The sequence below is a fragment of the Aeromonas sp. s1(2024) genome (assembly GCF_040908005.1).
Taxonomy (GTDB): domain Bacteria; phylum Pseudomonadota; class Gammaproteobacteria; order Enterobacterales; family Aeromonadaceae; genus Aeromonas; species Aeromonas caviae.
In genome coordinates, this window is the sequence record NZ_JBFOCW010000070.1 from 56,369 (window position 1) to 110,560 (window position 54,192).

The following is a 54,192-nucleotide window of genomic DNA, read 5'->3' on the forward strand; positions in this document are numbered from 1 at the left end:
AGAGCTGGGACGGGTGACGCGGCTCGGGACCCGCCTCGGGGAAGATGATGGCCCAGGGGACATCGGTGACCCGCCCCCACAACTCGCCGTTCATGAAGTTGCCGATGCGGCCAACACCGAGGCCGAACGGAATCAGCGGCGCCACGAAATCCGCCACGGTGAAGAAGTGGCGCTGGGTTTTGTGGGCAAACCAGATCATGGCGGTGATCACCCCGATGAGGCCGCCGTGGAACGACATGCCACCGGTCCATATCTTGAACAGATAGGTCGGGTCGGCGAGGAAGAGATCGAAGTTGTAGAACAGCACGTAACCGATGCGCCCGCCCAGGATCACCCCGAGGAAGCCATAAAACAGCAGGTCGGATACCTCGTTGCGGGTCCAGCCGCTATTGGGTGCATCGGCACGGCGACCAGCCAGCCACATGGCGAAGGCAAAACCGAACAGGTACATGAGACCATACCAGCGTACCGATAATGGTCCCAAACTGAATGCTACGGGATCAATCTGCGAGAAAACCCAATATCCGTCGTGCTGCATAGGCGGCCCCAATCATAAGAAAAGCCGCATTCTCCGATCATTCTTACGCAGTAACAAGGTGGAATATCAATCGGGCAACCTGACCTTGTGCCCAGCCCGCAGCAATCCGCCCAGACCGTGTTCTTCCAGATAGCGGGCAAACAGGCCGCGCAGCACGTGAGGATTGTCATGCTTGAGACCATCCGCCATCAGCGCCTTCAACTCACCAAGGTCGGATTGCCGCAGCACGTATTTGATACGGGAGATGTTGTGGGTATTCATGCTGAAACGGCGATAGCCCATGGCCAGCAGCAGTAGCACACCGACCGGATCGCCAGCCAGCTCGCCACAAACAGAGACCGGCTTGTGATAGCGCCGGGAGGCATCGACCAGCAGTTGCAAAGCGCGGATCACAGCGGGATGGAAGGCATCGTAGATGCTGGCGACACGGGCATTGTTGCGATCCACCGCCAGCAGGTATTGGGTCAGGTCGTTGCTGCCCACCGACCAGAAGTCGATGAGCGGCGCCATCTCCGGCAGGATGTACAGCGCGGAGGGGACTTCGATCATCACCCCGAGACTGGGGTAGCGGATCACCGCATCGCGGCTGGCCGCTTCTTCCGACACCTCGCGCCACGCCTGATCCAGCAGACGACGGGAGGCCTTGATTTCACTGACGCTGCTGATCATCGGCAGCATGATCGCCAGATTGTCCAGCCCTTCGCTGGCCCGCAACATGGCCTTGAGCTGAACCAGGAAGAGCTCGGGGTGATCCAGGGTGAGCCGGATCCCCCGCCAACCAAGGAAGGGATTTTCCTCCACGATGGGGAAATAGGGCAGTTGCTTGTCCCCCCCCACGTCCAGAGTCCGCATGCAAACCGGGCGATCCCGATAGGTTTCCAGGATCCCGCGATAGCGGGCAGTCTGCTCCCACTCCGAAGGGAAGCTGTCCTGCAGCATGAAGGGGATCTCGGTGCGATAGAGCCCGACCCCGTCCGCCAGATGATTGAGGGAGATCTCGGTATCCGCACTCAGCCCTGCGTTGAGCAGCAGAGAGACCTTGGTGCCGTCGGCAGTCTCGGAGGGCTGGTTGTCGACGCTGCGTACCAGGGTGTCGAGTGCCCGCTCCTCGCTCAGCAGTTGCCGGTACTCGGTCAGGATCACCTGATTGGGCTCGATGAAGAGATCGCCGCTGTAGCCATCGACCACCAGCATGCGACCGCCGATGTCGCCGAGCGGCAGATCCACCCCCATGATGGCCGCCACCCCCATGGCGCGAGCCAGAATGGCGGCGTGGGAGTTGGTGCCCCCCTTGAGCGACACCACCCCGGTCAGAAACTCGCGGGGGACTTCGGCCAGGATGGTGGCAGTCACCTCATCGGCGACCAGCACCACGGGTTCGCCGATGGTGAGCTGCTCGGGTTCGTCCTGCACCAGCCGGCTGATGAGCCGCTGGGCGATGTCTTTCACATCGGTGGAGCGCTCCCGCAGATAGGGATCTTTCATCCCCTTGAACTGCTCTATCAGCCGATCGCTGATGAGTTTGACCGCCGAGATCGCCGTCCAGTGTTCCTTGCTGACCTTGTTGCGGATGGGCTTGATGTAGCCGGGATCGTTCAACAGGTGCAGATAGATGTCGAAGATGGCGACCGAGTCCTGGCTGTAGCTCTCGCGAAAACGCAGTGCCAGGCTCTCCAGATCGTGGCGCACTTCCTCCACCGCCAGCTCGAGACGGGCAAGCTGCTTGGCATGATCCTCGTCCTTGCGCGGCGTGATGGTATTGAGCGCCTTGCGCGGACGCCACACCCAGGCCTTGGCCATGGCGATGCCACTCGCCCCGGCAATACCGCGCAGCGGCTTGCTCCAGTCGGTCTTCTGCAGCCACCCCTTGGCCTGGGCCTGGGCGATGCGGGCAGCCAGCTGAGCCGCCAGGGTGACCATGAAGGACTCCTCCCCCTCATCGAAGAGGCGGCTCTCCTTCTGCTGCACAACCAGAATGCCCACCACCTGGCGCTGATGCATGATGGGAGCGCCGAGGAAGGAGCGAAACGCCTCTTCGGCCACATCGGGCAGGAATTTGAAACTGGGGTGGGAGGGGGCATCGGCCAGGTTGATCAGCTCTTCGCGTTGACCCACCAGGCCGACGATACCCTGCTCGAACGGCAGGGTGGCCTTGCCCACCGCCGACTCGGCCAGACCATCGGTCGCAGCCAGCCGGTAGCGGCGCATTTCAGGTTCGGAGACGTAAACGGAACAGCAGTCCACCGACATGGCCAGCCGGGTCTGGCTGACCAATGCCTGCAAGGCCAGCTCGAGGGTATTGGCTTCGGCCATGCTTTCGACGATGCGTCTGAGTTCCGTTAACAACTAATCTGTGCTCCTTAGCGGGCGCGATTACGCCGCCCATCCTTCTTGTTGACCTGCACTGCCGGCACCGGCATCGCCAGCGGGGCAAACTCCTTCATCACCCGGCGATAGACTTCCCGCTTGAAGGAAACCACCTGACGCACCGGGTACCAGAAGCTGACCCAACGCCAGTCATCAAACTCCGGATGACCATGACAACCGAACTGGATCCTGGACTCCCTGCCCGGATCCAGCTGCAGCAGGAACCATTTTTGTTTTTGGCCAATACAGACCGGTGAACTGTCCCAACGAACGAGACGTTTTGGCAAGCGATACTTCAACCAGTTGCGACTGGTCGCCATGATGGTCACATCCTCGGGCTTGAGGCCTATCTCCTCATACAGCTCACGATACATGGCCTGCTCTGGCGTCTCACCGTCATCAACTCCTCCCTGCGGAAACTGCCAGGAGTGCTGCCCATAACGCTTGGCCCACAATACTTGTCCGTCACGGTTACAGATCACGATTCCGACATTGGGACGAAACCCGTCGCCATCTATCACGTGATCACCTTATAAAGGCTGAATCTATAAGGGGATTGTTCCACATTCACCTCGTGGCAGCAAACAAGGACTGCAATCCCCCATTCATGAATAACTTTCGATTTCAAGCAAACTTATAAACAAATTAAAGGATCAGAACCCGCAAGTTGCCCACCCAGACTGTGCATAAGCCTGTGAGCAAGCGGGTATATACAGTAGTTTTATTTATCTGCTCCAAACTGCCCCACAGCATACATGATGCAATATAAAACAAAATATGTATTTAAATACATGGTGTTAAACAAAGAATGCTGGATCAAGATCCATGTCTTTTACCGCCGGCGATCCGGGATCCGGATTGTGAACAAGTTCGACTGTTCAAAGATCCACCACGGTTATTTTATCCACAGGAGTGGCACACTATCTGCCCCGATATCGCCGCAAAAATCGGTGCCGTTTCACATTTTTTTGTAACAACAGGGTGACTATTCCTACTTTTAAGCAGTTATCCAAGATTTCTGTGGATAACTGTGTGAAACAGCGCGAACAAACCCTTGGACAACTATTTCAAGGCAGGATCCAGTGCGACGCCCATCGATAAATTGGAGACAAATCCCTTTAAAATCATTACGATAAACACTTACACACAAAACTGCCCCCCCTGTGCATACCCCTGCCAGGATCGGTTATAAAAACAGCGATCCTCAGGGAGGATCAGAGTTGCTAGAATAATCCTTCTTTGCAGGAGTCACTCATGCCCGCCAACCCCCGCTCCGAACAGGAACTGCTGGCCCGCGCCTACGCCATGGCCGGCTTCACCCTGGCCCAGCTGGCCGCCACGGCCGACATCGCCGTGCCGGCGGATCTGCGTCGGGACAAGGGCTGGGTCGGTCAGCTGATCGAGTGGCAGCTGGGAGCTAGCGCCGGCAGCAAGCCGGAGCAGGATTTCCCGGATCTCGGCATCGAACTCAAGACGATCCCCATCGATCCTCAGGGCAAGCCGCTGGAAACCACCTTCGTCTGCGTGGCACCGCTGATCGGTGTCAGCGGCCAGCGCTGGGAGGAGTCCAACGTGCGCAACAAGCTCTCCCGCGTGCTCTGGATCCCGGTGGAGGGCAGCCGAGAGATCCCCATCGGCGAGCGCCGGATCGGCATGCCGCTGCTGTGGAGTCCGAATGAAGAGGAGGAGATGCTGCTGCGCCAGGACTGGGAAGAGCTGATGGACATGATAGTGCTGGGAGAGGTGGAGCAGATCAGCGCCCGTCATGGCCAGGTGCTGCAACTGCGTCCCAAGGCGGCCAACAACAAGGCGCTGACCCGGGCCATCGGCCGCAATGGCCAGCCCATCATGACGCTGCCACGGGGCTTCTATCTCAAGATCAACTTTACCCACGGCCTGCTGCAGCGCCACTTTGCCCTCCCCCTTTGATCCTGTTTATCAACATCCTTGTCATAAAGTGATATAAAAATAGACAGCCGCTATTTTTCGCAATCAGGACAAGGAGGCGTCATGCCGATCAACAAGCAATTTCTCAAGTCCCGCCCCGAGGTCAAGGTGACCTTTGCCGTGGAAAGGGAGGCCGCGGGAGAGGCCGAGCAGGTCTTGCTGCTGGGTGAATTCAGCCAGTGGCAGCCCATTGAACTGAAGAGGATGAAAAACGGGGAGTTCAAGGCGACACTCAACCTGCCGACCGATGGCCCCAGCCATTTCGAGTATTGCTATCAGCTAGTGCAACCCGATGGTGAAACCCTTTATGACAACGACTGGGAGGCTGACGACTACGTGCCTGGCCCCTTCGGGCGTGACAACTCTGTGGTGCGGGTCAGCCAGCCCAGTTGAGCCAATACCCCGCACACGGATACAAAAAAGGCTCGCCATTGGCGAGCCTTTTCACTACCTGTCGAGCTTTTCGCCGACATACCGACACCAATTCGAATCGAATTAGTTGAGCTTCTCTTTGATACGAGCAGCTTTGCCGGACAGGTTGCGCAGGTAGTACAGTTTGGCGCGGCGAACATCACCACGACGCTTCAGTTCTACACTGTGGATCAGCGGAGAGTGAGTCTGGAATACACGCTCAACACCTTCGCCGTTGGAGATCTTGCGAACGGTGAAAGCAGAGTGCAGACCGCGGTTACGCTTGGCAATCACGATGCCTTCGAAAGCCTGCAGACGCTCTTTACCACCTTCTTTAACACGAACTTGAACACGTACGGTGTCGCCCTGGGCAAAAGCCGGGATGTCGGTACGCAGTTGCTCTTGTTCAAGCTGCTGAATAATCTTGCTCATTGTCTTTCCTTACCTAGGATAAACTGAAAACTCTACTTAACGCTGTCACGCACTTCGCGGACATACTCGGCAAGAAGTGATTCTTGCTCGTCAGTCAGAGCTAGGTTGTTAATAAGTTCCGGCCTTCTCTGCCAGGTTCGTCCGAGCGATTGCTTGAGTCGCCAGCGCCGAATCACTTCGTGATTGCCGCTTGTCAGCGCCTCGGGCACCGTCAGCCCATCCAACACCTCCGGCCGAGTATAGTGGGGATGATCCAGCAGCCCATCCGTGAAGGAGTCCTGCTCGGCACTGGCCTGATCACCCAAGACCCCCGGGACCAGACGCGAAACCGCATCGATCAGGGTCATGGCAGGCAACTCGCCACCACTTAACACGTAATCTCCGATAGACCACTCTTCGTCGACTTCGGTTTGTATCACGCGTTCATCGATACCTTCGTATCGACCGGCAACCAGAATCAGTTTCTGATTCGTCGCCAACTCGGTCACGCCCGCTTGAGTCAGCTTGCGCCCCTGAGGAGAGAGATAGATGACTTTCGCCCCGTCTCCCGCCGCTTGCTTGGCTGCATGAATGGCATCACGCAACGGCTGAACCATCATCAACATGCCGGGCCCACCACCATAAGGACGATCATCGACCGTACGGTGTTTGTCGTGGGTGAAGTCCCGAGGGTTCCAGCACTCAATCTGCAGCAGGCCACTCTTGACGGCCCGACCCGTTACCCCGTGCTCGGTAATGGCTCGGAACATTTCCGGGAAGAGGCTAATCACCCCAATCCACATAAGAAACCTCCGGCACCCGTATCAGCGCGGGAAACTAGAAACCAGGATCCCAATCAACTTCGATTGTTCGAGCAGTCAGATCAATATTCTTGATCACCTGCTCTTCCAGGAACGGTATCAACCGCTCCTTTGCACCAAAGGCATCTTTTACATTGGCCTCAACCACCAACACATCGTTGGAGCCGGTTTCCATCAATTCGGTCACCTTGCCCAGGTCGTATCCCTTGGTGGTCACTACGGTGCAACCAATGAGGTCACGCCAGTAGAACTCCCCTTCGGGCAACGCAGGCAACAGATCAGCGGGGACGCCAATCTCGACGTTGGTCAATGCCAGGGCATCCTCACGCACATCGATACCATCGAGTTTGCAGATCAGACCCTTGTTGTGACGCTTCCAGGATGACACCCGGATTTCACGCCACGCCCCGTTCTGATTGATCAGCCAGGGGTTGTAATCGAAAATCGCTTCGGCAACATCGGTGAAGGAGTTCACTTTAAGCCAGCCCTTGATCCCGTAAACGGTCCCCAGGGTGCCCAGAACTACAGGTTTTTCCACCTTAACTCCCTACCGTTTGGCTGATTAAGCAGCTTTGGCAGCGTCTTTGATCAGCTTGGCAACGCGGTCAGAAACAGCGGCACCAGTAGCAACCCAATGCTCGATACGAGCCAGGTCCAGGTTCAGCTTTTCAGCGTTACCAGCAGCAACCGGGTTGAAGAAACCGACGCGCTCGATGAAACGACCGTCACGGGCGTTACGGCTGTCAGCAACTACTACCTGGTAGAACGGACGCTTTTTCGCGCCACCACGTTGTAAACGAATGGTTACCATATCGTCCTCATAAACATCTAATGAACAAGGCCTGCAAATACGCAGACCCTAGCTTAAAATAAGCCGCGTAATTCTACTTGGATTCGTAATAATTGCAACCAAGCCAGCTATTTTTTGCGCAGGGATTGGCATGAAAAAGGCTCACCAGGGTGAGCCTTTCTGCCTGACCAGCAGGAAAATCAGAACGGACCGCGACCGCCACCACCGAATCCGGGGGGCAGCATGTTCTTCATCTGGCCCATCATCTTGCGCATGCCGCCCTTGCCGGACATCTTCTTCATCATGCGCTGCATCTCGGTGAACTGCTTGAGGAGCTTGTTCACATCCTGGACCTGCATGCCGGAACCCGCAGCGATGCGGCGCTTGCGGGAGCCCTTGATGAGATCGGGATGGGCACGCTCTTTCGGCGTCATGGAGCTGATGATGGCCTCCATCCGCACGGTGAGCTTGTCATCCATCTGATCCTTGATGTTGTCCGGCAGGCCGGACATGCCGGGCAGCTTGTCGAGCATCCCCATCATGCCACCCATGTTGCGCATCTGGGCCAGCTGCTCACGGAAGTCTTCCAGATCGAAGCCCTTGCCGCTCTTGACCTTGCTGGCCAGCTTGGCCGCCTTCTCTTTATCGACGTTGCGCTCCACCTCTTCGATGAGAGAGAGCACATCCCCCATACCGAGGATGCGGGAGGCCAGACGATCCGGGTGGAACGGCTCCAGCGCGTCGGTCTTCTCGCCCATACCGATGAACTTGACCGGTTTGCCGGTGATGTGACGCACCGACAGTGCGGCACCACCGCGGGCATCACCGTCTGCCTTGGTAAGGATCACACCAGTGAGCGGCAGCGCCTCGTTGAAGGCCTTGGCGGTATTGGCGGCATCCTGGCCTGTCATGGCATCCACCACGAACAGGGTTTCGACCGGCTTGATGGTGGCGTGCAGATCCTGGATCTCCGCCATCATTTCGCCATCGACGTGCAGACGACCGGCAGTATCGACGATCACCACGTCATAGAACTTCTTGCGCGCCTGATCGATGGCGGCAGTGGCAATGGCGATCGGTTTCTGGCTGGCATCACTCGGGAAGAAGTCGACACCGATGTCGCCCGCAAGGGTCTCAAGCTGCTTGATCGCCGCCGGACGGTAGACGTCCGCACTGACCACCAGCACCTTTTTCTTGCTGCGCTCCTTGAGCAGTTTGGCCAGTTTGCCGACCGTAGTGGTCTTACCGGCCCCCTGAAGACCTGCCATCAGGATGATGGCCGGCGGCTGGGCAGCCAGGTTGAGCTGTTCGTTGGCCTCCCCCATCACGGTGACCAGTTCGCCATGGACGATCTTGATGAAGGCCTGGCCCGGGCTCAGGGATTTGGCCACTTCCTGGCCCACGGCACGTTCCTTAACGCGCGCCACGAAATCGCGCACCACCGGCAGGGCGACGTCCGCCTCGAGCAACGCCATGCGGACTTCGCGCAGGGTATCCTTGATGTTCTCTTCGGTCAGGCGGCCGCGGCCGCTGACATTGCGCAGGGTGCGCGAGAGTCGTTCAGTCAAATTCTCAAACATGACGCTTTCCGGTTCTTGGCGTGACACTGGGGGCATTATACCCCGGTCAGCACTCTAGGGACGATTACTCGCCGCTTGCCGCGGCGGCCTGCCATCGAACGGGCAGGTCAACAAATGGAGGGCAGTATACCCCAGTCAACGCCGGAGGACGATTATTCGCCGCACGGTGACCATCAACGCCTACTTATATGTGGGCAGTTAGCCTCTGGCACAACTGGCGAGCATATCTTGTGCAAGGTATACTGCCCCTCTTATCCATAAAGCTTGTTTGACAACGACCTGGTTATGATCGTGATCTCTGTTCTGGCCCTGGCGTTTTACCTGCTGGCCATCATCGCCTCACTGCACCTGCTGCTCAGCGCCAAGCCCGTCGGGCAAGTATCGCTGTTCGCCTGTGTCGGCCTGGCCCTGACCGCCCATGGCATGGCGGTGGGCAGCGAAGTGCTGGCCACCCATTCCGGCCAGAATCTCAGCATGTTGAACGTGGCGTCCCTGGTCAGCCTTATCATCAGTTGCTTCATGACCTGCGTCACCCGACGCTTCAACGGCTGGATCCTGCTGCCCGTCGTCTACAGTTTTTCAGCCCTGCTGCTGGCAGCCAGCGCGCTCATTCCCGGGCGCTACATCACCCATCTGGAAGCGCACCCCCAGTTACTGCTGCACATAGGCCTCGCGCTGATGGCCTATTCGGTACTGATGATCGCCTGCTTGTTTGCCCTCCAGCTTGCCTGCCTGGACAGGCAACTGAAATCCAGAAAGATCAGCCACCTGCCAGCCATGCCACCCCTGATGACGGTGGAGAAGCGTCTGTTTCAGCTCATTTCCGCAGGTCTGCTGCTGCTGACTCTCTCCATCGCATCCGGCCTGTTCTTCCTAGAAGACATGTTTGCCCAGGGCAAGTCCCACAAGGCCATCCTCTCTATCCTGGCCTGGTGCGTCTACGCTCTGCTGCTCTGGGGTCACCATACCCGTGGCTGGCGCGGCCGCAAGGTCATCATGCTGAGCCTCATCGGCAGCTTCATCCTGACACTGGCCTATTTTGGCAGCCGTTTCGTCAAGGAAGTGCTGCTTAGCTGACACACGAACATTCCCCAACCATCCTTACAGGAGCCCTTCTTGGACAGTATCTCAACGAGTACATTGCTGATTGTTCTCGTTATCTTGATCCTTTTGTCAGCCTTCTTCTCCAGTTCCGAAACAGGTCTGATGTCGCTCAACCGCTACAAGCTGCGGCATCTGGCCCAGACCAAGCACAAGGCTGCCCGCCGGGTCGAGAAGCTGCTGGCCAGGCCGGACCGCCTGCTTGGCCTCATTCTCATCGGCAACAATCTGGTCAACATCCTGGCCTCCGCCATCGCGACCATCGTCTGCATCCGGCTGTTCGGGGATCTCGGCGTCGCCATTGCCACCTTCGGGCTGACCCTGGTGGTGCTGGTATTCGGGGAAGTCACCCCCAAGACACTGGCGGCCATGTTCCCCGAGCGGATAGCCTACCCTGCCTCTTGGATCCTCAAGGGGCTGATGGTGCCGTTCGCCCCCCTTGTCTGGCTCATCAACAGCATCACGAACCTGCTGCTGAAACTCTTGCGTCTCGAGCACAACAAGGATGATTCCCTCAATTCCGAAGAGCTGCGCACCATCGTCAACGAGGCGGGCAATCTCATTCCCAAGCACCACCAGGAGATGCTGATAAGCATCCTGGATCTCGACAAGATGACGGTGGAGAACATCATGGTCCCGCGCAGCGAGATCTCCGCCATCGACATCAATGACGACTGGAAGATCATACTGCGCCAGCTGGCCCACTGCGCCCACACCAAGATCCTGCTCTATCGCGACAACATCGATGACGTCGTCGGCTTCCTGCACTCACGGGATGCCCTGAGACTGGTCGCCCGGGATCAGTTCAGCAAGTCCAGCCTGCTGCGGGAAGTCGACCCCATCTATTTCATCCCCCAGGGGACCCCCCTCAACGTGCAGTTGGCCAAGTTCCAGCGCAACAAGGAGCGAATTGGCCTTATCGTCGACGAATATGGCGATATTCAGGGGCTGATCACCCTGGACGACATCCTGGAAGAGATTGTCGGTGACTTCACCACCTCCATGACACCGACCCCGAGTGACGAGATCCATCCCCAGCCGGACGGCTCCTTCCTGGTCGAAGGCTCCGCCAGCATCCGCGAGCTGAACAAGGAGATGGACTGGCACCTGCCCATGGACGGCCCACGGACCCTCAATGGCGCAATCCTGGAGTACCTTGAGGAGATCCCCCAACCCAACATCAGTGTCAGGCTGGCGGGCTACCCTATCGAGATTCTCGAAGTGGAGAACAACATGGTGAAGATGGCGAGGATCATGCCGCACCTGTACCGGGACGATTCAGGGTACGAGGATTGAAAAAAGGCTGCCAATGGCAGCCTTTTTGTTTCACTCGCTCTCGTCATCCGGCTCCAGCACCAGAGTGGGGATGAGCTCACCGAACACCTGCTGCAACTCGTCACGGTTTGCCAGCAAATCCTGCAGCGTATAACCATCCATCACCGCGAGGAAGGCGTTCATCGCCTCCTTCAAGGCACTCTTGAGCAGACAGACGGAGACGATATGGCAGACCGGGGAGCTGCAGTCGATCCCGTCCAGATTGCCTTCCAACGCCCGGATCACTTGCCCGATATTGATCTCGTCGGGGGAGCGCGCCATGCGGATGCCACCATTCTTGCCGCGTTGTGACTGCAGATAGCCCAGTTTTACCAACTGGTTCACCACCTTCACCATGTGGTTGCGGGATACGTCGTACAAGGCGGATACCTTGGCCACGCTCGACAGTTCCCCCTCCGGCAGGGTGGCCAGATAGAGCAGGGCTCTCAATCCAAAATCGGTATAGCTCGTTAGTCTCATAGTGCCTGTAGCGCCTAGCGCGAAGAATTGATGATTGATCCAGATCAATTAAACATTTAGGATGCAACTTAATAAATGACATTCCAGATGTTCAATTAGAAAGGACCTCCTATGTTAGACCAAGCCACCATCGCCGTCATCAAGAGCACCATTCCTTTGCTCGAATCGGCGGGCCCTGACCTCACACGGCACTTTTATCAGCGCATGTTCAGCCACAATCCCGAGTTGAAGGATGTCTTCAACCTGGCTCACCAGCGTAGCGGGGGGCAACCCTTGGCACTGTTCAGTGCGGTGGCGGCCTATGCCAGGAACATCGACAATCTGGGGGCCCTGGCCGGAGCCGTTGAACGCATCGCCCACAAACACACGGGTTTCCTGATCCAGCCGGAACAATATCACATTGTGGGTAGTCATCTCTTGGCCACGCTCAAAGAAATGGGTGGCAACGCTGTCACGGAGGAGGTCCTTACCGCCTGGGGCAAGGCGTACGGTGTGCTGGCCGACATCTTTATCGGCCGGGAGAGCGAGCTCTATCGGGAGAAGGCAAGCCAGGACGGTGGTTGGCAGGGAACCCGCTCTTTCATCATCAAGGAGAAGCGTCAGGAGAGTGAACTCATCACCTCTTTCGTCCTGGCCCCCCTCGATGGCAACCCCGTGTTGCGTTTCAAACCGGGGCAATATCTCAGTATCAAGCTGGTTCATCCCGCCCTCGAGCATCAGGAGATCCGCCAGTATTCCCTCTCGGACGCCCCCAATGGCCGCGACTACCGCATCAGCGTCAAGCGAGAACCCAGGGGTCAGGCCTCCAACCTGTTGCATGATCATCTTCACATCGGTGACACGCTCGACATCATGCCGCCGGCCGGCGACTTTTTCCTGCAAGAGGAGACAGACACGCCTGTGGTGCTGATCTCCGCCGGGGTCGGCCTCACCCCCATGCTGAGCATGCTCAACCACTTGCTGGCCGATGGCCCGGATATGGATATTCGCTGGCTTCACGCCTGCGAACATGGCGCCCACCACGCGTTCAGGGACGAGATCCGGGCAAAGAGCAGGCAACACGGGAAACTGGAGAGCCGGATCTGGTATCGGGAGCCGGGGGAGCAGGATGTCAAAGGAGAGGATTACGACTTCAGTGGCACTCTGGCACTGGAGCAGGTCACCGACCTCATTCCGGCCGACGCCCACTACTATTTCTGCGGCCCTGTCCCGTTCATGAAGGCAGTCAAAGCTCAGCTGGAGAATGTGGGCGTGCCTGCCGAGCGGATGCACTACGAGGTCTTCGGCCCCCATCAGGGCCTCTGATCCCTCCCCTGACCGGGAAAATGCACAAGGCCCACAAGCACAGCTTCGTGGGCCTTGTAATATCAAAGCGGGCTACCAGCACTCAGTGCATCGCCTTGGCACGGGCGATGGCATTGGCGGGCATCCGGTTGCCGAGCCGGCTGAGCAGGCTCGCCGCCTTCTGGTGCATGGCCTTGTCGCCGATGACGGCGCCGTGCAGCCAGTGATACGCCTCCTCGTAATCCAGGGGACTCCCCATGCCCTGCAGCAACATCTCCACCCACTCCATCTGTGCCCGCAAGAAGCCGAGGCTCGCGGCTTCCCGCATCAGGGTCTCGGCCCGCACCAGATCTTTCTGGACCAGGATCCCCTTCCAGTAATAGCGGCCAAGCTGTTCCAGCGCCGGTGCCAGCCCCTGGTTGGCGGCCTCCCACATGTACTGCACCCCGATCTGGGCGTCCGGCTTGGTGCAAACTCCCCAGGCCAGCATGTCCCCCCAGAGGAACTGATAGGCAGGGATCTTCATCACCGAGGCCCGCGCCTCGATATCCTGGGTGAGCTGGCACCTGTCCTGTTTCACCCGGGCCAGATGGCGCCCCTGCTCTATCCAGTTGAGCAGTTCGTCCTGGCGATAGAGCGGCACGGCCTGCAACTCTCCCGCAGCAGCGGATGCCTGCGTCGTCGCCCTGGGCAGCGGCGCCGGGGCCGGGGCAGATGCCACGGGGGCGGCAGCGGCCGGCACCGCGGTTGACGGCATGGGAGCTGTGGCCACACTGGCCGAGGACTCCGCAACCGGTGCTGGGACCGGGGCGGTCGATGGCAAGGCCGCCGAGGGCGTCGGTGCTGTGGCCGGACTGGCCGAGGGCTCCGCAACCGGTGTTGGGACCGGGGCGGTCGATGGCAAGGCCGCCGAGGGCGTCGGGACGGGAGCGGCCGTGACCGCCGTCGACTGGGGTTGCGCAGCGGCCGAGGTGGGCTCCGCACCCTGCAAAGGGAAGCTGCACACACCGATAATGGCGATGAGGGTTCTTGGTTTTATCATAGGGATCTCCTGCTGCCTTCTGTTATCGGCAGCCAGAGCCATCTCCTTAGCCCGCTACACCCAACCCCGAAAATGACAAAGGGGAGCCTGGGCTCCCCTTGCGGTCGACGTAGCAACTTACTTGACGAAGTCGACGCCCAGCTGGATGTCGGCCTTCAGGGTGGCCAGCATGCTGTCCATCGCTTCCTGCTCGAAGGCGCTCAGCTTGCCGTAGTCCAGCACGGTTTCGACACCGTTCTTGCCGAGCAGCACCGGCTGCGCGAAGAAGGTGGCGTGCTCTCCGTTGCCTTCCACATAGGCACACTCGATGACGTTGGCTTCCCCTTGCAGACCCTTGATGAGCGACAGACCGAAACGGCAGGCTGCCTGACCCATGGAGAGAGTGGCGGAACCGCCACCGGCCTTGGCTTCCACCACTTCGGTACCGGCATTCTGGATGCGCTTGGTCATGGCAGCCACTTCCTCAGCGGTGAAGCTGGCGCCTTCAACCTGGGAGAGCAGCGGCAGAATGGTCACGCCACTGTGACCGCCGATGACGTTGACGCGCACCTTGTCAACGTTCAGGCCCTTGGCTTCGGCCACGAAGGTCTCGCCACGGATCACATCCAGGGTGGTCACGCCGAACAGGCGACGCTTGTCATAGACACCGGCTTTCTTCAGCACTTCGGCGGCGATGGCGACCGTGGTGTTGACCGGGTTGGTGATGATGCCGATCAGTGCTTTCGGGCAGGAAGCGGCACACTTTTCCACCAGGTTCTTGACGATACCGGCGTTGATGTTGAACAGGTCGGAACGGTCCATGCCGGGCTTGCGCGCCACGCCGGCAGAGATCAGCACGACATCGGCGCCGACCAGAGCCGGGCTCGGATCTTCACCGCAGAAACCTTTTACTTTCACGTCAGTCGGGATGTGGCTCAGGTCCGCCGCCACGCCCGGAGTGACCGGGGCAATGTCATACAGGCTCAGTTCGGAACCGGCAGGCAGGCGGTTTTTCAACAGCAGAGCGAGGGCTTGGCCGATGCCACCGGCGGCACCCAGAACGGCAACTTTCATGATCAACTCCATGTCTAAGCGTAGGTTTAAGGTTGTTTCTAGTTGGGTTAACGCTGATTCTTATTGTGCGCCTCACCTTAAAGGATCCCCTCCTAAAAAACAATCTGATAACAGTTGTAATCACGGGTTCTGTGAGCCAGGGAACAAGCGGCGATGAAAGCGGAGAGGAATATGCGATAAATGGGAGGAAAGACACAGATTTCCTGTGCTCCCCTCACCATTAAGAGGTAAATGTGACTGCTTCAGGACTGGAAAGCCAGTGCTCGACGCTCACACCAGCGGAAACCAATTGTTAACAATCCATTCATGGTCAGATAGAGCGCTCCGGCCACAGTGAACACCGCCAGAGTGTCATAGGTCTGGGCATTGAGACGCTGGGCCAGCCCCATGATGTCCATGATGGTGATGGTACTGGCGAGCGAACTCCCCTTGAGCACCAGGATCACCTCGTTGGAATAGGCGGGGACCAGCCGACGGGCGGCATGGCGGGTCTTCATCCACAGGGTCTGTCCGGCCGAGAAGCCGAGCGCACGGCAGGCCTCCACCTCACCGGCGGGGATGGCGTCGAGCGCCCCCTTGAACAACCGGGTGGAGTAGGCTGCGGTATTGAAACCGAGCGCCAGCACGGCGCAGAACCAGGGTTGCTTGAGCAGCGGCCAGAGCGGCCCCGCCTTGAGCCATTCAAACTGGCCAGGCCCGTAGTAAATGAGAAAGATCTGGATGAGCAGCGGCGTACCGGTAAAGACCAGTACCCAGAGCTGCACCAGCTGGGTCGCCACCGGAATGCGACGCTCCAGCACCCAGGTCATGCCGGCCGCCATCAGCACGCCCAGCAACAAGCTGAACGCGGTGAGCTGCAGGGTGATCGCCAGCCCTCCCAGCAGGGTCATCAGGTAATCCTGCATGGTCAGCCTCCGTAACGGCGGGTATAGCGGGACGCCTGCTTCAAGCCGAATTCACTCACCAGACTGATGGCCAGATAGATGAGGGCGGCAGCGGCGTACCAGGTGAAGGGTTGATAGGTGCTGGCCGAAGCCATCTGTGCCTGACGCATCATCTCGTTCACCCCGATGAGAGAGACCAGGGCGGTGTCTTTCAACAGCACCAGCCACTGGTTGCCGAGCCCGGGCAGGGCGTGACGCCAGGCCTGGGGCAGCACGATGCGAAAGAAGGTGTGCCCCTTGCCCAGGCCGAGCGCCTGCGCCGCCAGCCGCTGCCCAGGGGGCACCGCATTGAGGGCGGCACGCAGGGTCTGGGTGGCGTAGCTCGCAAACAGCAGGGAGAGCGCCAGCACACCGCAGGCGAACGGGCTGAACTCCACATACTCCCCGGTGATGAGGAACAGCACCTGGGTCGAGCCGAAGTAGATGAAGAGCACCACCAGCAACTCGGGCAGACCACGGATCAAGGTGGTCAGGGTGGCCACGGGCCACACCAACGCACGCTGCTTGCTCAACTCAGCCGCACTGAATGCCAGTGCCAGCACCATGCCACCGACCAGGGATGCCAGGGCCAGCCCGAGGGTCATCCAGGCTGCATCCAACAACAGGCTCAACATGGCTTACTGCGCGAAGTACTTGTCATAGATCTTCTGATAGGTGCCGTTGGCCTTGATCTCGGCCAGCCCCTTGTTCAGCTGGGTCAGCAGCTCCTGGTTGCCCTTGGCCACCGCGATGCCAAAACCGGTACCGAAGTACTTGGCGTCGGTCACCGGGGTACCGACCACGGCGTATTCCTTGTGCTGCTTGAGCCAGTCCGCGGCCACCGCCGTATCGGCAAACACGCCGTCAGTGCGGCCATTCATCATGTCGAGGAAGGCGCTCTGGTAGCTGGCGTAGGGCACGGTCAGCAGACCCTTGCTCACCCAGTTGTCCACCAGATAGGACTGGTGAGAGGTGCCGTTCTGCACGCCGACTGTCTTGTCCACCAGATCGTCCGGCCCCTTGAAGGTCTCTTTCTTGGCGACGAACACCGCGGAGTTCTCGTAATAGATATCGGAGAAGTCGACCTGGGCAGCCCGCTCCGGGGTCACGTCCATGGCGGCGATGACGGCATCATAGCGACGGAACTTGAGGCTGGGGATCAGGCTGTCGAAGGCCTGGTTGTGGAAGCTGCACTCCAGCTTGGCCTGCTCGCAGACAGCGCGGGCCAGATCGATGTCAAACCCCTGGAACTCGTTCTTGTCATCCAGGTATTCGAACGGCGCATAGGTTGCCTCGGTGGCGAACTTGATCTCTTTGGCCAGCACAGAAGTGCTCAGCAGACCCATGGCGGCGATCAGCAACAGACTCTTTTTCATGACAGCTTCCTTATCGACTCAATATCAATGCATCAAGAATTCGGCAAACCGGCTGGTTTGCGGGGACTGGAAGATGGCGGCGGTGCCAGATTCGATGATCCGCCCCTTCTCCAGATAGATCACCTGACTGGCCACCTTGCGGGCGAACTCCACCTCGTGGGTCACCACTACCTGGGTGATGCCGGTCTGGCTCAGGGTGCGGATGATCTCCGCCACCTCTTTGGTAATTTCGGGATCCAGGGCAGCCGTCGGTTCGTCAAACAGCAGCACCTGGGGATCCATCATCAGGGTCCGGGCAATGGCGACCCGCTGCTGCTGGCCACCGGAAAGCCGTGCGGGCCAGGCGTCCCGTTTGTCGGCCAGTTGCAGCTGGGCCAGCAGATAGGCCCCTTTCTCGATGGCCGCCTCGCGGCTCATGCCGAGCACCTTGACGGGCGCTTCAATCAGATTCTCCATCACGGTGAGGTGCGGCCACAGATTGTACTGCTGGAACACCATGCCCACCTTGCGGCGCAGCGCCTGTGCCTGACGGTTGAATTCGGCAGTAGAGAGGCTGGACGGGAAAGAAAATTCACTGTCTGCGATGCGCAACACACCGGCATCCGGCGTGTCCAGCAAGTTCATCATGCGCAGCAGAGAGCTCTTGCCTGCCCCGCTCGGGCCCAGCAATACCAAGGTCTCGCCGGGAGCAGTCCGAAAGCTCACCTGCTGCAGTACCGGCACCTTGTGCCAGGATTTTTCGATGCCGATTAATTCGATACCCATACAGCCCAATTGAATAAGTTTTCAAAATTTCGTCCTGATTCTAGCGTCAGCATAAGTTGATGCAAGCTATATTTGAATCAATATGCAGAACAAGCGCCGCTTCCTTGCCAAAACAGGCATATGAATGCAAAATAGCAGCGCTGTTCGTATCTGCCGCCTGAGCGTGACAGGCGGTCACTCCCCTCATTCGTGAGTCCAAGATGAAACATAACGACAAGCAAGAAAAACTGGCCAAGGCCTTTAAAGCCTTGCTGAAAGAGGAGCGTTTCGGCTCCCAGGCAGAGATAGTGACTGCCCTGCAAGAGATGGGCTTCGAGAACATCAACCAGTCCAAGGTCTCGCGCATGCTGAGCCGCTTCGGCGCCGTTCGCACCCGCAATGCCAAGATGGAGATGGTCTACTGTCTGCCGGTGGAACTGGGCGTGCCCACCACCTCCAGCCCCCTCAAGAACCTGGTGCTGGATGTCGACCACAACGGCGCTCTGGTGGTGATCCACACCAGCCCCGGCGCAGCCCAGCTGATCGCCCGCCTGCTTGACTCCCTCGGCAAGGCCGAAGGGATCCTCGGCACCATCGCCGGTGATGACACCATCTTCATCACCCCGACCAGCGATACCGACATCGAGGAGCTCTACCTCTCCGCCCTCGAGCTGTTCGAGCAGACGCCCTGATCCGGTCGCCTTGGGCGATCCGCACAAAAATCCCGGCCTTGGCCGGGATTTTTTGTTTTGAGCGGTCGGTAGGCCGGGCTTATTTGCCCTCGGCCACCAGAAAATCGACGGAAGGGGCGAAGAAGGCCGCGCCGGTCACCGCCCGGGTGAAGCGCAGCAGGTGATCGAAGTGGCTCCCCTCCCCCTTGTACATACTGGCCAGCATGGCGTTGAAGTGCAGCGGCGTGCGGCAGCAGGAGATGAAGTAGAGCCCCTGCTCGCTCATGGTGCCCCAGGGCATGCTCTGGCGCAGGATCTCCATGGACTCCCCCTTCGGGGTCTTGAGGTTGACCCGCTTGATGTGGGAAGTGAGCGGCTTGTCGGCGGACTCGTATTCGATGTTGTCGACCTTGGTGCGACCTATGATGTCTTCCTGCTCCTTCAGGGCCAGCTTCTCCCAGTCGCTCATGGCGTGGACCCAGCGCTGCACGTGGATATAGGAGCCACCGGCGAACTCGCCGCCGTCCAGCAACGCCACCTCGGCGCGGTGCTCATCCTGCGGGTTCTCGGTGCCGTCGACGAAACCGGTCAGATCCCGGCAATCCTGGTTGCGAAAACCACGGACTTCCTCGGCCAATTCAACAAGCCCGGCCAGCAGGGCCATGACGCGATGACCGGCATGATGCAGCACGTCCACCCGATCAGCACGCAATTGTACGAAGAGATCGAACGGGGTATTGGGGGCCTCCTGACCGTTGGCGGATTGCGCCATGAAACCGCGGAACTGGGGCGGCCGGGCGACAGGATAGAGATCATCCCAGGCGTCGGCCCCGACGGCGACCAGACCGCTGAAGGCCGCATCGGGGAAGTCGGCGCTCACCGCCTCCCAGAGTGCTGGCAGGCTGGCCAGGCGGGAGGTCAGGGCAGCGGCGTCACCGGTGCGATTGAACATCAGATAGAGGGCGTGCAGATTCGGCTCTGCGCAGATCCCGGCTTGGGCTTTCATGTCTCTCTCCAAGTGCGTTGGCTATGGGCGTGGCGCGATTATAAACCAGCGCGCTTCCAGTTCATTGATTTCACGACAATACCACGCACTCAGGGCAAGGGGTCAAACAACACCAGGGCATGAGGCGCCACGGTCACCCGCGCGCGCTCCCCTTCCAGAGGCTCACCGATGCTGGCTTCCAGTTGCTGGCCGCCACACTCCACCAGTACCCGGCAGTGATGGCCCAGGAACTGTTGCTCACGCACCCGGAGCTCACCGTCATCCGCCGCCGTCAGCGCCAGTTGCTGGGGTCTGAGCATGAGCTGCAACCGCGCCCCCACCGCGCGGCCATGGGGCTCCTGACCGCAGATGGTTCCAAGGAGGGTCTGCACGCAGTGACTGTCCACCACCTCTGCCGCCAGATAATTGACCCCGCCGAGAAACTCCGCCACGAAGCGGTTCCCGGGGCGGCGATAGAGCTGCTCCGGCTCCCCCACCTGCTCGATGCGACCGGCGCGAAACAAAGCCAGCCGGTCGGCGAAGGCGAAGGCCTCTTCCTTGCTGTGGCTGACGAAGATGGCACCAATGCCCTGCTGTTTGAGCAGGGCGCGGATCTCGAGGATCAGTTTCATCCGCACCTGGGTGTCGATGTTGGAGAAGGGCTCGTCCAGCAGCATCAGGCGCGGCTTGCACACCAGGGCGCGGGCGATGGCCACCCGCTGCTGCTGGCCGCCGGAGAGCTGGTGGGGATAGCGCTCCCCCAACCCCTGCAGGTTGACCAGCGCCAGCGCCTCTTCCACCTGCTGCTGGCGGCTGCCGCGATCTTGCCCGGTCAGGCCGAAGCCGACGTTCTCGGCCACCGTCAGGTGAGGAAAGAGAGCGTAATCCTGGAAGATCATGCCGATATGGCGGGCCTCCGGCGGCACACTCACGCCGGGGGCATCGAGCAGGGTCTCTCCCAGCCGGATCTCCCCCTGGGCCAGGGGCAGCAGACCGGCCACCGCCTTGAGCAGCGTGGTCTTGCCACAGCCGCTGGCCCCCAGCAGACAGACTATCTCGTTGTCGGCCACCTGCAGGGAGAGCTGCTCCAGCACGGGGCGGCCATTGTAGTGACAGCTGACCTTCTCGATATTCAGGCAGGACAAGGTTCTTTTCCTCTCGCGTAGTGATGCCGGACGGGGCCGCTCAATGGCCTGGACCATCCAGGGTACGGTTGATCCACAGCAGGGGAACCAGCCCCACCAGCACGATGACGATGGCACCGAGCGCCCCCCGCTCCAGCATCTCGTCCGAGACGAACTGATAGACGTGGGTCGCCAGGGTTTCGAAGTTGAACGGCCGCAGCAGCAGGGCGGCGGGCAGCTCCTTCATGGATTCGATGAACACCAGCATGGCGCCGGCAAAGAGGCCGCGCCGTACCAGCGGCAGGTGAATGCGACGCAGCATGCCGCCCGCCCCCTGCCCCAGAGAGCGGGCCGCCATGTCGAGGCTGGGGGAGATCTTGCTCATGCTGCTCTCCACCGACCCGATGGCGATGGCCACGAAGCGCACCAGATAGCCGAACACGATGGCGGCGAGGGTGCCGGTCAGGAGCAGACCGGGGCCCGGCATCCCGAGCCACTCGGCCAGATCGTTGATGCCAAAATCAAGGGCCGTGAGCGGCACCAGCACGCCGATGGCCAGCACGGTCCCCGGCATGGCATAGCCCATGGCGGCGAGGCGAAGGGGCAGCAGGCTGCGAGTCCCCCCATCGAGGCGACGGAAGAAGCCGAGCAGCAGGGCAATGGCCATGGCCAGCAGGGCGGTCAGGGCCGAGATGGCAAGGCTGTTGCCCGCAAAGCGCACGAATTCGGGCGTCCACGACAGCGCGAAGTAACGCACCCCGTAATCGAACAGGATGACGAACGGCAGGGCGAACCCCGCCAGCACCAGGCCCCAGCACCAGAGCCCGGCCAGCACGCCCCTCAGGCCCCCGAGGGGGTAACGCAGGGGCTGCTCGAAGCCCATGGACTTCTGGAACACCTGCTGGCGCTGGCGGGAGCGGCGCTCCAGCGCGATGAGCAGCACCACCGCCAGCAGCATCAGACAGGAGAGCTTGGCGGCGGTCGCCAGGCTGCCGTAGCCGAGCCAGGTGTCGTAGATGGCGGTGGTCAGGGTGTTGATGGCAAAGAAGTGGACGGTGGCAAAGTCCGCCAGAGTTTCCATCGCGACCAGAGATGCCCCCACCATGATGGCCGGGCGGGCCAGGGGGAGGCTCAGGCGGCGAAAGCTCTGCCAGGGGGTGCAGCCGAGCAGACGGCTGGAGTGAATGAGGCTGACCGACTGCTCCAGGAAGGAGGCCCGTGCCAGCAGATAGACATAGGGGAAAAGCACCAGCGCCAGCACCCAGGCGGCGCCCCCGAGGGAGCGAATGGCCGGGAACCAGTAGTCGGCCGGTCCCTGCCAGCCAAACAGGGCACGCAGCCCCGCCTGCAGCGGGCCCGAGTAGTCGAGCAGGTCGGTATAGACGTAGGCCACGATATAGGAGGGCATCGCCATGGGCAGCATCAGCGCCCATTGCAGGGCGCGGCGCCCCGGCACCTCGCACATGGCCACCAGCCAGGCGGTGGGCACTCCGAACAGCAGGCTGAGGCAGACCACCCCCAGCACCAGACCGGACGTGTTTCGCAGATAGTCGGGCAGTACGGTATCGGCGAGGTGGGCAAACAGTTCCCCATCAGCCGAGAAGGCGGAGAAGACCAGGGCGAGTACCGGCAAACCCAGCAGCAGGGCGGTGGCCCAGCTGCCGGCAATCCATCCAAAATGTTTCATGAGTCCACAGAAGTTGATGGGGCCGTTGGCCCCATCTGATTACAAGTCGAATTTCACTTCATCCAGCAGTTGCAAGGCGTCCTTGCGGTGCTTGGCATAATCGCTGACCGGCATGGGGTCAGACTTGAACGTGCCCCAGGACTTGACCATGGCAGAAGGCTCGACCCCCGCCTTGACCGGGTACTCGGCATTCACATCAGCATACATGTGCTGGGCGGTATCCCCGGAGAGGAACTCCATCAGCTTCTGTGCTGCGTCCTTGTTCTTGGCATACTTGGTCATGGCCACGCCGCTCACGTTGACGTGGGCACCGCGATCACCCTGGTTCGGGAAGTTGATTTCCACCGCGTCGGCCCAGGACTTCTGCGCCGGGTCCTTCAACATGGCACCCAGGTAGTAGCTGTTGCCTAGGGAGACATCACAGATGCCGTCCTTGATCGCCTTGACCTGATCACGGTCGTTGCCCTGGGGCTTGCGCGCCAGGTTGGCCTTGACCCCTTCCAGCCAGGTCTTGGTATCCGCCATGCCGTGATGGGCAATCATGGACGAAACCAGCGCCACATTGTACTCGTGCTTGCCACTACGGGTACAAATTTTTCCTTTGAATTCAGGCTTGACCAGATCTTCGTAGCGGATGGTGTCGAGCTTGCCAAGACGCTCCTTGCTGGAGTAGATGGCACGCACCCGGGTGGTCAGGGCGAACCAGCGGTTGTCCGGATCGCGATAGATGGAGGGGATGTTCTCCTGCAGCGTCTTGCTGTCCACCGGCTGCACCAAGTCCTTGTCCACCAGCTCGGTCAGACGGCTGATGTCCACGGTCAGCATCAGATCTGCCGGAGAGAGCTTGCCTTCCCGTTCCAGACGCTCGTTCAGCCCCTCTTTGGCAAACACCACATTGACCTTGATCCCGGTCTCCTTCTCGAACTGCTGGATGATGGGCTTGATCAGCTCATCCTGACGGTTCGAATAGACGTTTACCTCCTGGGCGGCGAACGCCGACTGGGCGACAAGCGTGGAGAAAGCCAGTGCCAACATCTTCATTTTCATCATCCGTTCCTTGTCTGCGTAAAGAGTGATAACCATTTTCGTTTGCATTCTGCATGAATCGGGAGGAGAGGATCAAGGCGGTTTGCTGGGTTGGAACGATCTATTTAATCAGCGGCCAAACAAAAAGACCGGATGGAATCCCATCCGGTCTTTCGACGACCACCCATTCACACTGTCGGCAGAACCTGCCCGGACCTTTGCCCGACCCGGCCGGGCAAAGGGGCGTACTCAGAGCGCCTCGTCGTCGCTCTCACCAGTACGAATACGCACCGCTTGCAGCAGGTCATAGACGAAAATCTTGCCGTCACCGATCTTGCCGGTATAGGCCGCCTTGCAGATGGCCTCGATCACCCCTTCGACGTTCTCGTCTGCGGTAGCGATCTCCAGCTTCACCTTCGGCAGAAAGTCGACCTGGTACTCGGCCCCCCGGTATAATTCGGTGTGCCCCTTCTGGCGACCAAAACCCTTCACTTCGGAGACGGTCAGGCCTTCCACCCCCAGGTTGGCGATGGCCTCGCGCACGTCGTCCAACTTGAAAGGTTTGATAATCGCAGTAATCAGCTTCATCTGGTTGCTCCCAATCCATGGTATGTCACGAATGGGTCATCAATTCTTGTGCCAAGTATTTTTATCGTTTATTTTCATATAGATAGATATGACACTCTGAGCCAGAAAGGCTCAGGATCACCAAGGAAGCGCATCTCGCCCCATAATGAGGCACCAAGCTGCACCAGACTCCCTTGATGCACCAAATGAGAGCATCACCCCATGTTAGTCATCTCCAACAGCGTGATCATCCCCTGGCATGAACTGCAATTCCAGACCATGCGGGCCCAGGGCAATGGCGGCCAGCACGTCAACAAGACCGACTCCGCCGTCTGGCTGCGCTTCGATTATCGCGACTCCCCCAGCCTGCCGCCGCTCTACAAGGAGGGACTGGAGCGGCTCAGCGACAGCCGGGTTCACGACGGCTTCATCCAGATCAGGGTCGAGACCCATCGCAGCCAGGACATGAATCGCAAGGAGGCCATGAGCCGCCTGACCGAGCTGCTGAAAAAAGCCGCCTGGCGCCCCAAGGCCCGCCACGCCACCAAGCCGACCCGCAGCTCCCAACGCAAGCGGGTCGATGCCAAGAAACGCAAGGGAGAGATCAAATCCACCCGCGGCAAGCCCGTGCTGGAGTGACCTGCCACAAGCCCGAGGACAAGAGAATGCAGTACAGCTTTTGTGAATGTGCCAAGGGGCCCCTGCTCATCGCCATCGATGGGGCCGGGCTGCGCCACGTGGAATTCATGCAAGGGGAGCGCCCCGTCCTGCCGCAAGCGGAGTGGCAGCGGGATGATGCCGCCCTGGCCCCCTTTGTCGAGCAGTTTGCCGCCTACTTTGCCGGCCGCCTGCGGCGCTTCGATCTCCCCCTGGCCGCCACGGGCACACCATTCCAGCAGGCCGTGTGGCAGGCGTTGTGCGACATTCCCTACGGCGAGACCGTCAGCTACCTCCAGATTGCAGAGGCCATCGGCAACCCCAGGGCCGTGCGGGCGGTGGGCGCCGCCAACGGCCGCAACCCCCTCAGCATCATAGTACCCTGCCACAGGGTCATAGGGCGCAGCGGTGAACTGACCGGCTACGGGGGAGGTATCCCCATCAAGCGCTGGTTGCTGGCACTGGAGCAGGAGACCGCAGACCACTTCGCGCTGACCCCATGAAGGGGCGCGCCTCCTGTCAAATGCGGGTTGCGGGTGCAGGCACCACAGACCACAGGCCACTCGCGCGGATCCTCTGACGAGCGGCATCTCCATCACATGCGAGTTGCTGGTCCCAACAGCAGACCGCGTCGCACTGCTCATGACGGACAGCATCCCCATCACATGCTGGTTGCTTGCCATCTTGCAGCATGGTTGCGTGATGCGTTGAGCCGGAACCGGGATAATCTGCCACCGGATCCGCCCCATGGCAGGAGCGCGCCCACCGCCCCGATTCATCTTTCCTTTGAGCAGCACAACAAAATAAATCACTGATTATTTATTTTATTTCAGCATCAAACATTTAAAAATCACATTACCGCAGCATTTTGAAAATGAACACAGTATGAAGAATCGCCTCAGAAGCGCTTCAGAGAGCATCAGGCATCATGGCTTCACACTTGGATGGGACGGCTCATCCCTCATTCAGGTGGCACCCATGTGACGCTTCCAATCTGTCTTTTCCCCGCGCCTCCCCAGAGGCGCTTTTTTTGCCTGCAAGCGGGTGCAAAAAAGCCCGCCGAAGCGGGCAATGACCGGAAGGTGCTGACTTCCAGGGTCTATCAGAGGGCGAGGAACAAGCCTGCCAGGGAGGCGCTCATCAGGTTTGCCAGCACCCCCGCCAGGATGGCGCGCATGCCGTAGCGGGCGATGAAGGACTTGCGCTCCGGCACCATGGCCCCCAGGCCGCCGATGAGGATCGCCATGGAAGAGATGTTGGCGAAACCACACAGGGCGAAGGTGACGATGGCCTTGCTCGACTCGTTCAAGGTCTGATCCTGCACCAGGGCGATGAAGGCGACGAACTCGTTGATGACGATCTTGGTGCCGATAAGCGCCCCAGCCGCCTGGGCCTGATCCCAGGGGACGCCGATGAGCCAGGAGACGGGGGCAAACAGCCAGCCCAGGATGATCTGGAAGCTCAGCTCCAGCCCCACCAGGTCGCCGGCCCAGCCCAGCAGGCCGTTGAGCAGGGCGATCACGCCGACGAAGGCCAGCAGGGTCGCCCCCACGGCGACGGCGATGTTGAGACCCGCCATGGCGCCATCGGCGGCCGCTTCAATGACGTTGGTGGCGCGGGGGATCTCCACGTCTTCGTGGTGATCTTCCTCTTGCGCGGCGGGCGGCACCAGGATCTTGGCCATGGCAAGCCCGGCAGGGGCGGACATGAAGGCCGCCGCAATCAGGTATTTCAGCTCGACCCCGATGCTGGCGTAGCCCACCAGGGTGCCGCCAGCTACCGAGGCCAGCCCGCAGCTCATCACCGCAAAGAACTGGGAATCGGACATCCTGGAGAGATAGGGTTTGACCACCAGCGGCGCTTCCACCATGCCGACAAAGATGTTGGCGGTGGCAGAGAGGCTCTCGGCGCGGCCGGTGCCCAGCAATTTCTGCAGGCCGCCGCCGAGCAGGGCGATCACTTTGGGCATCAGGCCGATGTGATAGAGGATGGCGATCAGCGCGGAGAAGAAGATGATCACCGGCAGCACGTTGAAGGCGAAGATGAAGCCCAGCTTGAACTTGGCCAGATCCCCGAACAGGAAGGCAATCCCCTCCTGGCCGTAGCCGATGACGCTGCTGACGCTCTCGCTGACACCGTTCAAGACCTGCTGACCGGCGGGCAGCCAGAGCACCAGGGCGGCGAAGAGCACTTGCAGGCAGAGAGCAAAGCCCACTGTTCGCAACGGGATACGACGACGATTATCAGAGCAGAGTGCGGCCAGGGCCAGGATGCTCAGGATACCAAGCAGGGCAATCATGGGGATTCCATCCAGTGAGGCTGAAGATGGGCGCGGATTCTGCTCCCCTCCCCTCACCGCCGCAACCCCGCCGGGTTACAACCCTGTTAGCAAAAACGTTTGCACGATATCGGTTGCGCCAACTGACTGATTTGACACAACTTTGAAACCGCACTCACGCCAGTGTTCTTGTATGGAAACGATTATTCCTCGGTGCCGGACAATTTCCCCCCGAGCCAGGGTGCGAGTCGCTGCGCCCAGTAGGGCCCGGGTCCGAAGCTCTCCTTGAGGAAGTCGATGAAGAGGCGGATCTTGGGATCCAGATGCTCTCGCCTGGCATAGACGGCGTGCACCGCCATCTTCTGGTTCGGTTGCCACTGGGGCAGCAGAGGGATGAGCTGACCAGATTGCAGCTCCTTGTCCAGCAGGTAGTTGGCCACATAGGCGATGCCGAGCCCGGCCAGGGCGGCGTCCCGCACCGCTTCCGCCAGATCCACCCGATAGTTGCCCGCCACCTGCACCGTCTGGCGCTCCTTGCCCTGGCGAAATGACCACTCGTGGTAGCGCCGCTCCCGGCTCTGGTAGGTGATGCAATTGTGATGGGCCAGATCCCTGGGGTGCAGTGGCGTGCCGTGACTCAGCAGATAATCCGGCGAGGCCACCAGCACGAAGCCGATGTCTGCCAGTCGCAGCCCGACAAGAGACTCGGGTTTGTCCTCGTAGGTGGTGATCCAGAGATCCAGCCCCTCATCCACCAGATTGGTGCGGTGATCGAACAGGGACACCTCCAGCTCCAGATCCGGATAACGTGCCTGAAACGCCTTGAGGCGCGGGATCACGTGCAACCGCCCGAAGGATTGACCAACCCCCAGATGGAGCACACCGCTCACCTTGCCACGGCGCTCCGCCACCATGGACTCCGCCTCCAGTGCCACCGCCACCAGAGCGCGGCAGTGGCGGGCATACTCCTGACCCAGTTCGGTGAGCCCGAAACGGCGGGTAGTGCGCTGTACCAGCTGGGCGCCGAGCGCGGTTTCCAGCAGGGCGAGCTGCTTGCTGATGTGGGATTTGGAGACCCCGAGGCGGCGCGCAGCCGCCGAGATGCCCTGTTCACGAACCAGGGCATCGAAGATCACCATTTGGGGAAGACGTTGCAGCACGGTGTCACCGGAGTGGATGGCGGGGCCGCATTATTCCAGAGCGGCCCGCCATGGGGTAGGGTCAGTGCCCCAGGGCATCGATGATCTGCTGTTTGAGAGGATCATCCGACGGATTCTGGTTGGCGCCATAGCTCGCAATCAGCTTGCCGTCCCGCCCGACCAGGTACTTGTGGAAGTTCCAGTTGGGCGCATCACCGTCGGCAGCCGCGGCCAGCCCCTTGAACAGCGGCACTGCATCCGAACCCCGCACCGCCACCCGGTTGAACATGGGGAAGGTCACCCCGTAGTCCCGGCGGCACACCTCGGCGGTCTTGTTCTCGTTGCCCGCCTCCTGCCAGAAATCGTTGGAGGGGAAGCCCAACACCATCAGTCCTTTCTCCTTGTAGCCCTGATAGAGGGCTTCCAGATCCCGGAACTGACCGCTGTAACCGCAGTAGGAGGCGGTGTTGACCACCAGCACCACCTTGCCCTCGGTCAACTGGCAGAGGTTGTGGCGCTGGGTGCTGTTGAGCTCCCGCATCTCCACGTTGAAGTAATCGGGGCAGGCGGCAGAGACCGCGCCCGAGCCGAGCATCAGCAGCAGGGTGAACCATTTCATCGACGTGACTCCCATTGTTTTGTCCATCATACGCAAGACCCCGGAATCTGGTTCAGGGATCAGTGCAGGGGGATCCCGGTCAGCCAGCCGTGTCCCCAGAAGATAAGCAGAGCCGTGAGGGCCAGCCCCGCCCCCAGACTGATCCCCGTCCCCTGCCAGGTGGCGGCGGCACGGGGGTGACGACCCCACTCCCGCATCGAAATCCAGACGATGCTGATGAGTGCCCAGAGACCGAGCCCGCCAAACAGCACCAGAGAACGCGCCTCGCTGTTTACCGCCAGATGGGCCCCCGACCAGAGCAGCACCCCGAGCAGCTGGGGATGCACCAGCCAACGGCGGAAATGGTTGGCCCCCTGCCCCGCGCACAGCAGGACAAGGGCGATCGGCATGACCCCCATCACCAGGGTGGGCCCCCAGACAGGCAGAAAATAGAGGGGCATGGGGCTGGCACTGCGCCAGCCTGCGAGGATGCAGCCGATGGCGACGAACACCAGCAGCGAGAAGAGCCCCTTGTAGCGGTTCTCCCCCAGTCGATCCCGCAGACGGGCGCGGTGCTGTGCCGCGAAACAGGGGTAGAGATGGATCAGGGTGAACAACACCACCCCCAGGGTCAGCAGGATCATGGCTCGCTCCTCGCATATTGCCCCCCGGAATGGGAAGCCCTCCCTCAGGCGGGCCTTGTTTCTCGTGGCTCCCTCACTGTCGGGAGATCACTATGCCGCAAAGCCCCTTGTCAGAATACAAAAACCATATGAAAGACAGCAGGATAATAAAAAAAGCCGACCCAAGGATCGGCAAGTGCGTCAGAGGTGCCACGCCGGGCCGCTCACTCTGCTGCACGGGGCAGGGTCAGGCCGATGCACCGCATCGGCCAGGAGAGAGGGTCATTTGCGCAGCAGGTAGAGAGCCGCCACGTTGCGAGCCGTGAGCTGCAGGTTGGTGGTGGCGGTGGCCAGCGCCTCCGGCAGGGACATGGCCCGATTGACCACGGCGAACACCGCATCCAGCCCGTGCTCGTGCACCACGCCGCAGTCATCGGTGAGGCATCCGGCGATGCCGATCACCGGCTTGCCGAACTGCTTGGCACAGCGAGCCACCCCGATGGGCGTCTTGCCGTGGATGGTCTGGCTGTCGATGCGGCCCTCGCCGGTGATGACCAGATCCGCATCGGCCACCGCCTCGGCCAGGTTCAGCGCCTCGATGACGATCCGGATGCCGGGTTTGAGCTCGGCGCCGAGCAGCCCCACCAGGGCTGCCCCCATGCCGCCTGCGGCCCCCGTTCCCGGGATCTCCTTCACCTGCTTGCCAAGCGCCTGCTCGATGCAGTCCGCGTAACGGGCCAGATTGGCATCCAGCTCGGCCACCATCTCGGGAGTTGCCCCCTTCTGCGGACCGAACACGGCGGACGCCCCTTTCGGGCCGCACAGCGGATTGTCCACGTCGCAGGCCACCTCGATGGTGAGTCCGGTCAGACGGGGATCCAGCCCGCTCAGGTCGATGGTGGCCAGCTCGGCCAGACCGGCACCGCCCGGCGCGATGGGGGTACCATCTGCTTTCAGGAGCTTGCCGCCGAGTGCCTGGATCATGCCGGCACCGCCGTCATTGGTGGCGCTGCCGCCGATGCCGAGGATGAGGTGGTTCACCCCCATCTCCAGCGCGGCCAGGATCAGCTCCCCGGTGCCGACACTGGAGGTGAGCCGCGGATTGCGCAGCTCGGGCGCCACCAGATGGAGGCCGGAGGCCGCCGCCATCTCGATGACGGCGCGCTTGCCATCCCCCAGCAGGCCCACGAAGCCCTGCACCCTGTTGCCGAGGGGGGCGGTCACCTCGACCGGCAGGATGCGACCACCGGTGGCATCCACCAGAGACTGCACCGTCCCCTCGCCGCCATCGGCCATGGGCAGCTTGACGTAGGTGGCATCCGGCAGCACCTGCTTGAAACCGGCCTCGATGGCATCGGCCACCGCCATGGCGCTCAGGCTCTCCTTGAATGAATCGGGGGCGATCACAATTTTCATATCAGTTCCTTAGGCGAGGCCAAACACGCCAAACATCAGGGTGGAGACAACGGCGATGGTCAGACCGACCGCGGTTTCGTAGGGGATGAGCTTGAGTCGCTCGCCGACGCCCATGTGGACGCTGCCGCCGGTGGCATGGAAGAAGGAGCCGTGGGGCATGTGGTCAAACACGGTGGCGCCGGCGTGGATCATGGCGGCCCCTGCCAGGCTGCTGATCCCCAGTTCAATCAGAGTGGCGCTGAACACGTTGGAGGCCACCACGGTCCCGGCCGTGGTCGAGGCGGTCGCCAGCGACATCAGGGCTCCGGAGATGGGGGCCAGCAGATAGGAGGGCAGACCGGAGGCGGTCAGGCCGCTGATGAGCACATCTTTCAGGCCGGAGTTGGCGATGATGCCCGCCAGGGTACCCGTCCCCAGCAGCATGATGGCCACCGGCGCCATGCGGGCCAGGCCCGAGACGGCAAACTGGTTCACCTTGGTGAACTTGCCCATCATCAGGGCACCGACCAGGCCGCCGAGAGGCAGCGCAATGAGCGGGTCCACCACGATGCCGGCGATGGGACGCAGGGCCAGCAGCAGGATGGCGACCAGGGGCGCACTGATGGCGGCGGCAAAGCCGGGCAACTTGGCACCGTCAAAGCTCACCACCTCGTCGGCGGCCACCTTGCTGCCCCGGTTGTTGAGGCGCTTGGCGAGCCAGTAGGCCATCACCAGACCGAACAGGCCGGGAATGATGCCCGCCGCCATCACCGAGGTGAGAGGCAGGTGGAAGGCATCGGCTGCCGCGATGGCGTTGGGGTTGGGAGACATGACGTTGCCCGCCTTGCCACCGCCTATCATCGCCAGCAGGATGGCCGCCTTGGAGAGATCGGCACGGCGGGCGATGGCCAGCGCAATGGGGGCGACCGTGATGACGGCCACGTCCACGAAGACGCCGACCGCGGTCAGGATCAGGGTGGCCAGCGCCAGGGCCAGCAGGGCGCGGGTTTCGCCGAGTTTCTTGACGATGGTCTCGGCGATGGTGGTGGCGGCGCCCGATTCGATGAGCACCCCGGCCAGCACACCCGCCGCCAGGATCCGCATCACCGCCGTGGTGATCCCCTGGGCGCCGCCGATCATCAGGGCGACGGTCTGGGTCAGGTCGGCGCCACCGATCAGGCCACCGGCCAGGGCACCGACAATCATGCCGTAAGCGGGCGGCACCTTCTTCAGGATGAGGAAGATGGCGATGGAAAGCGCGGCGAGCGCGCCGAGCGCGGAGACTGGGATCATGACGGGCACCTTGTTGTTGTAATGAGTGGCGCCATTATGGGGATCCCCGCCTGGAATGCTTTGGCCATAAAACCAAAAAAAGCATTTACCGGCCTTGTATTTTTGTTGGAAAAGACAAATCAGCTATCGAGACTGAGCCCGAGATAGAGCAGAAATTTGTCATCTAACTTGTTGAAATTCAAGCCGGTTATCTGCTCTATCCGGGTCAGTCGATAACGCAGGGTGTTGGGGTGAATGAACAGGGCTTCGGCACAGGGATGCAGATCACAATCCTGCAAGAAATATTGGCGCAGCGTCTTTTGCAGCGTTCCCTTTGTGTCCTCCTGCGCCAGCTTTTGCAGCGGAGCCCGTAGCTGATCCGCCTGCCAGGAGTCCGCCAGGGTGCCGAGCAGCACTGAGAGCCGGTAATCCTCGAAGAAATAGACCTGCTTGCGGGGCGACTGGCGCATGCCACGGCGCAAGGTGTCTCGCGCCGTCTGGTAGGAGAGCGCCAGCCCAGGGATGCCGGCGAAGTAATCACCCACCCCGATGCGAACCTTGAAATGGGGAATACGGGAGAGCAGCAGCCGGATCCGGCTGCGCTCCTGCGCCGACTGCCAGACGCCGTCGCTGAGCTGGGCGGGTTTGAGCACCACTATCTCGTCCAGGCCGTTGATGGCCACCAAGTTGTCCCGCTCCGGGTTTTCCAGCAGGTGAACCAGCTCCCTCACCTGGGCGGGCTCGGCCTCCTCCAGCGCCAGCACGGCCACCACCCGGGGCTGGGCGAGATCCAGCTCGAGGAAGCGGGCCACCTGTTGCAGTTGATCGGCCCGCCCTTCGCCGCGAATGAGCTGCAACACCAGCTCCTCCTTGTGGCGCTTGTCCCACTGCAACTGCTCGGTGAGTGCCGCCTGTTCCAGGATGAGCTCGGCGGTCATGCGCACCAGCTCGGCGTAAGCACGCACGATGTCCGGATCCCCAGAGATGCCGATGACGCCGAGCAGCTCCCCCTGATAGGCGATGGGCAGGTTGATGCCAGGCCTCACCCCCTTGAGCTCCCGGGCGGTGGCCTCGCTTATCTCTACCACCCGGTTCTCGGTCAGGGCCAGCACGGCCCCCTCGTGGCGCTGGTGCAGCCGCTCCGGATTGCCGGACGCAATGATGAGTCCCCGCTCATCCATGACATTGACCGAGAACGAGAGGATCTTCATCGCCCGGCTGACTATCTGATGCGCGAGCGCGTCGTTGAGCTGCATTGCCTCTCCATACCATTTGTTGACAGGGTCCCCGGCGTGCGCCATCACCGGGATCACCCGTTAAAGATCCCACATCATCAAGACAAGCGCGGGGGGGATCGCTAGAATAGGCCACTTTACGCTATCAGTGCCCCACCATGGATCAAGGATCCGGCATCATGCCGCTTTGCGCCGTGGTGGTTTCACCCTCCGATATGGACTCCGCTATGGATTATGAATTTCGCCGCGACCCGTTCGGTGGCTATCGCGCCCGGTTCTCCATGGGCCATGAAGCCATCGGCCAGTGGTTGATCGACGAGGTGGGCAAGGACGAGGAGAAGCTCGACGAGCTGTTCGCCATCATCGACCAGCTCTCCAGCCGGGCCCGCACCGAATACCGGCTGCTGGGGGGCGACTACTCCCTGCTGCTGACCCACGAGGAAGCCGAGGTGAAGGCCAATGTCCTCAATATCGAGCAGGACGAGGATCTCGACGATCTCGCCTACTACGATGATGAACAGCTGGCCATGTGCGGGCTGGAAGATTTTGCCCAGGTACTCGGCTCCTGGCGCGCCTTTATCCGCAACGAGGATATGGGCTGATTACCCCCATTCGGGCGAGCATGCCCCTTGCAACCCAACAGGATTGACTATGTCCATTTACGATTTTGATGACGAACTGCCGGAAGACGAGCTGGATCAACCGAAGAAACCCGCCCAGCCCAAGAAGAAGGGCAAGCAGGTGCTGAACACCCAGGTCAACCTGAGCCCGCGCGATGCCAGCCGCCTGAACGGCATGCACGTCGAGGCCATCACCACTCTGGATGACGTCAGTCTGCCGAAGAACGTCATCTTCAAGGCCGGTCTCATCGCCCTGGGCGAGCTGGAAGCCAGCAAACGCGCCGACATCATCGCCCGGGTCATCGCCGAGTCCGGTCGCTGATACGGGAAGGCCATCGCCTCTCTCGGTGACATCTTGCCGCCGCCCAAGCCGGAGCCCAGCTCCGGCTTTTCATTGCGCGTCTTCTGCCGGCCAGTCCCTTTTCCTTGAACCAGACCATGGGGATCGTTAAGGTGCGCCCTTCATTCATACAAGGAGACTCGATGTTACCACTCCCCGATATCCTCATCTGGCTCGTCCTGGGGCTCGCCGTACTCTGCTGCCTCGCCCGCCGGACCAGGCCCGGCATGCTCCTGCTGGGACTAGCCCTGCTCACCGCCCTCTGGCTTGAGCGACTCGCGCCCCTCGCCGCTCTTGTCAGCCTCGCCGGTCTGCTGCTGGCCTGGCGTACCCCCACCCTGCCCCCACCCTGGCGTGGCGTCGCACTGACGCTGATCCTGCTGTGGTCCCTCGCCCTGACGCTGCATCTGGTGCCCGGCTTTGACAATCTCAGGGTGCTCGACAAGGTACAGGCGGGCCCGGCCAGCGTGCCCTTCACCCTTTACCTCAATCTGGACAAGCCGCTCATTTTCTTCGCCCTGCTGCTGGCCATCCCCGGCCTGCTCGGCCCGGGTGGAACGATGCGCTGGCGGCCGCTGGCCCTGCTCATCCTGCCGCTCGCGGCCCTGCTCATCACCGCCTGGCAACTGGGCGCCCTCAAACCCGAAGCGGGACTGCCCCACTGGTGGTGGCTGTTCGCGTTCAACAACCTGCTGTTCACCTGTGTGGCGGAAGAAGCGCTGTTCCGGGGATGCATCCAGCAAGGGGTGGCAAGCCGAAGCACGCCCTGGGCAGGTCTCCTGGTCGCCAGCCTGCTGTTCGGCGCAGCCCATCTTGCAGGTGGCCCGTTGCTGGTGTTGTTCGCCGCGCTGGCGGGGGCCTGCTATGGCCTGGCGTTCCAGCTGAGCGGGAGCCTCAGTGTCGCCATCCTGCTCCACTTCCTGTTCAACTTCGCCCACCTGGCCCTGTTTACCTATCCCCTGGCCAGCCACTGACGTCGAGTACCGGTTCACCGGGCAAAAAAATGCCCCGCCCCCGTGGGGGCAGGGCATCTGCATTCACCCTACAATCTAGTCGACGTAGAAGGTCTGCTGGAAGGTCAGCGTCTGCTGCTGCCCCTCCCCCATGATCTTCAGGGTGAACTGGTAGGTGTCCTCATTGCGATAGGGCAGCACTGCCAGGTAATAGATGGCATTCCCCTCTTTCACCTCCTGAAAATTCAGGGGGCGAAGTGTGCCGGTCAGATTGCGGGCTTCGCCGCTGATCCCCACCGCCTGTGCCACCCCCTGCTTGTTCTGCACCGCGATATTGACGATGCCGTTATAGCGGCTGCGCTCCAGGCCATAGGTCCTGGCTACCTCGGGGGTGAGGAAGCTGGAGTTGAACGCGCTGTAGTGCACTTTCCAGGGGCCCAGCTCCTGCATCTGCTCAGCCCGCAGCGGCAGCGTCATCAGGAGTGCCAGCAGGCAACTCATCCAGGCTGTTTTCATGATGTCATCCCTCTCGTATCAACCCTGATTATCGAGCAGAGCGGCAATCTCGGCGGGGATCTGCTTTGGCGCGTCGATGGCGACCGTCTTGTGCCGACCCAGCTCCCCCCGCAGGATGCGAACCTGCCCCTTGGCCACCTTGCACTGCTTGGCCAGGTACTTGATCAGGTGACTGTTGGCCTGACCATCCACCGGCGGTGCCGTGATGGCCACTTTTAACTCGTCACCGTGCAATCCGATGATCTGATCCCGGCTCGCCTTGGGCTGGATCATCAGATGCAACACCAGCTCGTCCCCTTCCAGCAGGACGGCGGGCATCAGATCATCCACCACAACTGGCCGAACAGATCCCCCATCAGGTAGTTGATGGCCTGCAGCGCGATGAAAGCGACCAGCACGGAGAGATCCAGCCCGCCCAGTGCAGGCAGGATGCGACGAATGGGGGCCAGGAAGGGTTCAGTGAGCTGGTGCATCACGTATTCAATGGGGTTGCGACCCTGGCTGACCCAGCTCAGGATGGCGCGGATCAGCAGGATCCAGAAGATCATGGAACCCGCTTTCTTCAGCACGGTGAGCGTCGCAAACAGACAGAGAGTGAGCCAGTCCGCCTGCAGCACATTCATGCTCTTGAGCAGGACCAATTTGCCAAAGGCGATCAGCAGCGCCAGCAGCACAGAGGCCATGTCCAGCCCGCCAAAACCCGGGATGACGCGGCGCAGGGGCACCACTAGCGGGTTGGTCAGCTTGACCACCATCTGGCTCATGGGGTTGTAGAAGTCGGCCCGCGCCCACTGCAGCCAGACCCGCAGCAGCACCACCATAAGGTAGAGATCAAAGACAGTGTTAATCAAAAAGTAAGCCGTGTTCATCCGGGCTCCTTGCTAAAAGGGATTCAGAAAAGGGTTTCCATTTCGCCGGCCCGGGTAACGGCCGCCTGCATGGCTCTTGCGGTCAGCGGCATCAGCCCCTGCTCCTGGAATGTCTTGACGGCCTCGGCCGTGGTCCCGCCCTTGCTGGTCACCTGCTCGCGCAGGGTCTGCAGCGACAGCTCGGGATTCTGCTCCACCATGGCGGCCGCTCCCAGGGCGGTTTGCTGCACCAGCAGGCGGGCCTGCTCCGGCGTAAAGCCCATGGCCTCGGCCTCCTCGGCAATCGCCTGCATGAACAGGAAGAAGTAGGCCGGGGCACTGCCCGCCGCCGCAATGACGCCGTTGATGCCGGCCTCCTCATCCACCCAGAGGGTCTTGCCCACGGATTGCATCATCTGTTCGGCCACCGCCCGATCGGCCTGCCCGATGGCGGGCGGTGCATAGAGCCCGGTCATCCCCAGCCCCAGCAAGGAGGGGGTGTTGGGCATGGTGCGAATGATGCGATCGTGACCACCCGCCATCTCCTGCAAGCGCGCGACGCGAATGCCGGCAGCGATGGAGATGAGCAACTTGCCATCCAGCGAGCCAAGCTCGGCCACCAGCGCCGTCAGCATGCCCGCCATCAGCTGGGGCTTGACCGCCAGCACGATCACCTCGGCCTCCCGGGCCGCCTCGGCGTTGTCCTGGGTGATACGGATGCCGAACTGGCTGGCCAGTTCGTCCAGCTTGGGGCGGCTGGGATTGGCGGCGATGATACGCTCTGCCGGGTAGCCCGCCTGGATGAGGCCGGCAATGATACTGCGGCTCATGTTGCCTGCCCCGATGAAGGCGAGGGTTCTCTGCTGCATCAAACACTCCTGTTACTGACATCGCAGCGGATGCCGACCCAGCCTGTGCGGGCTGACAGCATCACACGCGCCTGTTTACCTGAACAAAGCACGACCGGGGTGTTTCTCGCCCCGGCTCTTGCTCATGAATAGTCGCGGGCCCCGAAGATGGCGGTCCCGACCCGCACCATGGTGCTGCCATGGGCAATGGCCGGCTCGAGATCCTCGGTCATCCCCATCGAAAGGGTGTCGACGCTCGGGTATTGTTGCGCAAGCTCGGTGAACAGAGCCTGCATGCGCGCCATCTGGGCCGCCAGCACCCCCTCGTCGCGGGTATGCTCGGGGATGGCCATCAGGCCGCGCAACCGCAGCCGCTCGCTTTGGGCCACCAGGGAGGCCAGGCGGAAAATCTCTTGCTCCGACGTACCGGATTTGCTGCTCTCTCCGCTAATATTGATTTGCAGACAGATATTTAGCGGCGCGAGCCCACCCGGTCTCTGATTGTTGAGGCGTTCGATGAGCTTGTCGCGATCGACACTTTGAACCCAGTCGAACCGCTCCGCCACCAGCTTGGACTTGTTCGATTGCAGCGGACCGATAAAGTGCCACTCTATGTCTGTACAGGCGTTCTGCTCGCGCAAGGCATCAATCTTGAGCGCGGCCTCCTGGGCGTAGGATTCGCCAAAGCGCCGCTGACCGGCGGCATAGGCAGCCTGAATGTCCCCCAGCGGCTTGGTTTTGCTGACAGCAAGCAACTGGATGTGATCTGGGCTGCGGCCAACACGCCGGGCAGCCTCTACAATACGTTCCTTTACCTGAAGCAGGTGCTGGGCAATCTGGCTCATATTTCGTTCGTAATCTTGTGATGGGAGAATAACAAATCTATGGATATCACAGAGTTATTGGCATTCAGTGTAAAGCATAAGGCCTCGGATCTACACCTCTCGGCCGGGGTCCCCCCGATGATCAGGGTTGATGGGGAGGTTCGCAAGATCAATTTGCCCGCCCTGGATCACCGGGAAGTCCATGCTCTCATTTACGACATCATGAATGACCACCAGCGCAAGGAGCTGGAGGAGAACTTCGAGGTGGACTTCTCCTTCGAAGTACCCGGCATGGCACGCTTTCGGGTCAACGCCTTCCAGCAGGCGCGCGGCTCGGGCGCCGTGTTTCGTACCATCCCGAGCACCGTTCTGACCCTGGACGATCTGGGGGCGCCGGAGATATTTCGCAAGATAGCGGAGTACCCTCGCGGCCTGGTGCTGGTGACTGGGCCCACCGGCTCGGGCAAATCCACCACCCTGGCCGCCATGGTCGATTACATCAATGACAACTTCCACCACCACATCCTCACCATCGAGGATCCCATCGAATTCGTGCACGAGAACAAGCGCTGCCTGGTGAACCAGCGGGAAGTACACCGCGACACCAAGAGCTTCAGCAACGCCCTGCGCTCGGCCCTGCGGGAAGACCCGGATATCATCCTGGTAGGTGAAATGCGGGACCTCGAAACCATCCGCCTCGCCATGACCGCCGCCGAAACCGGTCACCTGGTGTTTGGCACCCTGCACACCTCCTCGGCTGCCAAGACCATCGACCGTATCATCGACGTCTTCCCCGGCTCGGAGAAGGACATGGTGCGATCCATGCTCTCCGAATCCCTGCGGGCGGTCATCTCCCAGACCCTGCTCAAGCGTATCGGTGGCGGCCGTGTGGCGGCCCACGAGATCATGCTGGGGATCCCGGCGGTGCGAAACCTCATCCGGGAAGACAAGGTGGCCCAGCTCTATTCCGTCATCCAGACCGGGATGACCCACGGCATGCAGACCATGGACCAGAGCCTCAAGCAGCTGGTCAACCGGGGGGTCGTCGCCTCCCTCGATGCCAAGGCCAAGGCGGTCGATCCCAATACCATTTAAGCTCGCACACCCAAGGAGTCGCCATGAACATGGATGTTCTGCTCGCCGCACTGGTTGAACAAAAGGGCTCGGATCTCTTCATCACGGTCGATGCCCCCCCGACCCTCAAGGTCAACGGGCGTCTGGTGTCGCTCGGGCCGGCTCCCCTCGACAAGACGACGGCGCTGGCGTTGATCAGGGAGAGCCTGGACGAGACCCACTTCGAGCGCTTCCTGCACACCCGCGAGGCCAACTACGCCATCCAGCGGGGCTCGCTGGGGCGCTTTCGGGTCAGCGCCTTCTGGCAACAGGATATGCCGGGCATGGTGCTGCGCCGCATCGAGACCCGCATCCCCACCTTTGACGAGCTGGTGCTGCCTCCCATCCTGCAGGAGGTCGCCATGGCCAAACGCGGGCTGGTGCTCTTCGTCGGCGCCACTGGCGCCGGCAAGTCCACCACCCAGGCGGCCATGATCGGCTTTCGCAACCAGCACGGTGACGGCCACATCCTGACGGTGGAGGATCCGGTGGAGTTCGTCCATCAGCACGATCGCTGTCTGGTGACCCAGCGGGAGGTGGGGATCGACACCGCATCCTTCGATGTCGCCCTCAAAAACTCCCTGCGCCAGGCCCCGGATGTCATCCTCATCGGTGAAATCCGCTCCCAGGAGACCATGGAATTCGCCATCCAGTTCGCCGAGACGGGGCACCTCTGCCTCGCCACCTTGCACGCCAACAATGCCAACCAGGCGCTGGATCGCATCCTGCATCTGGTCCCCCAGGAGAAGCACCGCCAGTTCCTGTTCGATCTCTCCTTCAACCTGCGCGCCATCGTCGCCCAGCAGCTGCTCCCCTCCGCTCACGGGCAGCGCCGGGTCGCCGCCTTCGAGATCCTGCTCAACACCCCGCTCGTCACCGACATCATCCGCAAGGGAGAGATGCACAGACTCAAGGAGGTGATGACCAAATCCGGCGAGCTCGGCATGCAGACCTTCGATCAGGCGCTGTTCGGCCTGTTCTGCGCCGGCCAAATTGGCTACAGTGAGGCCCTTGCCCATGCCGACTCCGCCAACGACCTGCGACTGCTCATCAAGCTGTCGGGTCGCGAGCAGCTGGGCGCAGGCACTCTCGACAACGTGACCCTGGATGAATGAGGGGTGTGCGTCACCGCTAGTAAAGGACAGTTATGCTGATTGTGGTTTCCCCGGCCAAGACGCTGGATTACGAGTCACCCCTGGTGACCTCCCGTTTCACCCAACCCGAACTGCTGGACCACTCCGCAGCACTGATCACCCGGGCTCGTCAACTGAGCCCGGACCAGATCGCCAGCCTGATGAAGATCAGCGACAAGCTCGCCGGCCTCAACGCCGCCCGCTTTGCCGAGTGGCAGCCTGACTTCACGCCGGCCAACGCCCGCCAGGCGCTGCTGGCCTTCAAGGGGGACGTCTACACCGGTCTGGCCGTAGAAGATTTCAGCGAGGCCGACCTCGACTTCGCCCAGGCCCACCTGCGCATGCTCTCCGGCCTTTATGGCGTACTGCGGCCGCTTGACCTCATGATGCCCTACCGCCTGGAGATGGGGATCCGCCTCGACAACCAGCGCGGCAAGGACCTCTACCAGTTCTGGGGCGACATCATCACTGCGCACCTGAACAAGGCGCTGGCAGCCCAGGGGGACGACGTACTGATCAACCTCGCCTCCGACGAGTATTTCAAGTCGGTGCGCCCGAAAGCCCTGCAGGGGCGCATCATCACCCCGGTCTTCAAGGACGAGAAGAACGGCCAGTTCAAGATCATCAGCTTCTACGCCAAGAAGGCCCGCGGCATGATGGCACGCCATATCATCAAGCATCGGCTCACCCGGGTGGAACAGCTGACCGGTTTCAATGCCGACGGCTACTACTTTGTACCGGAAGAGTCCGACGCCAATACCCTGATGTTCAAGCGCGCTGAAAATTAATTACACATTCAAGGGAACCAAGTCGGAGATCCTCGGGTCTGACTCTGTGAATCCTCTGTTGTAAGCACTTTTTGTTGGCCGACGTCCTTGCGTCGGCTTTTTTCTGCGCCTCTCTCAGGCCACTCCCCAGGCAGCAGACAGCAAAACGGCCATCCTGGGATGGCCGTTTCAACTGTGCTCGGGGGCATTACTTCTTTTTCTTCTTTGCCGACTTCTTGGCATCCTTCGGCTTTTTCTTCTTCACCGGCACCCGCGCTTCCTTGTGTCTGGGGCGCAGCTCATCGATCACCCGGCGCTTGAGGCGCTCCTCGGTGTAGCGTTCGATCTTGGCGACCATGGCCATGTCGTGAGCTTCCACCAGGCTGATGGCGCAGCCACGGTTGCCGGCACGACCGGTACGACCGATGCGGTGCACATAGACATCCGCGCCGTAGGGCATGTCGTAGTTGATGACATGGCTGACGTTCGGCAGGTCGATGCCGCGGGCGGCCACGTCGGTGGCGATGAGGAAGGGCACCTCCCCTTCGTGGAACTTGCGGATAGACTCGATGCGCTTGGCCTGCTCCATCTCGCCACGGATCCAGGCGCAGGGCACGCCTGCCGCCTGCAACTGGCCGGAAAGCTCCGCCAGTCGCTCACGGGTCTTGACGAAGATGATGGCCTTCTGGGTCTCCGGGTTTTTCAGGATGTGCACCAGCAGAGCCAGCTTGTGGGCGGCATCATCGGCCAGGTGGATCCACTGGGTGATGGGGCGGCGCTCGCTGCGGGGCGGCTCGGCGTGCAGCTCAACCGGATCTTTGAGGATCTCGCTCGCAAACTTCTCGAGGCCGGCCCCTTCCAGGGTGGCGGAGAAGAGCATGGTGTGTTTGCGGTAGCGCGCCTCTTCCACGATGCGGTTCACGTCCTTGATGAAGCCCATGTCCAGCATCCGGTCCGCTTCATCCAGCACCAGCACCTCGATGTCGTGGCTCTCGAACTCCTCTTTCTCGATGTACTCGAGCAGACGGCCAGGGGTGGCCACCACGATGTCGGTGGTCTTGGTCAGGGCAGGCAGCTGCTCTTCATGGCTGACGCCACCGATGATGGTCTCGATGCTGAGATGGGTGTGCACCGCCAGGGCCTTGGCGTGAGCACTCACCTGCAGCGCGAGCTCGCGGGTCGGAGTCAGGATCAGCATGCGGCACGGACCCGGCTTGCGACGCGGGAAGTCCAGCAGGTGCTGCATCGCGGGCAGCAGGAAGGCGGCGGTCTTGCCGGTTCCGGTCGGCGCAGAAGCCAGAATATCGCGGCCGTCCAGGGCTGGCTCCAGCACCATCTGCTGGATGGTGGTGGGGCGGGTGAATCCCATCTCGGCCAAGGCCCGACTGAGGGCTGGATTCAGGTCGAAATCATCAAAGGACTGGCTCATGGCAATACTCGGTCATTAAGGAAGCGGCAGATTATAGGCGATTATGCCGCCGGCTCCTATGGTGACTGTGGCTTAGCCGCTATAATCGCCGGCCATTTTCCGCGGGCAGGCACAGGAGGAGGGCCGAATGGGGCGCAACAACGGTTTCACGTTCAAGCAATTTCACATCGATCACGACCGCTGCGCCATGAAGGTCGGTACGGACGGCATTCTGCTGGGAGCCTGGGCGCCGGTCGACAGCGCCCGCCGGGTGCTGGACATCGGCACCGGCAGCGGCCTCATCGCCCTGATGCTGGCCCAGCGCAGCACGAACGACTGCCACATAGACGGGGTGGAGCTGGATAAGGATGCAGCCATGCAGGCCCATGAGAATGTGACGGCCTCCCCCTGGCGTGAGCGGGTCACCATCATAGAGAGCGCCATTCAGGATCACCTCGCCCCCCCTTACGATCTCATCGTCTCCAACCCGCCCTATTTCCCGGCAGGCCAGACACTTCGCGATCCGGCCAGGGCTCTGGCGCGACATACCGGGGGGCTCGACCCCAGGGGATTGCTGGCCGCCAGCGATCGCCTGCTGAGCCGTACCGGGCAACTGGCCCTGGTGCTGCCCACGGCGATGGCGGATGAAATTTTATGCATTTCGTCGAGTTATGATCTGTATGAGCGTTGTTATCTGGCTGTTACCACCAGAGAGGGGAAAGAGGCAAATCGTGTTTTATTGCTGCTTGGCAGAGGATTAAACAAGTGTGAGAGGGGTGAAATTGTGATCCATTCTGCCACGGGAGGCTATTCCGACAGATATATCCAACTAACCAGCCCCTTCTATTTGAAGATGTAAATTTTGCCTTGAACTATTTTTTCACATCATTATGCTGACTGCTAAATGAGCGCCCGCTCAAGACCAGTTCAAACCACTGGTCGCGATGAAAAAACCAGCGGGGCTCTTTTTTTTACCCCCGGAAAGTGCCGGTCACTGACAAATAAAAAACTATAACAAGCAATAGTTTACAAGACAGACGAGGTTGAACTTGACGAAATCACTCACATTGTCCGATGTACTCGGATTGGGCTTCATGACCTTTGCGTTCTATCTGGGCGCAGGCAACATCATCTTCCCGCCCCTGGCCGGCTTCATGGCGGGTGAGCACCTCTCCCTGGCCATGCTGGGCTTCCTGGTCACCGCCGTGGGCCTGCCCCTCATCACCATCATCGCCGTCGCCAAGGCTGGCAACGGCTGGGCCGGCATGACCAAGCTGCTGCCGGCCGGCGTGGCCACCGCACTGGCCGTCGCCATCTACATCATCATCGGCCCGGCCTTCGCCGCCCCCCGTACCGGCCTGGTGGCCTACGAGATGGGCCTCAAGCCCTTCCTTGGCGACATGGGACCATCCGGTCTGGCTGCCTACACAGTACTGTTCTTCGGCGTGGCCATCCTGGTCTCCCTCAACCAGGGCAAGCTGATGGATGCCATCGGCAAGTACCTGACCCCGCTGCTGATGCTGCTGCTGCTGACTCTGGCCATCGGTGTCTTCGTCGCACCGCAAGGAAGCATGCCTGCCGCATCCGGTGACTACCAGAGCACCCCCTTCGTGAAGGGCATTCTGGAAGGCTACAACACCATGGACACCCTGGCGTCCCTGATGTTCGGTGCCCTGATCGTCGACCTACTGCGCCAGAAAGGCATCCATGACTACCAGAGCCAGTTCAAGTACCTGGCCATCGCGGGCATCATCTCCGCCATCGGTCTCTCCGTGGTCTATGTCTCCCTGTTCCAGCTGGGCAACACCGCTGCCAGCGTCGCCACCGACGTGAGCAACGGCGGTGCCATCGTCAACGCCTACGTGCTGAGTCTGTTCGGCCAACCGGGTCAGTTCATCCTGGCAGCCATCATCACCCTGGCCTGCTTCACCACGGCCGTCGGCCTCATCTCCGCCTGCTCCGACTTCTTCCACAACCTGACCGGCATGAGCTACAAGAAGCTGGTCGTGCTGCTGGGTGTCATCTGCGGCATCGTGGCCAACGTGGGCCTGAGCCAGCTCATCAGCCTCTCCATTCCGGTGCTGGTCGCCATCTACCCGGTTGCCGTGGCGCTGGTACTGGTCACCTTCCTGAAGGGTTACTTCGGTCGCCCCCGCCTGGTGTTCCGCTCCGTGCTGCTGGTCGCCTTCCTGTTCGGCTGCCTGGACGGCCTGGGCGCCGCCGGCATGAAGATGGATGCTTTCGCCTTCCTGCCGCTGTTTGACAAAGGCCTGGCCTGGTTGCTGCCGACCCTGCTGGCCTGTGGCCTCGGTGTCATGGTGCGTGGCAATGGCAAGCTGGCTGCAGAAGCGGCCTGATAACAGATCTTGACCAAATGAAAGAGGCCAGCATTTGCTGGCCTCTTTTTTGTTGGTGCAATCTGGTTCATCCGTTGTGGAGAGCGCTCTTCAGAGGACGGTTGCTGGCTTGGGTTTGCCTGCAAGACCGTACCAGTGATGCTCAAACCGGCCCTCATGCCAGCGCAGGGTGCACCAGGGCTGGTCAGCCTGCCAGCGCGGGAAGTTGATCTCCACGCGGTTATCTTCGTACTTGTAGAGAGAGGTGCTGATCTCGATATCCGACAGGATAAGCAGCACCACCCCACCGATGACACTCCATTTCAGCATCTTCCACATGGCGATTACTCGAAGCAGATCTCGATGGTGGCACGGCCATACTCCGATTCGAACGGCATCATGATCTTGGCGCCGTCGGCCCGGTGAGTAATGGTGTGATTGGGACCGGAGACGATGACCGGGGTCGCCATGTCGAACTCATAGCCCTTCTCCCCCAGCATGCGTTTGGCGCCGCCCGTCACCATGTTGGTGATCTCGCCCACCATGTCGGTCACTTCCTCGTTGATGGTGGCCGGCGCCTCCCCCAGCATGCGACGCATGATCTCCAGTGCCAGCCCCTTCTCGAAGCTGATGGAGAGGGAACCCCGGGTCTGCGGACCCACCATGCCAATCAGGCCGGAGACATCTCCCCGAGCCAGCTCGTCCGTCTTGCGCTTGGGCGCGCCCGGTTTGAGTTCCAGCTGTGCCATGGTGGAGAGCACGTTGAGCAGGGAGAGCAGGAACGGGTTTACAAAATCAGCCTTCATCTTGACTTCCTACGGTAACGGAACAGCGGGCACATTGACCATGGGCTTCTATGGTCTTGTTGGTAATAGTAAAACCATGCTGATGAGCCTGCTCGGAAAAGGCGCCGTCGATGGCGGGATCGTGCAGCTCCACTACCTCACCGCAACGATCGCAGATCAGCAGTTGCATCGGGTGGGCATGGTCGAAGTGGCAGCAGAAGATGAAGGCGTTGAGCGACTCCACCTTGTGGGCAAAGCCCTGTTCGAGCAGGAAGTCGAGCGCCCGATAGACGGTAGGCGGTTTGGCATGAGCCTCGGTCTGCTGCAACTGGGCCAGCAAATCATAGGCACTGATGGCATTGCCGTGGGCGGCAAGCAGCCGGAACACCTGGCGCCGTGTCGGGGTGAAACGGATCCCGCGCTGCTCGCAGAGGCGTTCCGCTCGTTGTAGAAGTTGGTCTTGATTCATGTTCACGCAGATACCCTGTCAATTAGCCGGATACTATCACAGGGCCCCCAGTGCGCGGCGACAAAATTCATTTTCTGGGGCTGTCTCACGTTGTGATAGAATCCCGCCCCTTGTTTGGCCAACCCGGATGATTTTTATGCAGGCGCAGCGCTTTTCCATCGCCCCCATGCTGGACTGGACCGATCGGCATTGCCGTTATTTCCACCGTCTGATGACCCGCCAGACCCTGCTCTATACCGAGATGGTGACCACGGGCGCCATCATCCACGGCAAGGGCGACTATCTGGGCTACAGCGAGCAGGAACACCCTCTCGCCCTGCAACTGGGTGGCAGCAACCCGGCAGACCTGGCCCGCTGCGCCAGGCTCGCCGAGGAGCGCGGCTATGACGAGATCAACCTCAACGTCGGCTGCCCCTCCGATCGGGTGCAAAACGGCCGCTTCGGCGCCTGCCTCATGGGCGAACCCGCACTGGTGGCCGATTGCGTCAAGGCGATGCGCGACGTGGTCGATATTCCGGTCACCGTGAAGACCCGTATCGGCATCGACGATCAAGACTCCTACGAGTTCTTGCAGGCCTTCATCGAGCAGGTACGGGACGCCGGTTGCGATACCTTCATCGTCCATGCCCGCAAGGCCTGGCTGAGCGGCCTGAGCCCGAAAGAGAACCGCGAGATCCCGCCCCTCGATTATCCTCGCGTCTACCAGGTCAAGCAGGATTACCCGGATCTGACCATTGCCATCAACGGCGGGGTGACCAGTCTGGAGCAGACTCTTGAACATCTGCAGCACCTCGACGGGGTCATGATGGGCCGCGAAGCCTACCAGAACCCCTACATTCTGGCCCAGGTGGACAATCTGGTGTTCGGCGAGAACCGTGTAGTTCCGAGCCGCCACGAGGTGGTGCGGATGATGCTGCCTTACATCGATCAAGAGCTGGCCAAGGGCAACTACCTCTCCCACATGACCCGCCACATGCTGGGGTTGTTCCAGAACATGCAGGGGGCGCGCGCCTGGCGTCGCCATCTGAGCGAGAATGCCTGCAAACCGGGGGCCGACATTCAAGTGGTGCTGGACGCCATGGCCAAGGTGCCGGAGTTCGCGCCGGCCGACGCGGTGGAGTGATCATGTACCGCTTCACCGGATCCTGGCTGCACAAGGCCCTGGTGCGTCTGTGCGCCGGCCTGCTCACCATTCTCGGCATCAAGCTCAGCGCCTTCTATTTCATCGGGCTGCTGATCGTGCTGGGGCTGCACCGGGACCAGATCCTGGGCTAAGCGCCCCACGCTCCCGAACAAGAAAAAGCCGGCGCCCCTGCGCCGGCTTTTTTGTCACCACGGAGGTGACCCGACAGTCTGGCTTACTCTTCCTGAACCATGAACTGGAGTTCAGGGGGAGAAGAGGTCAGCACATCGGCGCAGTAATCCCAGGTCGAGATGCGGTAGTGCTGCAAATCTTCATCCAGGTGCAGTCCATCGGATTCCTGATGGAACCAGCTGGCGAAACGGGACGGGGTGATGAGCTGGATCTGCTCCTCTATGACGTGGCTGTCACGCCCCTCCGCCAGATCACAATCCTCCATCACCCGCACCGCGAAGATGTGGCGAAAACTCACCCGGCACAGGGGCAACGGAGGCAGATCGATGCTGCGAGCACGCCCCAGCATGACGGTCAGGGTGTCGCTCCAGATATCCTGATGCAGTTCGGCCACGACCAGGCCGGGAGGGAGTTGACGAGAGGGAGCCCAGGGGACGGCTACCTGCCGAATGGCATTTTTCTGTTCCATATCCACCTCGCTACAGCGCATGCCATATCCTGAGTGTATCTGAAACAAATTTTGACGAAGATGGCAAGAAAAAACCCGGCACAAGCCGGGTTTCATTTGATTACAAGACGATCTTATTTGACAGCGTCTTTCAGCGCCTTGCCAGCCACGAAGGACGGCACATTGGCGGCTGCAATCTGGATCTCTTTACCGGTTTGCGGGTTGCGACCGGTACGGCCCGCGCGATGGTTGACCTTGAAGGTACCAAAACCCACCAACTGAACGGCATCGCCCTCTTTCAGGCTCTGGGTAATACCATTGATGATCTCTTCCAGAGCGACTTTGGCCTGAGCTTTGCTCAGGTCTGCTTTGGCGGCAATTGCATCGACAAGTTGAGCTTTGTTCATAACATTTCCTTTATGATCGGGCATTTAGCACCGGGCCACTCTATTCAAAAAAAAACACTCAGGCAAAGGCTTTATCAGCCGGATTGGCTTGAATGCTGGGGTTTTCATCAAGATCTGCGGAAATAGTCACATATATCGCCCCCTTGTCCCCTGGATGGGCGACAGGATGCGAAGCACCGGTGGGGAGAGGCATGCAAATCCCCGCCTGATGTAACAATATCCCTACACTCCTATTGACGGTCAACTGGATTTTCCCTAGTTATAGGAGTGTCGTCAGTCGATGAGAATGACCGGAGGCGTGCGACCCGAGTGCCGCATGCCATGCCCATGGAGGGACTATGTTAACTGAACTGGAAAAAACCAAGCGCGCGCTGGCAGGCAAGCACAAAGCAATAGATGACTGGCTGGATGCCAGACAGGCGTTGCTGGTCGAGTACATGCGACTGGCAGGCCTCATGCCCGCCAAGTGCAAGCAACGCACCCTCCCAGGCCATGTAGAACTGCAACGTTTTTGCGAACAACTGGTCGACTACGTCAGCGCAGGCCATTTCGAGATCTACAACCACGTCGTCACCGCCTTTGAGCAAGCCAGCGGGGACAAACTGGAGCTGGCCAAGCGCATCTACCCCCATATCCGTGCCTGTACCGAATTCGCGCTGGAGTTCAACGACAAGTACAGCAACGCCGACGAAGCCCAGTTGCTGCAACTGGACGAGGATCTGAACCAACTCGGCCCCGTGCTGGAGGACAGGTTCAAACAGGAGGATCGGCTGGTCAAGGCGCTGCAGGTGGTGGAATCCCTCAGCCATCAGCAGATCTGATATTCAATATCGGAGCCAGTTCAATATCCTGGCGTGCCAGCTGGATTACACTCTGCAACATGAAGGATGAGCATCTTGCTCGCACGCAGACCGGAGACGACCATGGCCGAGCGCCGCCACTTTACTCGGATTTTCTATTTGACCGCCGCCAAGCTCACCCAGGGTGAACACCAGTGGCGCACCCAGCTGGTCGATGTCTCCCTTCAGGGAGCCCTGCTGCTCAGACCCGAGGATTGGGTCGCCAGCGAGGACAAGGAGTACGAAATCTGCTTCGTGCTCGGGGGCAGCGACATCGAGATCAAGATGCAGGTCGAGCTGACCCACGAAGCCAGCAAGAAGCTGGGGTTTTACTGCCACCACATCGACATCGACAGCGCCACGCACCTCAAGCGGATGATCGAGCTGAACATCGGAGAGGAGCAACTGCTCCATCGCGAGCTGGAGCAGTTGCTGCAAGAACACCGAGACCACGTCCCCCCCGAATCCTGAGCGGGCAGGCAGAAAAACAAAGGAGCGTCCATACGCTCCTTTTTCATGGTCGGTTACAGGGCCTCGAGGGCATCGGAGAGTTTCTTCACCGGCACCACCTCCATCCCCTCGATAGGATGTTTGGGCGCATTGGCATGCGGGACGATGGCTCGGCGGAAACCGTGCTTGGCCGCCTCCTGCAGTCGCTCCTGACCCGAGGGCACGGGCCGTATCTCGCCGGAGAGCCCCACTTCGCCAAAGACCACCAGATCCTTGGGCAGGGCCTGATCCCGGAAGCTCGACACCATGGCCAGCAGCAGCGCCAGATCCGCACTGGTCTCCTCGACTTTGACGCCACCCACCACGTTGATGAACACATCCTGATCCGCCATCTGCAACCCGCCGTGACGATGCAGCACCGCCAGCAGCATGGCGAGACGGTTGTGGTCCATCCCCACCGCCACCCGGCGCGGATTAGAGAGCTGGGAGTAATCCACCAGCGCCTGCAACTCCACCAGCAGGGGGCGCGTGCCTTCCCAGATCACCATGACGATGGAGCCCGGAGCCTGCTCCTCCCCGCGGCTGAGGAAAATCGCGGAAGGGTTGCTCACCTCCTTCATTCCCTGCCCGGTCATGGCGAAGACCCCCAGTTCGTTGACCGCACCGAAGCGGTTCTTGTGGGAGCGCAGGGTGCGAAAACGCGAGTCGTGCCCGCCATCCAGCAGCACGGAGCAGTCGATGCAGTGCTCCAGCACCTTGGGGCCCGCCAGGGTGCCGTCCTTGGTGACGTGGCCCACCATGAAGATGGCCACATGATTCTGCTTGGCATAGCGTGTCAGCAGCGCCGCCGACTCCCGCACCTGGGAGACGGACCCCGGCGCGGACTGCACATCCGCCACGTGCATCACCTGGATGGAGTCGATGACCATGATCTGAGGTTGCTCCTGCTGGGCAATGAGGCAGATCTGCTCTACGCTGGTCTCGGACAACATGCGCAGCTTGTCCGTGGGCAGACCCAGCCGACCGGCCCGCATCGCCACCTGTTGCAGTGATTCCTCACCGGTCACATAGAGGGTCTTCATGCGCTGCGCCAGGCCGCACATGGTCTGCAGCAACAGGGTCGACTTGCCGGCCCCGGGGTTGCCGCCGATGAGAATGGCCGAACCAGGGACCACGCCGCCACCGAGTACGCGGTCCAGCTCCTTGAAGCCCGAGCTGAAACGGGGGATCTCCGTGGTGGCGATCTCTGCCAGGGTCTGCACCTGGCTGCCGACGGCGCCCGCATAACCGGTATAGCGAGCGCTCTTGCCGGGTGTCGTCACCCCCAGTCGCACCTCGGTGATGGTGTTCCATTCCTTGCACTCGCTGCACTGGCCTTGCCAGCGGGTGAAGTCGGCTCCACATTCGGAACAAACATAGGCGGTTTTGTTTTTGGCCATGGATAACTCGGGGACAGGATGAATTCCTGCTTGATATACTTGTTTGCGACCGGCAGATCAAACCCAGAATCGGAAAAGTGACTTTCCGCGGCAGGAATACATGGATTCAGAACAACCACTACATCTGATAGAACAACTTGTCCCCCTGCTCCGGGAAAAGGACTTCGACGAAATCTTCAACCGTCTGACCCAGAACGAAAATACGAACAGCCGGTTCCTGCTGAAGATGGAACTCAAACGCAAGTGCACCCCCTGTCGGCGTGTCATCGACATGCGCAACGAGCTGGGCGCCCTCTGTCAGGTGCATGAGTTCGACGGGGTGACCCACTTCATGCCCGCCGAGGCCATCGAGCTGTTTCAATCCCAGTGCTACCTCTACCGGGACAGCTACACCCTGGGGGTCTACGAGGCGCTGCAAGCCTGGTACAAACTCAACCAGGGGCGCAGCGACAATCTGGCGCTGCCCATCAGCCCGTTTCGTCCGTTCGATGTCAGCGCCATCCCCTTCGCCAGCCATTACGGGCGACAGGAAGAGCGCATGCACTTCAGCTCTCCCATGGTGCTCCAGCTCGCCAACGGCGAGAAGATCCTCGCCAAGAGCTCCGACATCTCCCTCGGCGGCATCCGGGTATCCGTGCCCTATCTGCCCGACTACCAGACAGGCGACCTGATAGCCGTCTTCTTCACCGGACTGGAACGCGATCATCCCCATCCCCTGCTGCGTGACCCGGTCAGCTACCAGATCCTGGGGGAGGAGAGAAAAGAGGACAAATTCTGGCTCAGGCTGCTCAAGAACGGCGAGCATCCGGTGTTCGACGAGTTCCTGCGCGACTTCATCGAGCGCAACCGCAGCCGCTATCGCGTCAGCGTCGACTACCTGCTCTCCGCCGCCGTCATCAAGGGGTATGAGCAGTTCTATCTGCCACGCATGACCGGCATGCCCCTCTACTTCGGCAAGGGCAGCGTCCCCGCCCTCGAGATCGCCCTGCGCACCGAGAACAACCAGCACATTCTCGAATACTGGCGCGACGCCAAGAACCGCGACATGCTCGCCAGCCTCTTCACAGCTGCCCGCATGCCCTCATTGCTCCCAGGCAAAGAGGGGCTGCGCGAGACGCTGATCTACAGCTTTACCCATGCGGTACGCAGCCACCTCTACTTCTTCTCCGCGACCCGGGAGGAGCTGGAACAGAGCGGACTGACCGCGCTCTTCTTCCAGATCGGCGCCCGCCGCCCCAGTTGGCGGGTGTACAAGTTCAGCATGGAAGCCTGCACCCTGCGGGAGGCCGACCTCGACAACCCCCAGGGCGGGGCGAGCCAGTTGCAGGACAGGCTGCTGCGCGAGCGCCTGGCCCAGCTCGGATACGTGGGCATGCTGCAGGAGATAAACCTGGACAACCAGCGCGACGAGTTCCAGCGAGAGACGGGTCAGGATCCGCTCAACGCCAACGCCTTGCAGCGCTTTGGCCATGACATCCATGCCGCCCCCTTCGAGATAGAGACGCTGCACTATGTGCAACTGCGCAAGGAGGCGCGCTACATGCACAAGACGGCCATCGTCTTGCATCACAAGGAGCGATCCTGGGTCGGCTGGACCCGAGACATCTCTGCCCACGGCATGCAAATCGAGCTGGAGGAGCCGTTCGACGGGGAGAAGGGAGACATCATCACTGTGGCCCTGCCCCGTTTGCAGGAGCTCGCCAGGAACATGGACCTGCAACGCCTGCCCTATCGGCTGGTCAGCCTCAACCTGAGCAGAACCGTGCTGCATCTGTGCATCGAGGGGACGGCTGAGCGCCATACCGGCCACCAGTTCTTCAGCCTGCTTATCGAAAGCAACCAGAACAAGCTCAAGACCACCCGGGAGTTCAATCGCTATCGCGGCATGGCCAGGGCGCTGCGCAACCTCTACACCCACCACCTGTTCAACACCCCCGTCTATGTGAACAAGCTCAAGGCCGCACCGAAACTGGCCGCAGCCGGCCTCTCGCCACAGCCACGCAGCCTTTCCCGTCTGCTGCGCATCTGTGCCGAGCAGGATCAGCAGTTGAACCTGTATCCCCTGTTCCAGGGGGCACTGCTCAAGGCCCTGCTGCTCAATCCCCTGCGCGCCATCGAGCGGGAAGACAAGCCGGAAGAGGAGGAGGTCTACATCGCCGCCCTCCACTCCCAGGGGGGAACACCCCTGTTTCGCAGCCACCTAGCCAGCAGCTTCAGCTCACCGGATCAAAAGCGCCGCTTCATCGAGCTGGCCCGGCAACAGGGAGAGTTCTATTCGGTACTGGTGGGTATTTCGCGCACCGGCCGCCCGGACACCAGCTTCATCGCGGGTGAACTGGACTACATCGCCAAGTTCGCCATTCACAAGGCCAAGAAGCTGGAAGAGGAGCTCTGGAGTGTCGTGGGCGTGGGTGAACTGACCGATACCACCGAGGCGACCCTGTTCCGCCTTGGCATACCATCCGGGCCCCGCTAGCCAGCAGGGCAGGGAGACAACAAAAAACGGGCACGCAAGTGCCCGTTTTTTGTCTATCAGGCAGCCTGGGGGTTGCGCAGCCAGGCGAGGATGTCGGGGAAGTGATCCTCCTGTGCCTGGGGCGCCGTCAGCATGTTGATGTGGTCGTAATCGAGCCGGTTGCCGTTGTCCCGCCCAAGACGGGTGTGGCGGGCAGCCGATCCCATCTCGTCGCTGAAGCGGCGCACGTCGACGGGGTGGCCAAGTACCTTGTCCGCCTTGGCGGAGATCATCCAGAGCGGGGGCCAGTTGACCCGGCTCGCCGCCTCGTCATAGGCGAAGCCATCAAAGGGGTCCAACCAGGGCCCGCACTTGACCCAGGGGATGGTCTCCTGCAGGTAGCGCAGGGGCTCATCATCGGCCCCTATCTTCAACCGGCG

At 60.9% G+C, this 54,192-nt stretch carries 61 protein-coding genes (2 of these 61 only partly in view); 21 read left to right on the top strand and 40 right to left on the bottom strand.

Annotated elements, in window-relative coordinates; translation table 11 throughout:
* The 3 genes from lgt to rppH all read right to left on the bottom strand — a co-directional run.
* Nucleotides 1-538, bottom strand: partial view of a prolipoprotein diacylglyceryl transferase gene (lgt, locus tag AB5Y70_RS17325; RefSeq protein ID WP_043153049.1) — the 5' portion only. 287 nt of this gene lie to the left of the window's left edge; the window shows 538 of its 825 coding nt (coding positions 1-538); its start codon is at nt 536-538; the stop codon falls past the left edge of the window.
* A gap of 66 nt (nt 539-604) precedes the next feature.
* Entirely contained in the window at nt 605-2,884 is a 2,280-nt protein-coding gene (ptsP, locus tag AB5Y70_RS17330) for a phosphoenolpyruvate--protein phosphotransferase (RefSeq protein WP_111896431.1), read from the bottom strand.
* 14 nt (nt 2,885-2,898) lie between these two features.
* Nucleotides 2,899-3,426: an RNA pyrophosphohydrolase gene (gene rppH / locus AB5Y70_RS17335; protein WP_005308708.1), complete on the bottom strand. Its 528-nt coding sequence runs from the start codon at nt 3,424-3,426 to the stop codon at nt 2,899-2,901.
* A gap of 733 nt (nt 3,427-4,159) precedes the next feature.
* On the opposite strand from rppH, the gene mutH reads away from it, so the two are divergent.
* Nucleotides 4,160-4,834 carry a DNA mismatch repair endonuclease MutH gene (mutH, locus tag AB5Y70_RS17340; RefSeq protein WP_111896430.1) on the top strand — a complete coding sequence of 225 codons (675 nt, stop codon included), beginning with the start codon at nt 4,160-4,162 and terminating at the stop codon, nt 4,832-4,834.
* A gap of 81 nt (nt 4,835-4,915) precedes the next feature.
* On the top strand, nt 4,916-5,245 hold the full coding sequence (locus AB5Y70_RS17345) for an isoamylase early set domain-containing protein (RefSeq protein WP_111896429.1): 330 nt from the start codon (nt 4,916-4,918) through the stop codon (nt 5,243-5,245).
* A gap of 102 nt (nt 5,246-5,347) precedes the next feature.
* On the opposite strand, the gene rplS is transcribed toward AB5Y70_RS17345, so the two are convergent.
* The 5 genes from rplS to ffh all read right to left on the bottom strand — a co-directional run bounded on the left by rplS (nt 5,348) and on the right by ffh (nt 8,865).
* Nucleotides 5,348-5,695 (bottom strand): 50S ribosomal protein L19, encoded by a 348-nt coding sequence (rplS, locus tag AB5Y70_RS17350; protein ID WP_005313505.1) that lies wholly within the window; start codon nt 5,693-5,695, stop codon nt 5,348-5,350.
* A gap of 32 nt (nt 5,696-5,727) precedes the next feature.
* The gene (gene trmD, locus AB5Y70_RS17355; protein WP_010673086.1) at nt 5,728-6,477 is read right to left on the bottom strand and encodes a tRNA (guanosine(37)-N1)-methyltransferase TrmD; all 750 of its coding nucleotides are present in this window, start codon (nt 6,475-6,477) and stop codon (nt 5,728-5,730) included.
* A 34-nt stretch (nt 6,478-6,511) separates the two neighbouring features.
* Nucleotides 6,512-7,033, bottom strand: a complete 522-nt coding sequence (gene rimM / locus AB5Y70_RS17360; RefSeq protein ID WP_039039979.1) for a ribosome maturation factor RimM — start codon at nt 7,031-7,033, stop codon at nt 6,512-6,514.
* Between the two features lie 24 nt (nt 7,034-7,057).
* A complete protein-coding gene (gene rpsP / locus AB5Y70_RS17365; RefSeq protein WP_010673084.1) occupies nt 7,058-7,306 on the bottom strand; it encodes a 30S ribosomal protein S16 in 249 nt (82 codons plus the stop codon).
* A 179-nt stretch (nt 7,307-7,485) separates the two neighbouring features.
* On the bottom strand, nt 7,486-8,865 hold the full coding sequence (gene ffh / locus AB5Y70_RS17370; protein ID WP_010673083.1) for a signal recognition particle protein: 1,380 nt from the start codon (nt 8,863-8,865) through the stop codon (nt 7,486-7,488).
* Between the two features lie 285 nt (nt 8,866-9,150).
* Between ffh and ccsA the strand changes: the two genes are divergently transcribed.
* Together ccsA and AB5Y70_RS17380 are read left to right on the top strand one after the other, a co-directional pair.
* Nucleotides 9,151-9,942: an inner membrane protein YpjD gene (gene ccsA, locus AB5Y70_RS17375; protein ID WP_039040017.1), complete on the top strand. Its 792-nt coding sequence runs from the start codon at nt 9,151-9,153 to the stop codon at nt 9,940-9,942.
* 39 nt (nt 9,943-9,981) lie between these two features.
* A complete protein-coding gene (locus AB5Y70_RS17380) occupies nt 9,982-11,262 on the top strand; it encodes an HlyC/CorC family transporter (RefSeq protein WP_010673081.1) in 1,281 nt (426 codons plus the stop codon).
* Nucleotides 11,263-11,292: 30 nt separating this feature from the next.
* On the opposite strand, the gene AB5Y70_RS17385 is transcribed toward AB5Y70_RS17380, so the two are convergent.
* Nucleotides 11,293-11,760 (bottom strand): Rrf2 family transcriptional regulator, encoded by a 468-nt coding sequence (locus AB5Y70_RS17385; RefSeq protein ID WP_039039978.1) that lies wholly within the window; start codon nt 11,758-11,760, stop codon nt 11,293-11,295.
* 111 nt (nt 11,761-11,871) lie between these two features.
* Here AB5Y70_RS17385 and hmpA point away from each other — a divergent pair, with 111 nt between their 5' ends.
* Complete coding sequence (hmpA, locus tag AB5Y70_RS17390; RefSeq protein ID WP_049636463.1) at nt 11,872-13,065, top strand: NO-inducible flavohemoprotein; 1,194 nt, start codon at nt 11,872-11,874, stop codon at nt 13,063-13,065.
* Between the two features lie 82 nt (nt 13,066-13,147).
* Here the strand turns inward: hmpA and AB5Y70_RS17395 are convergent, their stop codons facing one another.
* The 6 genes from AB5Y70_RS17395 to AB5Y70_RS17420 form a co-directional block, all read right to left on the bottom strand.
* On the bottom strand, nt 13,148-13,801 hold the full coding sequence (locus AB5Y70_RS17395) for a tetratricopeptide repeat protein (RefSeq protein ID WP_223931817.1): 654 nt from the start codon (nt 13,799-13,801) through the stop codon (nt 13,148-13,150).
* A gap of 402 nt (nt 13,802-14,203) precedes the next feature.
* Nucleotides 14,204-15,139 (bottom strand): malate dehydrogenase, encoded by a 936-nt coding sequence (mdh, locus tag AB5Y70_RS17400; protein WP_010673076.1) that lies wholly within the window; start codon nt 15,137-15,139, stop codon nt 14,204-14,206.
* 242 nt (nt 15,140-15,381) lie between these two features.
* Complete coding sequence (artM, locus tag AB5Y70_RS17405; RefSeq protein WP_010673075.1) at nt 15,382-16,044, bottom strand: arginine ABC transporter permease ArtM; 663 nt, start codon at nt 16,042-16,044, stop codon at nt 15,382-15,384.
* Between the two features lie 2 nt (nt 16,045-16,046).
* Nucleotides 16,047-16,697 carry an arginine ABC transporter permease ArtQ gene (artQ, locus tag AB5Y70_RS17410; RefSeq protein WP_042014905.1) on the bottom strand — a complete coding sequence of 217 codons (651 nt, stop codon included), beginning with the start codon at nt 16,695-16,697 and terminating at the stop codon, nt 16,047-16,049.
* A 3-nt stretch (nt 16,698-16,700) separates the two neighbouring features.
* Entirely contained in the window at nt 16,701-17,438 is a 738-nt protein-coding gene (locus AB5Y70_RS17415) for an arginine ABC transporter substrate-binding protein (protein ID WP_010673073.1), read from the bottom strand.
* Nucleotides 17,439-17,462: 24 nt separating this feature from the next.
* Nucleotides 17,463-18,203, bottom strand: coding sequence for an ATP-binding cassette domain-containing protein (locus AB5Y70_RS17420; RefSeq protein ID WP_041214472.1), 741 nt, complete (start codon nt 18,201-18,203; stop codon nt 17,463-17,465).
* Nucleotides 18,204-18,403: 200 nt separating this feature from the next.
* On the opposite strand from AB5Y70_RS17420, the gene argR reads away from it, so the two are divergent.
* Nucleotides 18,404-18,874, top strand: a complete 471-nt coding sequence (gene argR / locus AB5Y70_RS17425) for a transcriptional regulator ArgR (protein WP_005308670.1) — start codon at nt 18,404-18,406, stop codon at nt 18,872-18,874.
* Between the two features lie 79 nt (nt 18,875-18,953).
* On the opposite strand, the gene AB5Y70_RS17430 is transcribed toward argR, so the two are convergent.
* The 5 genes from AB5Y70_RS17430 to glnK form a co-directional block, all read right to left on the bottom strand.
* Nucleotides 18,954-19,859 (bottom strand): Dyp-type peroxidase, encoded by a 906-nt coding sequence (locus AB5Y70_RS17430; RefSeq protein ID WP_049636465.1) that lies wholly within the window; start codon nt 19,857-19,859, stop codon nt 18,954-18,956.
* Between the two features lie 89 nt (nt 19,860-19,948).
* Nucleotides 19,949-20,983 carry an ABC transporter ATP-binding protein gene (locus tag AB5Y70_RS17435; RefSeq protein ID WP_049636466.1) on the bottom strand — a complete coding sequence of 345 codons (1,035 nt, stop codon included), beginning with the start codon at nt 20,981-20,983 and terminating at the stop codon, nt 19,949-19,951.
* 40 nt (nt 20,984-21,023) lie between these two features.
* The gene (locus AB5Y70_RS17440; protein ID WP_049636467.1) at nt 21,024-22,649 is read right to left on the bottom strand and encodes an iron ABC transporter permease; all 1,626 of its coding nucleotides are present in this window, start codon (nt 22,647-22,649) and stop codon (nt 21,024-21,026) included.
* Between the two features lie 39 nt (nt 22,650-22,688).
* Nucleotides 22,689-23,696 carry a Fe(3+) ABC transporter substrate-binding protein gene (locus AB5Y70_RS17445; protein ID WP_039039971.1) on the bottom strand — a complete coding sequence of 336 codons (1,008 nt, stop codon included), beginning with the start codon at nt 23,694-23,696 and terminating at the stop codon, nt 22,689-22,691.
* A 228-nt stretch (nt 23,697-23,924) separates the two neighbouring features.
* Entirely contained in the window at nt 23,925-24,263 is a 339-nt protein-coding gene (gene glnK / locus AB5Y70_RS17450; protein WP_005332325.1) for a P-II family nitrogen regulator, read from the bottom strand.
* Nucleotides 24,264-24,464: 201 nt separating this feature from the next.
* Here glnK and arfB point away from each other — a divergent pair, with 201 nt between their 5' ends.
* Together arfB and AB5Y70_RS17460 are read left to right on the top strand one after the other, a co-directional pair.
* Nucleotides 24,465-24,881 carry an alternative ribosome rescue aminoacyl-tRNA hydrolase ArfB gene (gene arfB / locus AB5Y70_RS17455; RefSeq protein ID WP_010673067.1) on the top strand — a complete coding sequence of 139 codons (417 nt, stop codon included), beginning with the start codon at nt 24,465-24,467 and terminating at the stop codon, nt 24,879-24,881.
* Nucleotides 24,882-24,907: 26 nt separating this feature from the next.
* Nucleotides 24,908-25,402, top strand: coding sequence for a methylated-DNA--[protein]-cysteine S-methyltransferase (locus AB5Y70_RS17460; RefSeq protein ID WP_042014974.1), 495 nt, complete (start codon nt 24,908-24,910; stop codon nt 25,400-25,402).
* A gap of 599 nt (nt 25,403-26,001) precedes the next feature.
* Here AB5Y70_RS17460 and AB5Y70_RS17465 read toward each other — a convergent pair.
* From AB5Y70_RS17465 to AB5Y70_RS17495, 7 genes are all read right to left on the bottom strand, one after another.
* Complete coding sequence (locus AB5Y70_RS17465) at nt 26,002-27,198, bottom strand: NupC/NupG family nucleoside CNT transporter (RefSeq protein WP_041214468.1); 1,197 nt, start codon at nt 27,196-27,198, stop codon at nt 26,002-26,004.
* Between the two features lie 182 nt (nt 27,199-27,380).
* Nucleotides 27,381-28,316 carry a LysR family transcriptional regulator gene (locus AB5Y70_RS17470; protein WP_049636535.1) on the bottom strand — a complete coding sequence of 312 codons (936 nt, stop codon included), beginning with the start codon at nt 28,314-28,316 and terminating at the stop codon, nt 27,381-27,383.
* An 82-nt stretch (nt 28,317-28,398) separates the two neighbouring features.
* Nucleotides 28,399-28,935 (bottom strand): glutathione peroxidase, encoded by a 537-nt coding sequence (locus AB5Y70_RS17475; RefSeq protein WP_010673063.1) that lies wholly within the window; start codon nt 28,933-28,935, stop codon nt 28,399-28,401.
* 59 nt (nt 28,936-28,994) lie between these two features.
* On the bottom strand, nt 28,995-29,558 hold the full coding sequence (locus tag AB5Y70_RS17480) for an NnrU family protein (protein WP_049636468.1): 564 nt from the start codon (nt 29,556-29,558) through the stop codon (nt 28,995-28,997).
* Between the two features lie 261 nt (nt 29,559-29,819).
* The gene (locus AB5Y70_RS17485) at nt 29,820-30,953 is read right to left on the bottom strand and encodes a glycerate kinase (RefSeq protein WP_041210943.1); all 1,134 of its coding nucleotides are present in this window, start codon (nt 30,951-30,953) and stop codon (nt 29,820-29,822) included.
* Nucleotides 30,954-30,962: 9 nt separating this feature from the next.
* The gene (locus AB5Y70_RS17490; RefSeq protein WP_039039966.1) at nt 30,963-32,225 is read right to left on the bottom strand and encodes a GntP family permease; all 1,263 of its coding nucleotides are present in this window, start codon (nt 32,223-32,225) and stop codon (nt 30,963-30,965) included.
* A gap of 119 nt (nt 32,226-32,344) precedes the next feature.
* On the bottom strand, nt 32,345-33,460 hold the full coding sequence (locus tag AB5Y70_RS17495) for a sugar diacid recognition domain-containing protein (protein ID WP_043153036.1): 1,116 nt from the start codon (nt 33,458-33,460) through the stop codon (nt 32,345-32,347).
* Nucleotides 33,461-33,666: 206 nt separating this feature from the next.
* On the opposite strand from AB5Y70_RS17495, the gene AB5Y70_RS17500 reads away from it, so the two are divergent.
* The 3 genes from AB5Y70_RS17500 (at nt 33,667) to AB5Y70_RS17510 (ending at nt 35,373) form a co-directional block, all read left to right on the top strand.
* On the top strand, nt 33,667-34,041 hold the full coding sequence (locus AB5Y70_RS17500; RefSeq protein WP_039039964.1) for a YacL family protein: 375 nt from the start codon (nt 33,667-33,669) through the stop codon (nt 34,039-34,041).
* Nucleotides 34,042-34,090: 49 nt separating this feature from the next.
* Nucleotides 34,091-34,381 (top strand): hypothetical protein, encoded by a 291-nt coding sequence (locus tag AB5Y70_RS17505; protein ID WP_039039963.1) that lies wholly within the window; start codon nt 34,091-34,093, stop codon nt 34,379-34,381.
* Between the two features lie 161 nt (nt 34,382-34,542).
* Nucleotides 34,543-35,373 (top strand): CPBP family intramembrane glutamic endopeptidase, encoded by an 831-nt coding sequence (locus AB5Y70_RS17510; RefSeq protein ID WP_049636469.1) that lies wholly within the window; start codon nt 34,543-34,545, stop codon nt 35,371-35,373.
* Nucleotides 35,374-35,448: 75 nt separating this feature from the next.
* Here the strand turns inward: AB5Y70_RS17510 and AB5Y70_RS17515 are convergent, their stop codons facing one another.
* The 5 genes from AB5Y70_RS17515 to AB5Y70_RS17535 form a co-directional block, all read right to left on the bottom strand.
* Nucleotides 35,449-35,868, bottom strand: a complete 420-nt coding sequence (locus AB5Y70_RS17515) for a DUF4426 domain-containing protein (protein WP_049636470.1) — start codon at nt 35,866-35,868, stop codon at nt 35,449-35,451.
* Nucleotides 35,869-35,886: 18 nt separating this feature from the next.
* Nucleotides 35,887-36,186, bottom strand: coding sequence for a DUF167 family protein YggU (gene yggU, locus AB5Y70_RS17520; RefSeq protein WP_010673054.1), 300 nt, complete (start codon nt 36,184-36,186; stop codon nt 35,887-35,889).
* On the bottom strand, nt 36,186-36,737 hold the full coding sequence (locus AB5Y70_RS17525) for a YggT family protein (RefSeq protein ID WP_010673053.1): 552 nt from the start codon (nt 36,735-36,737) through the stop codon (nt 36,186-36,188). Before AB5Y70_RS17525 ends, yggU begins: the two co-directional genes overlap by 1 nt.
* A 23-nt stretch (nt 36,738-36,760) precedes the next feature.
* Nucleotides 36,761-37,585, bottom strand: coding sequence for a pyrroline-5-carboxylate reductase (gene proC, locus AB5Y70_RS17530; protein WP_041210938.1), 825 nt, complete (start codon nt 37,583-37,585; stop codon nt 36,761-36,763).
* Between the two features lie 122 nt (nt 37,586-37,707).
* The gene (locus AB5Y70_RS17535; RefSeq protein ID WP_049636471.1) at nt 37,708-38,409 is read right to left on the bottom strand and encodes a YggS family pyridoxal phosphate-dependent enzyme; all 702 of its coding nucleotides are present in this window, start codon (nt 38,407-38,409) and stop codon (nt 37,708-37,710) included.
* A gap of 39 nt (nt 38,410-38,448) precedes the next feature.
* Here AB5Y70_RS17535 and tapT point away from each other — a divergent pair, with 39 nt between their 5' ends.
* From tapT to yaaA, 3 genes are read left to right on the top strand one after another with little or no spacing between them, the layout of a single operon-like run.
* Nucleotides 38,449-39,483, top strand: coding sequence for a type IVa pilus ATPase TapT (gene tapT / locus AB5Y70_RS17540; RefSeq protein WP_010673050.1), 1,035 nt, complete (start codon nt 38,449-38,451; stop codon nt 39,481-39,483).
* Nucleotides 39,484-39,506: 23 nt separating this feature from the next.
* Entirely contained in the window at nt 39,507-40,616 is a 1,110-nt protein-coding gene (locus tag AB5Y70_RS17545; RefSeq protein WP_041214461.1) for a PilT/PilU family type 4a pilus ATPase, read from the top strand.
* A 32-nt stretch (nt 40,617-40,648) separates the two neighbouring features.
* Nucleotides 40,649-41,422 (top strand): peroxide stress protein YaaA, encoded by a 774-nt coding sequence (gene yaaA / locus AB5Y70_RS17550; RefSeq protein ID WP_049636472.1) that lies wholly within the window; start codon nt 40,649-40,651, stop codon nt 41,420-41,422.
* A gap of 187 nt (nt 41,423-41,609) precedes the next feature.
* On the opposite strand, the gene srmB is transcribed toward yaaA, so the two are convergent.
* Nucleotides 41,610-42,830: an ATP-dependent RNA helicase SrmB gene (gene srmB, locus AB5Y70_RS17555; protein WP_041210934.1), complete on the bottom strand. Its 1,221-nt coding sequence runs from the start codon at nt 42,828-42,830 to the stop codon at nt 41,610-41,612.
* Between the two features lie 127 nt (nt 42,831-42,957).
* Between srmB and AB5Y70_RS17560 the strand changes: the two genes are divergently transcribed.
* Both AB5Y70_RS17560 and brnQ read left to right on the top strand, forming a co-directional pair.
* Nucleotides 42,958-43,668, top strand: coding sequence for a tRNA1(Val) (adenine(37)-N6)-methyltransferase (locus AB5Y70_RS17560; protein ID WP_049636473.1), 711 nt, complete (start codon nt 42,958-42,960; stop codon nt 43,666-43,668).
* 235 nt (nt 43,669-43,903) lie between these two features.
* Nucleotides 43,904-45,166, top strand: coding sequence for a branched-chain amino acid transport system II carrier protein (gene brnQ, locus AB5Y70_RS17565; RefSeq protein WP_049636536.1), 1,263 nt, complete (start codon nt 43,904-43,906; stop codon nt 45,164-45,166).
* A gap of 90 nt (nt 45,167-45,256) precedes the next feature.
* Here the strand turns inward: brnQ and AB5Y70_RS17570 are convergent, their stop codons facing one another.
* Genes AB5Y70_RS17570 through zur form a run of 3 tightly spaced genes read right to left on the bottom strand, consistent with a single transcriptional unit; the run spans nt 45,257 to nt 46,399 of the window.
* Nucleotides 45,257-45,484 (bottom strand): hypothetical protein, encoded by a 228-nt coding sequence (locus tag AB5Y70_RS17570; RefSeq protein WP_049636474.1) that lies wholly within the window; start codon nt 45,482-45,484, stop codon nt 45,257-45,259.
* A gap of 5 nt (nt 45,485-45,489) precedes the next feature.
* Nucleotides 45,490-45,951 (bottom strand): chemotaxis protein CheX, encoded by a 462-nt coding sequence (locus AB5Y70_RS17575; RefSeq protein WP_010673043.1) that lies wholly within the window; start codon nt 45,949-45,951, stop codon nt 45,490-45,492.
* Nucleotides 45,941-46,399 (bottom strand): zinc uptake transcriptional repressor Zur, encoded by a 459-nt coding sequence (gene zur, locus AB5Y70_RS17580; RefSeq protein ID WP_049636537.1) that lies wholly within the window; start codon nt 46,397-46,399, stop codon nt 45,941-45,943. Before zur ends, AB5Y70_RS17575 begins: the two co-directional genes overlap by 11 nt.
* A 136-nt stretch (nt 46,400-46,535) precedes the next feature.
* Here zur and dusA point away from each other — a divergent pair, with 136 nt between their 5' ends.
* Nucleotides 46,536-47,522 carry a tRNA dihydrouridine(20/20a) synthase DusA gene (gene dusA, locus AB5Y70_RS17585; RefSeq protein ID WP_049636475.1) on the top strand — a complete coding sequence of 329 codons (987 nt, stop codon included), beginning with the start codon at nt 46,536-46,538 and terminating at the stop codon, nt 47,520-47,522.
* A gap of 2 nt (nt 47,523-47,524) precedes the next feature.
* Nucleotides 47,525-47,674, top strand: a complete 150-nt coding sequence (locus AB5Y70_RS17590; protein WP_080944170.1) for a hypothetical protein — start codon at nt 47,525-47,527, stop codon at nt 47,672-47,674.
* An 83-nt stretch (nt 47,675-47,757) separates the two neighbouring features.
* On the opposite strand, the gene AB5Y70_RS17595 is transcribed toward AB5Y70_RS17590, so the two are convergent.
* Together AB5Y70_RS17595 and hupA are read right to left on the bottom strand one after the other, a co-directional pair.
* A complete protein-coding gene (locus tag AB5Y70_RS17595) occupies nt 47,758-48,183 on the bottom strand; it encodes a hypothetical protein (protein ID WP_029313758.1) in 426 nt (141 codons plus the stop codon).
* 113 nt (nt 48,184-48,296) lie between these two features.
* Nucleotides 48,297-48,569: a nucleoid-associated protein HU-alpha gene (gene hupA, locus AB5Y70_RS17600; RefSeq protein WP_005305063.1), complete on the bottom strand. Its 273-nt coding sequence runs from the start codon at nt 48,567-48,569 to the stop codon at nt 48,297-48,299.
* Between the two features lie 338 nt (nt 48,570-48,907).
* Here hupA and AB5Y70_RS17605 point away from each other — a divergent pair, with 338 nt between their 5' ends.
* Together AB5Y70_RS17605 and AB5Y70_RS17610 are read left to right on the top strand one after the other, a co-directional pair.
* Entirely contained in the window at nt 48,908-49,390 is a 483-nt protein-coding gene (locus AB5Y70_RS17605) for an Rsd/AlgQ family anti-sigma factor (protein ID WP_049636476.1), read from the top strand.
* A 102-nt stretch (nt 49,391-49,492) separates the two neighbouring features.
* The gene (locus tag AB5Y70_RS17610) at nt 49,493-49,879 is read left to right on the top strand and encodes a PilZ domain-containing protein (protein ID WP_029313755.1); all 387 of its coding nucleotides are present in this window, start codon (nt 49,493-49,495) and stop codon (nt 49,877-49,879) included.
* A 53-nt stretch (nt 49,880-49,932) separates the two neighbouring features.
* Here AB5Y70_RS17610 and radA read toward each other — a convergent pair whose 3' ends face one another.
* A complete protein-coding gene (gene radA, locus AB5Y70_RS17615) occupies nt 49,933-51,297 on the bottom strand; it encodes a DNA repair protein RadA (protein ID WP_010673036.1) in 1,365 nt (454 codons plus the stop codon).
* Nucleotides 51,298-51,397: 100 nt separating this feature from the next.
* On the opposite strand from radA, the gene AB5Y70_RS17620 reads away from it, so the two are divergent.
* Nucleotides 51,398-53,773: a PilZ domain-containing protein gene (locus AB5Y70_RS17620; protein WP_202043097.1), complete on the top strand. Its 2,376-nt coding sequence runs from the start codon at nt 51,398-51,400 to the stop codon at nt 53,771-53,773.
* Nucleotides 53,774-53,829: 56 nt separating this feature from the next.
* Here the strand turns inward: AB5Y70_RS17620 and AB5Y70_RS17625 are convergent, their stop codons facing one another.
* On the bottom strand, nt 53,830-54,192 hold the end of the coding sequence (locus AB5Y70_RS17625; RefSeq protein ID WP_043153013.1) for an alpha/beta fold hydrolase. The gene runs 543 nt beyond the window's last position; only the last 363 of its 906 coding nucleotides appear in the window; the start codon falls outside the window, past its right edge; its stop codon occupies nt 53,830-53,832.

Coding starts and splice junctions, on each gene's coding strand:
- mutH (WP_111896430.1), top strand. CDS start 4,160: ATGCCCGCCAACCCCCGCTCCGAACAGGAACTGCTGGCCCGCGCCTAC.
- AB5Y70_RS17345 (WP_111896429.1), top strand. CDS start 4,916: ATGCCGATCAACAAGCAATTTCTCAAGTCCCGCCCCGAGGTCAAGGTG.
- rplS (WP_005313505.1), bottom strand. CDS start 5,695: ATGAGCAAGATTATTCAGCAGCTTGAACAAGAGCAACTGCGTACCGAC.
- trmD (WP_010673086.1), bottom strand. CDS start 6,477: ATGTGGATTGGGGTGATTAGCCTCTTCCCGGAAATGTTCCGAGCCATT.
- rpsP (WP_010673084.1), bottom strand. CDS start 7,306: ATGGTAACCATTCGTTTACAACGTGGTGGCGCGAAAAAGCGTCCGTTC.
- ffh (WP_010673083.1), bottom strand. CDS start 8,865: ATGTTTGAGAATTTGACTGAACGACTCTCGCGCACCCTGCGCAATGTC.
- ccsA (WP_039040017.1), top strand. CDS start 9,151: ATGATCGTGATCTCTGTTCTGGCCCTGGCGTTTTACCTGCTGGCCATC.
- AB5Y70_RS17385 (WP_039039978.1), bottom strand. CDS start 11,760: ATGAGACTAACGAGCTATACCGATTTTGGATTGAGAGCCCTGCTCTAT.
- hmpA (WP_049636463.1), top strand. CDS start 11,872: ATGTTAGACCAAGCCACCATCGCCGTCATCAAGAGCACCATTCCTTTG.
- AB5Y70_RS17395 (WP_223931817.1), bottom strand. CDS start 13,801: ATGCCGTCAACCGCGGTGCCGGCCGCTGCCGCCCCCGTGGCATCTGCC.
- mdh (WP_010673076.1), bottom strand. CDS start 15,139: ATGAAAGTTGCCGTTCTGGGTGCCGCCGGTGGCATCGGCCAAGCCCTC.
- artM (WP_010673075.1), bottom strand. CDS start 16,044: ATGCAGGATTACCTGATGACCCTGCTGGGAGGGCTGGCGATCACCCTG.
- artQ (WP_042014905.1), bottom strand. CDS start 16,697: ATGTTGAGCCTGTTGTTGGATGCAGCCTGGATGACCCTCGGGCTGGCC.
- AB5Y70_RS17415 (WP_010673073.1), bottom strand. CDS start 17,438: ATGAAAAAGAGTCTGTTGCTGATCGCCGCCATGGGTCTGCTGAGCACT.
- AB5Y70_RS17420 (WP_041214472.1), bottom strand. CDS start 18,203: ATGGGTATCGAATTAATCGGCATCGAAAAATCCTGGCACAAGGTGCCG.
- argR (WP_005308670.1), top strand. CDS start 18,404: ATGAAACATAACGACAAGCAAGAAAAACTGGCCAAGGCCTTTAAAGCC.
- AB5Y70_RS17430 (WP_049636465.1), bottom strand. CDS start 19,859: ATGAAAGCCCAAGCCGGGATCTGCGCAGAGCCGAATCTGCACGCCCTC.
- AB5Y70_RS17440 (WP_049636467.1), bottom strand. CDS start 22,649: ATGAAACATTTTGGATGGATTGCCGGCAGCTGGGCCACCGCCCTGCTG.
- AB5Y70_RS17445 (WP_039039971.1), bottom strand. CDS start 23,696: ATGAAAATGAAGATGTTGGCACTGGCTTTCTCCACGCTTGTCGCCCAG.
- glnK (WP_005332325.1), bottom strand. CDS start 24,263: ATGAAGCTGATTACTGCGATTATCAAACCTTTCAAGTTGGACGACGTG.
- arfB (WP_010673067.1), top strand. CDS start 24,465: ATGTTAGTCATCTCCAACAGCGTGATCATCCCCTGGCATGAACTGCAA.
- AB5Y70_RS17460 (WP_042014974.1), top strand. CDS start 24,908: ATGCAGTACAGCTTTTGTGAATGTGCCAAGGGGCCCCTGCTCATCGCC.
- AB5Y70_RS17465 (WP_041214468.1), bottom strand. CDS start 27,198: ATGATTGCCCTGCTTGGTATCCTGAGCATCCTGGCCCTGGCCGCACTC.
- AB5Y70_RS17470 (WP_049636535.1), bottom strand. CDS start 28,316: ATGGTGATCTTCGATGCCCTGGTTCGTGAACAGGGCATCTCGGCGGCT.
- AB5Y70_RS17475 (WP_010673063.1), bottom strand. CDS start 28,935: ATGAAATGGTTCACCCTGCTGCTGATGCTCGGCTCGGGCGCGGTCTCT.
- AB5Y70_RS17480 (WP_049636468.1), bottom strand. CDS start 29,558: ATGATCCTGCTGACCCTGGGGGTGGTGTTGTTCACCCTGATCCATCTC.
- AB5Y70_RS17485 (WP_041210943.1), bottom strand. CDS start 30,953: ATGAAAATTGTGATCGCCCCCGATTCATTCAAGGAGAGCCTGAGCGCC.
- AB5Y70_RS17490 (WP_039039966.1), bottom strand. CDS start 32,225: ATGATCCCAGTCTCCGCGCTCGGCGCGCTCGCCGCGCTTTCCATCGCC.
- AB5Y70_RS17495 (WP_043153036.1), bottom strand. CDS start 33,460: ATGCAGCTCAACGACGCGCTCGCGCATCAGATAGTCAGCCGGGCGATG.
- AB5Y70_RS17500 (WP_039039964.1), top strand. CDS start 33,667: ATGGATTATGAATTTCGCCGCGACCCGTTCGGTGGCTATCGCGCCCGG.
- AB5Y70_RS17505 (WP_039039963.1), top strand. CDS start 34,091: ATGTCCATTTACGATTTTGATGACGAACTGCCGGAAGACGAGCTGGAT.
- AB5Y70_RS17510 (WP_049636469.1), top strand. CDS start 34,543: ATGTTACCACTCCCCGATATCCTCATCTGGCTCGTCCTGGGGCTCGCC.
- AB5Y70_RS17515 (WP_049636470.1), bottom strand. CDS start 35,868: ATGAAAACAGCCTGGATGAGTTGCCTGCTGGCACTCCTGATGACGCTG.
- yggU (WP_010673054.1), bottom strand. CDS start 36,186: ATGCCCGCCGTCCTGCTGGAAGGGGACGAGCTGGTGTTGCATCTGATG.
- AB5Y70_RS17525 (WP_010673053.1), bottom strand. CDS start 36,737: ATGAACACGGCTTACTTTTTGATTAACACTGTCTTTGATCTCTACCTT.
- proC (WP_041210938.1), bottom strand. CDS start 37,585: ATGCAGCAGAGAACCCTCGCCTTCATCGGGGCAGGCAACATGAGCCGC.
- AB5Y70_RS17535 (WP_049636471.1), bottom strand. CDS start 38,409: ATGAGCCAGATTGCCCAGCACCTGCTTCAGGTAAAGGAACGTATTGTA.
- tapT (WP_010673050.1), top strand. CDS start 38,449: ATGGATATCACAGAGTTATTGGCATTCAGTGTAAAGCATAAGGCCTCG.
- AB5Y70_RS17545 (WP_041214461.1), top strand. CDS start 39,507: ATGAACATGGATGTTCTGCTCGCCGCACTGGTTGAACAAAAGGGCTCG.
- yaaA (WP_049636472.1), top strand. CDS start 40,649: ATGCTGATTGTGGTTTCCCCGGCCAAGACGCTGGATTACGAGTCACCC.
- srmB (WP_041210934.1), bottom strand. CDS start 42,830: ATGAGCCAGTCCTTTGATGATTTCGACCTGAATCCAGCCCTCAGTCGG.
- AB5Y70_RS17560 (WP_049636473.1), top strand. CDS start 42,958: ATGGGGCGCAACAACGGTTTCACGTTCAAGCAATTTCACATCGATCAC.
- brnQ (WP_049636536.1), top strand. CDS start 43,904: ATGACCTTTGCGTTCTATCTGGGCGCAGGCAACATCATCTTCCCGCCC.
- AB5Y70_RS17570 (WP_049636474.1), bottom strand. CDS start 45,484: ATGTGGAAGATGCTGAAATGGAGTGTCATCGGTGGGGTGGTGCTGCTT.
- AB5Y70_RS17575 (WP_010673043.1), bottom strand. CDS start 45,951: ATGAAGGCTGATTTTGTAAACCCGTTCCTGCTCTCCCTGCTCAACGTG.
- zur (WP_049636537.1), bottom strand. CDS start 46,399: ATGAATCAAGACCAACTTCTACAACGAGCGGAACGCCTCTGCGAGCAG.
- dusA (WP_049636475.1), top strand. CDS start 46,536: ATGCAGGCGCAGCGCTTTTCCATCGCCCCCATGCTGGACTGGACCGAT.
- AB5Y70_RS17590 (WP_080944170.1), top strand. CDS start 47,525: ATGTACCGCTTCACCGGATCCTGGCTGCACAAGGCCCTGGTGCGTCTG.
- AB5Y70_RS17595 (WP_029313758.1), bottom strand. CDS start 48,183: ATGGAACAGAAAAATGCCATTCGGCAGGTAGCCGTCCCCTGGGCTCCC.
- hupA (WP_005305063.1), bottom strand. CDS start 48,569: ATGAACAAAGCTCAACTTGTCGATGCAATTGCCGCCAAAGCAGACCTG.
- AB5Y70_RS17605 (WP_049636476.1), top strand. CDS start 48,908: ATGTTAACTGAACTGGAAAAAACCAAGCGCGCGCTGGCAGGCAAGCAC.
- AB5Y70_RS17610 (WP_029313755.1), top strand. CDS start 49,493: ATGGCCGAGCGCCGCCACTTTACTCGGATTTTCTATTTGACCGCCGCC.
- radA (WP_010673036.1), bottom strand. CDS start 51,297: ATGGCCAAAAACAAAACCGCCTATGTTTGTTCCGAATGTGGAGCCGAC.
- AB5Y70_RS17620 (WP_202043097.1), top strand. CDS start 51,398: ATGGATTCAGAACAACCACTACATCTGATAGAACAACTTGTCCCCCTG.